This is a genomic window from Kocuria sp. LHG3120, from assembly GCF_049897445.1.
GTDB classification, from domain to species: Bacteria; Actinomycetota; Actinomycetes; order Actinomycetales; family Micrococcaceae; genus Kocuria; species Kocuria rosea.
This window is the reverse complement of sequence record NZ_JAFCWG010000006.1, coordinates 21,614-77,681: the sequence shown is the minus strand read 5'-3', so window position 1 is coordinate 77,681 and position 56,068 is coordinate 21,614. Positions and strand designations below refer to the sequence as shown.

Here is a 56,068-nt window from a genome sequence, read left to right as displayed (position 1 = left end):
AGGGGCGCGTCCTCCATGTGGAAGGTGTGCGGGGCCACGTAGGCGAAGCCGAGGTTCGGGGAGTTCACGCCCCGGATCACCCGCCACGCCGCCAGGCCCTGCTCCACGAAGTCGTCGGGGTGCGGGTCGATCGCGATGTGCACGCCCTCCGCCTCGACGAGCGGCACCAGCTCCTCCATGGAGCGGTAGAACGCGCGCTCGGACTCCTCGGACAGCTCGGGCCGGCCGGAGAACTCGGTGTTCATCTGTTGCACCCCGAGGTCCACCGTCATCCGGACGGCGCGCTTCCAGTACCGCACGGCGGCCTCACGGGCATCCGGGTCCGGGGAGGACCAGCGCAGCACGGGCAGCACGGAGGCGATCTGCACCCCGGCGGCGCGGCAGGCCGCCCGCAGGTCCGCGACGAGCCGGTCGTCGGCCTTGGGGTGGCCGAAGAAGGGCAGGAAGTCGGCGTGCGGCGTGAGCTGCAGGTGGTCGTAGCCCAGGTCCGCGGCGAGCTGCGGGAACTCGAGCAGGGAGTGGGTGGCGTGGAACGGGGTGGGGTCGAGGGCGATCTTCATGGGCGGATCTCCAGGTCTGTGGTGCGCGGACGGGTCAGCGGACGCGGGTGCGGGAGCCGCAGCCCAGCAGGTAGGAGCGCGTGCGGGTGGCGATGGGCAGCGGGACGTCGAAGGAGGAGACGGGGTACATGTCCTGCTCGACGATGCCGAAGACCGGCCGGTCCAGCTTCTCCACCTCCGCGATGACCTCCGCGAGGTCCGGCAGACCGGCGGGCGGCTCGACCATGACACCGGCGAGGTTGGCCGCGGCCCAGGTCAGGTTCTCCCGGCGCACGCGTTCGAGGACCACGGGGTCGATCTGCTTCAGGTGCAGGTAGCCGATCCGCTCGGGGTAGCGGCGGATGAGGTCCACGGAGGACGCTCCCCCGTACTCGGCATGGCCGGTGTCCAGGCAGAGGGTGACCAGCTCGGGGTCGGTGCGCTGCAGGAAGGTCTCGATGTCGGGCTGGCCGCACACGTGGGAGTCGGCGTGGGAGTGGAACTGCTGCTGCAGACCGAAGTCCTCGCGCAGCACCTTCCCCAGCCGGTCGTGGCCCTCGCACAGCGCGTTCCACTGCTCGGTGCTCAGGTGCTCGTTCTCGAGCGCCTGACCCGTCACGTCGTCCCGCCACATGGCCGGGATCACCACGATGTGCTCGCCGCCCATGGCGGCAGTCAGCTCGGAGACCTTCCGCGCGGGCTCCCACGCCTCCTGCCACTGGCCGGCGCCGCGGTGGAACGCCGTGAAGACGGTGCCCGCCGAGACCTTCAGGTTGCGCTGGGCGAGCTCGTCGGCGAGCCGGGCGGGGTCCGTGGGCAGGTAGCCGTAGGGACCCAGCTCGATCCAGGAGTAGCCCGCCTCGGCGACCTCGTCGAGGAAGCGCTCCCAGGGGGTCTGCTTCGGGTCGTCGGCGAACCACACGCCCCAGGAGTCGGGGGCGGTGCCGATGAGGACGGGGTTCTGCTGCTGTGCCGCCGCGCCGGCGGTCGTGGAGGTCGCGCTTTGCTGCGCCATGGTGCCCTGCTTTCTGGTGCTGGACCGGCGTCACGGTGCGGATCCCGTGCGCCCGGCCGATCAGTGGTCCGGATCACAACCAGAATACGACATCAGGTCAGTTTGTAAAGACATACCGTCTAACTGCGCGCCCGGCGATCCCCGAGACCCGATTCGTGGCCACCGGAGGGGGCAAGGGACGCCCATCAGGTCTATTCTTTGTCGTAATGTGTTGACATACTTTCGAGCATGGTGGAACAGTCATCCACCACGTGCCATCCACCGGAAGGACCCACCCGTGCCCCTCGTGCGCATCGACGTCACCGAAGACCGTCGAACCCCCGAACAGCTCCGCGAGCTCGCCGACACCGTCCAGGACGTCATGCTCGACACCTTCGCGGCCCCGCCCCGCGACCGCTACCAGATCATCACCGAGCACCGGCCCGGCCAGATCATCGCCGAGGACACCGGCCTCGGCTTCACCCGCACCGACGACCTCGTCATCGTCCAGGTGGTCCAGCAGGGCCGCAGCGAGGCCCAGAAGCAGGCCATGTACCGGGCCCTGGCCGACCGCCTCCGCGCCCGCACCGGGCTGGACCCGCAGGACCTCATCGTCTCCGTCACCGAGAACACCCGCGAGGACTGGTCCTTCGGCGAGGGCGTCGCGCAGTTCCTCGAAGGCCGGCTCTGACTCCTCGGCCGGCTCGGCGCACAGGGAAGGCCCCGTCCACGGTGTTCGCGGACGGGGCCTTCCCCGGGTGCTGGGTCGACGGGCCGGAGCCCGCCGGATCACTTCGTCTCGAAGATCTCCCGCATCAGCTGGGCGGTCTCGGACGGGGTCTTGCCGACCTTCACGCCCGCGGCCTCGAGGGCCTCCTTCTTGGCCTGCGCCGTGCCCGAGGAGCCGGAGACGATGGCGCCGGCGTGGCCCATGGTCTTGCCCTCGGGAGCGGTGAAGCCGGCGACGTAGCCGACGACCGGCTTGGAGACGTTCGCCTTGATGAAGTCCGCGGCGCGCTCCTCGGCGTCGCCGCCGATCTCGCCGATCATCACGATGGCCTCGGTCTCGGGGTCCGCCTCGAACGCCTCGAGGGCGTCGATGTGGGTGGTGCCGATGACCGGGTCGCCGCCGATTCCGATGGCGGTGGTGAAGCCGATGTCGCGCAGCTCGTACATCATCTGGTAGGTCAGGGTGCCGGACTTGGAGACCAGGCCGATCTTGCCCTTGCCGGTGATGTTCGCCGGGGTGATGCCGACGAGCGACTCGCCCGGGGTGATGATGCCGGGGCAGTTCGGGCCGATGATGCGGGTGGTCTGCTGGCCGTCCGCACCGGTCCTCGACTTCGCGTAGGCCCAGAACTCGGCGGAGTCCTGCACCGGGATGCCCTCGGTGATGACGACCACCAGCGGGACCGAGGCGTCGATGGCCTCGATCACGGCGTCCTTCGTGAAGGCCGGCGGCACGAAGACGATCGACACGTCCGCGCCGGTCTTCTCGACGGCCTCGGCGACGGTGCCGAAGACCGGCAGCTCGACGCTGTTGCCGTCCTTGTCCTGGTGGGCCACGGTGGTGCCGGCCTTGCGGGCGTTGACGCCGCCCATGACCTGCGTCCCCGCCGCGAGCATGCGGCCGGTGTGCTTGGTGCCCTCGCCGCCGGTGATGCCCTGAACGATGACCTTGGAGTCCTTGTTCAAAAAGATTGACATTGCTGTTCGTTCCTTAGAAGTGTTCGTCCGGTCGGCGGATCAGTTGGCGGCGTGGGCGAGCTCGGCGGCCTTGTCCGCGCCCTCGTCCATGGTCTCGGCGAGGGTGACGAGCGGGTGGTTGGCGCCGGCCAGGATGCGCCGGCCCTCCTCGACGTTGTTGCCGTCCAGGCGGACCACGAGCGGCTTGTCCTCCTCGTCCCCGAGGATCTCGAGGGCCTTCACGATGCCGTTGGCCACGGCGTCGCACGCGGTGATGCCGCCGAAGACGTTGACGAACACGGACTTCACCTGCGGGTCGTTGAGGATCACGTCCAGGCCGGCGGCCATGACCTCGGCCGAGGCCCCGCCGCCGATGTCCAGGAAGTTGGCCGGCTTGACGTTTCCGTGCTTCTCGCCGGCGTAGGCGACGACGTCCAGGGTGGACATCACCAGGCCCGCGCCGTTGCCGATGATGCCGACCTCGCCGTCGAGCTTGACGTAGTTGAGGTCGTGCTCCTTGGCCTTCTCCTCGAGGGGGTCGGCGCTGGACTTGTCGGCGAGGGAGGCGTGCTCCGGCTGGCGGAACTCCGCGTTCTCGTCGAGGGTGACCTTGCCGTCGAGGGCGATGACCTGCCCGTCGCCGGTCTTCACCAGCGGGTTGACCTCGACGAGCGTGGCGTCCTCCTTCTTGAAGACGTCCCACAGCTTCACGAGCACGGGGACCACCTTCGCGGCGGTCTCGTCGTCGAACTTCGCCTCGCGGACGATCTCCTGGGCCTTGGCCTCGGTGATGCCCTCGGTCGGGACGACCTCGACGCGGGCGAGGGCCTCGGGCCGCTCGACGGCGAGCTGCTCGATCTCCACGCCGCCCTCGACGGAGCACATGGCCAGGTAGGAGCGGTTGGCGCGGTCCAGCAGGATCGAGAAGTAGTACTCCTCGGCGATGTCCGCACCCTGGGCGATCATGACGCGGTGGACGGTGTGGCCCTTGATGTCCATGCCGAGGATCTGCTGGGCGTACTCGTAGGCCTCGTCGGCGGTCTTGGCGACCTTGACGCCGCCGGCCTTGCCGCGGCCTCCGACCTTGACCTGCGCCTTCACGACGGTGACCCCGCCGATCTTCTCGGCGGCGGCCCTTGCTTCTTCGGGGGTGGTCGCGACGATGCCCTGGAGCACGGGGACGCCGTGCTTCTCGAACAGGTCGCGTGCCTGGTATTCGAACAGGTCCACGGGTGAATGCCCTTCTTCGTCGAAGTCGTGGGCGGCGGCGACCCGGGCAGTGTGCGGGTCGTCCTCCGACCTGGTGGTGAACGGAGCACTCCGCATCCTCCCGGCCGGGGCCGACAGGACGCGTCCGGGCCGTTCCGCGGAGCCGTTCCGGGCGCGGGACGTACCGGTGCACTCCCTGTACGAGACTGTAGTGCATGCTGAAACTGCGGCCACAACCGGGGACGCGCGCGTGCGGCCCGGCGATTCTTGATTGACTGGCCCCATGAGCTCTGTCGACTCCCCCGAGAACCGGGCGTTCGCCCCCGCCGATGCCGGCTTCCTCGTCTCGATCGCGACCTTCGCGTTCGTGGCCCTCGGGCTGGAGGCCGTGGTCGACGGCACGGTGCTCACCTTCACGGGCGGAATCCCCGACGTCTACCCGCTGGGCTGGCAGGTCGTCACCTGGCTGACCCTCGGCGCGGCGTGGCTCGGGATCCAGCGGGGCCTCGTGGCGTGGCTGCGCCACCGGGCGGCGGACCCCGCGGTCCCTGCGCCCTCGGACCCCTCCCCCTCGTCCGCGGTCGACCACCGGCGGACCACCACGGCCCTGGTCGTCTTCGTGCTGGCCGTCCTGCTCGGGGTGATCCTGCCCGTCTTCCTCGTGGGCGAGTGGCGCGTGCAGCCGATCCAGCTCTACCTGGACCTCTACGCGGAGTACGGCGCGGGCGCGTGGCTCGGCATGGTGGGCTTCGCCGCCTACCACGTGGGGCGGGCCCTGCTCCTCGCGCTGGTCCTGACGTGCGTGCAGCGGGCCGTGGAGCTGCGCCGGCCGGCCCCCTGGACACGGGTCGCCCCGGTGGGCGGGCTCGTCCTCGGGCTCCTGCTCGCCCTGCCCGGGCTGGTCCTGGGCGGCTGGGCCTCCGTCGCCACGGCCGTGGTCTGCTGCACGCTGCTGGGCGTGGTGCACAACCTCACCGGCAGGTCGCTGCGCTGGACGGCCCCCGCGGCCGTGGCGGTGCTGCTGTTCGTCTGACGGCGCCGACCGGGCCCTCGGTGCCGCAGGGCTCTCCGGCCCCTGCTCGGCCCGGCCTCGGGGGCGGATGTTGCGGCGATCACAAAAACTTGCCCACCGGGGTTCCTCACCCCGGTCATATGTCCTAACATAATGACATCAGGACCACTGAGACGTGCGTCACCCCTCGTGTGGCCCGTCCGCCCCGTCACCACCGTGAAGAGCGCACCGGTTGCGCCCGAGCAAAGGAACTCCCGATGGCCACCTCCTCACCCCGGGAAGCAGCCGCCGCGCTGCCTCCCCTCACGTCCGGACCGCATCGCAAGCGCCTCGGTCTCATCTCCGTCGTCGCCTGCTTCGGCGGACTGCTCTTCGGCTACGACACCGGGGTGATCAACGGCGCGCTCCGCCCGATGTCGGCCGAGCTCGGCCTCACCCCCTTCACGGAGGGCGTGGTCACCAGCTCGCTCGTCTTCGCCGCCGCCGCCGGCGCGCTGTCCGGCGGTCGCCTCTCGGACGCCTGGGGGCGCCGGAAGACCATCCTCCTGCTGGCCGTCCTCTTCTTCGTCGGCACGATGATCGTCGTCTTCACCCCCAGCTACGAGATCCTCGTGGTGGGGCGCATCTGCCTGGGCCTGGCCGTGGGCGGGGCCTCGGGCGTGGTGCCCGTCTTCCTCGCGGAACTGGCCCCCTACGAGATCCGCGGCTCGATCGCGGGCCGCAACGAGGTGGCCATCGTCATCGGCCAGCTCTCGGCGTTCGTGATCAACGCGATCATCGGCAACGTCTTCAGCGATGTCACCGGCGTGTGGCGGATCATGTTCGCGATCTCCGCCCTGCCGGCGGTGGCGCTGTTCATCGGCATGCTCCGGATGCCGGAGTCCCCGCGCTGGCTCGTCGAGAAGGGCCGGCACGCCGAAGCCCTCGAGGTGCTCAAGACGGTGCGCTCCGAAGACCGGGCGATCGCCGAGCTCGGCGAGGTCGAGCACATCACCGAGGAGGAGCGCGCCGAGAACCAGATCGGCCTGGGCGCGATCCTGACCAACAAGCACCTGGTCCGCATCATGCTCGTCGGCATCGGCCTCGGCATCGCCCAGCAGCTCACCGGCATCAACTCGATCATGTACTACGGGCAGATCGTGCTGATCGAATCGGGCTTCAGCGCGAACGCGGCCCTGATCGCCAACATCGCCCCCGGGGTCATCGCCGTGGTCGGCGGCTTCATCGCGCTCTACATGATGGACCGGCTCGACCGGCGCAAGACCTTCATGATCGGCCTCACCCTCACCACCACCTGCCACCTGCTCATCGGGATCGCCGCGATGACGCTGGACGAGGGCAACCCGCTGCGGCCCTGGGTGATCCTGGCGCTGGTGGTGGCGTTCGTGGGCTCCATGCAGACGTTCCTCAACGTCGCCGTGTGGGTGTACCTCTCCGAGGTGTTCCCCCTGCACATGCGCGGCTTCGGGATCGGCGTGTCCATCTTCGCCCTGTGGGTCGCCAACGGCGTCCTCTCGCTCTACTTCCCCTCCCTGGTCGCCGCGGTCGGCATCACCGGCACGTTCTTCCTCTTCGCCGGGGTGGGTGTGCTGGCGCTGATCTTCGTGTACACGCAGGTCCCGGAGACCAGAGGGCGCACGCTCGAGGCCCTCGAGGAGGACGTCTCGACCGGTGCGATCTACACGGTGAAGGCGAAGTCCTCCTAGGAACAGCCCGAGAGGTCAGCGGCGGGGACACCCTGTCGTGCCGAGAGCCTCCGGCCGGACGCGGTCAGGAACCACGTCCGGCCGGAGGCTCTCCGCACGTTCCGCCCCCGCCCCGCTCCCGGACGGGACCGGGGCGACGCCTGCCGGCGCGGCCTGTCCCGGGGCGCACCGGGAACCGGGGCGGCTCAGCCGACCTTCGTCAGCGGCGCGTAGCGCAGCAGCAGCCGCTTCTCGTCGGCCCCGAACCGCACCTTCGCCACGGTCTTGTCGCCGGCGCCCTCGAGGGACACCACGGTGCCCTTCCCGAACGCCGTGTGGTCCACGGTGTCGCCGACCGAGAGGCTGGGGATCTCCTTATTGGGCTGGACCCGTCCCGCCGTGGTGGCCCGGGACGGCGCCATCCGCTCGAAGGCCGCGTTCGACGCCGCGGCGGCGCCCCAGTACGAGCCTCGCATCGGGTCCCGCTGCCCGGAGCCGCCGTGCAGCGCGGAGCCCCACGACGCCGGGGCCGAGGACCCCTCGCGCTTCCAGTCGAGGAGCTCCGCCGGGATCTCGTCGAGGAACGGGCTGGCCGGGTTGTACTGGGACTGCCCCCACATGGAGCGGAACTCGGAGCGGGTGAGGTAGAGGCGCTCGCGGGCCCGGGTGAGCCCCACGTAGGCGAGCCGCCGCTCCTCCTCCATCTCCTTCTCGTCGGTGAGGGAGCGCTGGTGCGGGAACAGCCCGTGCTCCATGCCGGTCAGGAAGACCACGGGGAACTCGAGGCCCTTGGCGGTGTGCAGGGTCATGAGCGTGACCACGCCCTGGGCGCGGGCCTCGGCGACCTCCGCCGCGATCTGCTCGGCGCTCGGACCGCCCTCGGTGCCGGCGGCGGGCCGGTTCGGGATCTGGTCGGCATCGGCCACGAGGGAGACGTGCTCGAGGAACTCGGGCAGCCCGGCGTCGGGGTGGTCCCGCTCGAACTCCCGGACCACGGCCACGAGCTCCGCGAGGTTCTCGACCCGGGACTCGTCCTGGGGGTCCTGCGACTGGCGCAGCGCGGCGAGGTATCCGGACTGCTCCAGGACGGCCTCGAGGACCGTGGCGGCCCCCGAGCCCTCGGCGACCGAGGCGAGGTCGTCCATGAGCTGGACGAAGGCCTTGACCGCGTTCAGGGAGCGGGTGGCCATGCCGGGCGCCTCGTCGGCGCGGCGCAGCGCGGCCATGAAGGAGACCCGCTCACGCTCGGCGAGGGCCGCGGCGGCGCCCTCCGCACGGTCGCCGATCCCGCGCTTGGGCTCGTTGACGATCCGGCGGACGTTGATGTCGTCGTCCGGGTTCACGATCGCGCGCAGGTAGGACAGGGCGTCCTTGATCTCCTTGCGCTCGTAGAAGCGGGTGCCGCCCACCACCTTGTAGGGCAGGCCCACACGCATGAGGATCTCCTCGAGGGAGCGGGACTGCGCGTTGGTGCGGTAGAACACGGCGACGTCGCCGGGGCGGTACCCGTCCTCGTCCTGGAGACGGTCGATCTCCTCGGCGATGAAGCGGGCCTCCTCGTGCTCGTTCTCGGCGGCGTAGCCGGTGATCTTCTCGCCGCTGCCGGAAGCCGTCCACAGCCGCTTGTCCCGGCGGCCCTTGTTCTTGGCGATCACCGCGTTGGCCGCGGTGAGGATGTTCTGGGTGGACCGGTAGTTCTGCTCCAGCAGGATGGTGCGGGCCTGGGGGTAGTCCTGCTCGAAGTCGACGATGTTGCGGATGTCGGCCCCGCGGAACGCGTAGATCGACTGGTCCGAGTCGCCCACGACGGTCAGCTCGGCGGGCGGCACGAGACTCGCCCCCGGTCCGGTCCCGGCGGCGTCCGCCCCCGTCCCGACGAGCTCCCGGACCAGCGCGTACTGGGCGTGGTTGGTGTCCTGGTACTCGTCGATGAGCACGTGCCGGTACCGCCGCCGGTAGTACTCGGCGACCTGCGGGAACGCCCGGAGCATGTGCACGGTCTGGGCGATGAGGTCGTCGAAGTCCATGGCGTTGGCCGCGCGCAGCCGCTCCGTGTAGCCGCGGTAGACCTGGGCCACGGCGCTCTCGAAGGGGTCGGTCTCGGAGACCCGGGACAGGTACGTCTCGTCGTCGACGAGCTCGTTCTTCAGCGCGGAGATCCGGTGCTGGATGCTCTTGGGCGCGAAGCGCTTGGGGTCGAGGTCGTGCTGCTTGGCCACGAGGGTGAGCAGCCGCAGGGAGTCGGCGGAGTCGTAGATGGAGAAGGTCGACTTCAGGCCCACGCTGGCGGCCTCCCGCCGCAGCACACGCACGCAGAAGGAGTGGAAGGTGGAGATCGACATCGACCTTGCCGAGTCCCCCACCAGCTCCACCACGCGCTCGCGCATCTCGGCGGCGGCCTTGTTCGTGAACGTGATCGCCAGGATCTCGCCCTGGTGGGCGCGCCCGGTGGCCAGAAGGTGCGCGATCCGGTGGGTCAGCACCCGGGTCTTGCCGGAGCCGGCGCCGGCGACGATCAGCAGCGGTGAGCCGGAGTGCTCCACGGCTGCCCGCTGTGGGTCGTTGAGCCCCTCCACCAGGGCGTCGGCGGAGACGGTGCCCCGCCGCGGGCGGGTGTCGGTGCCGGGGCGGGCCACGGAAGCGGAGGGCAGGAGCGGGTTGTCGAAGAGGTAGTCCATCGTGGACCCAGTCTACCGAGGCCCGGCGACAGCCGGGCCGGGCGGGGGACGGCCCTCAGACGAAGTGCAGTTCGAGCCGGTGCCGGCCGTTGTCGTCCTCGACCCACAGCTCCGAGTCGGCGACCGTGACCCGGACGGGCCGCTTCAGCTCGATCTCGTCGTCGAACTCGACGGAGCCCTCGGTCCCTCCGCCGTAGACGGTGTCGAGCTCCCGGCTGGCCGGGTCGAGGTGCCTGATGGCGTCGTTTCCGGTGTCGGCGATCACGATGGAGCCGTCGTAGAGGATCTGCAGGTCCTCGGGGTGGTCCAGCTGGGCCACGTCCGCGGACCCGTCCGCGAACCCCGCGCCCGCCCGGCCGACCACGGTGCAGACCTGCGGGGCGCCGTCGGGCTTGTCGGTGTCGATCTCGATGCAGCGCAGGGACGAGGAGTCCCGGTCGATGAGCCACAGCGTGCCGTTGCCGTCCTCGGTGATGGAGACGGTCGCGGCGAACTTGGCCTGCGCCGCCTTCCCGTCCCGCCGCCCGGACTCGCCGGTGCCCGCGAACTCGTACAGCACGTCGGTGTACGGGTCCCATCGGAAGAGCCGGTGCAGGGAGGGCACCGCCACGATCACGGCCGAGAGCTTGTGCGACCACACCATGTCGGCGATGGGGGCGCCGCCGAGGACGGAGCAGTCCACCGTGCGGCGCACCGTCTCGTGGTCCTTCTCGAACAGCGTCAGCACGTTGCCCTCGGTCAGCCGCATGAGCAGGCCGTCCGGGAGTCCGATGGACAGTTCCATGACCGGCACCTCCGTGTCGTCCTCGTCGAGCGCCCGGTCGTCGTCGGCCGGTCCGCCCCCCGTGCGGCCCGTCAGGGCCGGTGCGGGTGGCCCCAGCCTACCCCGCGGTCCCGGCGTTGGGCGGCGGGCGCGCGCCGGATAATGGGGGCATGGGACTGACACGCGCACAGAAGGCACGCAAGCACGGCGGCACCGCGGCACCCCCGGGACCGGCCCGGGGCACCCGCCTGCACGAGGCGGCTCCCGGTGAGCTCCGCCCCGAGCCCACGAGGTCGAGCTCGGGCCTCGTGGTGGGCGTGGCCATGTCCGTCTCGGCGCTCCTGTGGCTCTGGGTGCACGCCGGGGTCCTCCCCCGGTTCGGCGCCGCCGCGGCCGGCGGGCTGACCCTGCCCGAGTGGATGCCGGGCGGTTTCGACCAGGCGCACGCCCAGCGGCTCGCCGCGGCGCTGGGCGAGGAGGGGCTCGCCCAGTACGAGGCGGTGCACGGCTCCTCCGGGCTGCTGGCGCCGCTGTTCGTGGGGCTGGCGTGGCTGCTGTTCGTGGCGGTCAACACGCAGTCCCGCGCCCGGCGGTGGCTGCGCTCGGCGGTGGTGCTCGGCTTCGCGGCCGTGTCCCTGGCCGGCAACGCGGCCATCGACGCCGCTCTCGCGGACCCCGGGGACGGGGCCGCCGTGACCACGGCGTCCGTGCTGGTGATCGCCCGCTGGGTGCTGCTCGTGCTGCTGCTCGCCGTGACCGGGGCCGTGGCCGTGGAGGCCCTGCGGCGCCGGTCGAGGACCGCCGGCGCCCCGCGGCAGGACCCGCGCTCCGGGCCGCGGGGGTGAGCCCGGCTCGGGCCGCGCGGAGGCCGCCCGGCCCCGCCGGTTCCGTTCCGGACAGCAGGACGCCCCGGACCGTGCGGTCCGGGGCGTCCGTGCGTGCCCCCGATTGGATTCGAACCAACGACACCGGCTTTAGGAGAGCCGTGCTCTATCCCCTGAGCTACGAGGGCGACGCGAACAGTCTAGGGGGTCCCCCGGACCCCTGCTAACCGGCCCCGTTAGGATCGGTCGCATGCCCGTCTACATCGATCCGCCGCTCTGGCCCGCCCACGGGACGCACTTCTCGCACCTGGTCTCCGACACGTCCTACGAGGAGCTGCACGACTTCGCGGACCGGCTGGGCGTGGCCCGGCGTGCCTTCGACCGGGACCACTACGACGTGCCGGAGAGCCTGTACCGGCGGGCGGTGGCCGCGGGCGCGGTGCCGGTCGACGGGCGGCAGCTCACGCGCCTGCTCGTGCGCAGCGGGCTGCGCGTCCCGGCGCGGGCACGCCTGGACCGGATCGCCCGGGTCCTGCTGCGGCGGTGGGCCGCCCGCTTCCCGGGGCACCCGGCGCTGGGCGAGGAGCTCGTGGACCGGTGGAGCGAGCCGCACCGGCACTACCACGGTCCCGCTCACCTGCTGGCGGTGCTCGAGGCCGTCGACCTGCTGCGGCCCGGCGTCGACCTCGATCCCGACCGGTCCGCCGCCCTGGTCCTCGCCGCGTGGTTCCACGACGCCGTCTACCGGGGCCGCCCCGGGGCGGACGAGCGGGAGTCGGCGGAGCTGGCCCGCACCCGGCTGGGCGCCGCCGGCTTCGCCGAGCCGCTCGTGGCGGAGGTCGAGCGGCTCGTCCTGCTCACCCTCGGGCACCGGGTCCCGGACGAGGACGCCGCCGGACGGGTGCTCCTGGACGCCGACCTCTCCGTGCTCGGCGCGGACCCGGACGAGTACGCCGCCTACACGGCGGGCGTGCGGAAGGAGTACGCGCACGTGCCCGGCCCGGTGTTCGCCCGGGCCCGGCTGGAGGTGCTGGAGGACCTCCGGGGCCGGCAGCCGCTGTTCCGGACCGCCGCGGCCCAGCGCCGGTGGGGTCCGGCGGCGGCCCGCAACCTCGACGAGGAGATCGACCGGCTGCGCGTGGCCGCCGAGGAATCCCCGGACGCTCCCCCGGCGGACGCCGAGGTGCTGACCATCACCGCCGTGTGCCTGCGGGACGACGACGGGGCGCTGCTGACGGTGCGCAAGCGGGGCACGGAGCGCTTCATGCTGGTGGGCGGCAAGCTCGACCCGGGCGAGTCCCCGGCGGCCGCCGCTGTGCGGGAGTCGGCGGAGGAGGTGGGGCTGCGGCTGGACGCCGCCCAGCTGCGCCCGCTCGGGGTGTTCGTGGCGCCGGCCGCGAACGAGGCGGGCACGTGGGTGCGGTGCACGGTGTTCACAGCACCTCTCACGGGGCGGCCGGTGCCGCTCGCGGAGATCGAGGAGCTGCGCTGGCAGCCCGTCGACGAGGACTCCGCCGGAGCGCTGCCCGCGGACCTGGCCCCGCTGCTGCGGGAGCATGTCATTCCGGCGCTGCGCCGCGCTCCCGAGGGTCCTCGGTCACGGTCGCAGCGTGCCGCCTCCGGTGGAGCAGGATCCCGGTGATCAGGCCGAGCACGATCCCGATGCCGCCGAAGACCGAGAGCCACATCGCGGCGTGCCCCACGAACGCGGCGACGACGAAGCCGGCCACGATGCCGGGCACCGCGCCGCCGATCATGCCGTAGGCCATGTAGGCGTACTCGCGATCCAGGCTCGTGCGGGCGTTGCGGCTGAAGTCGGTGGACATGGGCCCAGTCTATCGGCCGCCGGCGGGGCGCCGTGGTGGCCGGCGCGGTGGGCGCCGGGACGACAGCGGGTGCGCGGTTCCCGTCTGGCCGACCAGGAACCGCGCACCCGAAGCGGTGCTCTCGCGTGCGGTCAGCGCACGCGGACGAAGACGGGGCCGGAGCCCACGTTGACGCCGGAGATCGCGGTGGTCCCGCCGTTCCAGCCGCCGTGGACGGCCTTGCCGCCACCGATGTAGACCGCGATGTGGGCCGCGCCCATGCCGCCGTCGGCGTAGTAGACGAGATCGCCGGGCTGGGCCTGGCCGGCGGAGACCTGCGTGCCGAGGCTCAGGTAGGAGGCCGGCCAGCCGTGGTGGTTGATGCCGGCGGCGCGCAGCGCGTTCGTGACGAGCGCGGTGCAGTCCTGGCCCACACCGAGCTGACCCATGGCGGCGGAGGAGATGGTCGCGCCCTTGCCGGAGGCCGAGCTCTGCGGGGCGACGGTGCGCTGGGCGGCCGGAGCGGCCTGCACGGCCGGCTTCGGGGCGGGCGCGGCGGCGGGCTTCGGCGCCGGAGCCGCCTGCACGGCCGGCTTCGGAGCGGCGACCGGAGCGGCCTTCGGGGCCGGGGCGGGCTTCGGGGCCGGAGCCGCCTGCACGGCCGGCTGCGGGGCGGCGACCGGAGCGGGCGCGGCGGAGGCCTTCGGCGCCGGAGCGGCCACGGCGGGAGCCGCGACGACCGGGGTCTCGACCTTCTCCTTCTCGACCTTCTCGGTTTTCTTCTCGGCCTTCTTCTCGGTCTTCCGGTCGGACTCGGCCTTCTGCACGTGGGCGACGGGCTCGAGGGACACGGTGGGCGCCGCGGCGGGGGTGGCCGCGGCCACGGCGGACAGCGGGGCGTCGGCGGAGGCGTCCTGGGCCGGAGCGGCCTGCACGGAGACGGTGGTGGCGAGGGCCAGCCCGGAGAAGGCGGCCACGGCGGCCACGGTGCGGGCCTTGCCGGAGAAGAGCGTGCCGATGCCGTTCGAGGAGGTCAGATCACGGGTCATGAGGAGTTCAGACGACTTTCTTTCGGAGCCGGGCCTGCCGGAGGGCGCGGGAGACAGCACGGATCACCCCGGGCAGTGCGCGGGGTGGACCGGTGTCCGGCAGGGGTGCGTTCCGGGATCGGGAACGACGGCCGGGCGTGCGGAGGAGGGGGGGCCGTCCGGTCGGACAGCAGGCACCGCCGGGAACCGGGAGAGCGGTTCTCGGCTTGCGGGGTGGGGGGTGATCGGGTGCCGCCCGCGACGAGCGGGGTCGTCGCGGGCGGCGGACCGGATCAGAAGGTGTAGTAGCCGTCCAGCTGCATGGCGTTGACGGAGTGGACCTGGGTGCCCTGGGTCGGGTTGAGGGCGGAGATCATCTTGCCGCCGCCGATGTAGATGCCCACGTGGGCGCCGCCGTTCTGCGAGACGAGGTCACCGGGCTGCGGGTTGGCGGTGGGGGTGCCCGCCGCGAACTGGGACCAGGTGGTCCGGGGCAGGTCGATGCCGTTCTGGGCGAAGACCCACTGGGTGAAGCCGGAGCAGTCCCAGGCGCCGTAGGCGGTGCCGCCGTAGACGTAGCCCGCACCCTGCGCGGACATCGCGGTGCCCACGACGCCGCCGGCGGCCGGGGCGATCTCAGTGGTGGCGGTGGACTGCGGGGTGACGCTCGAGGTGGCGGCGGTCTGCTGCGGGGCCGGAGCCGGAGCCGGGGCCTCGTAGGCGGGAGCGGCGGGCTGCGCGGCGACCGGGGCCTGGTAGGTGTACGAGGAGTACTCGGCCAGCGAGGCGGAGGCCGGGGCCGAGTAGGCCGCGCCGGTCTCGACGGGAGCCTGGGCGAAGGCCTGGGCCGGGGCGACGGAGCCGATCATCGCGGCGCCGGCAGCGGCGGCGATGGTGGTGTTGCGCACGACGTGCGAGGTGGTCTCGGCACGGTGGCGGGCAGCGTTCAGCGTGAAAAGCGACATGGTTGAGTTCCTCCCTTTGCCTACGAGGTGAGCTGTCGGATTCGGGTGGGAGACACCCGGCCGCAGAACGCACGCGCTCTGACGACTTAACCCCAAGGACCCGGATCACCGGGACCGAAAGTGGTTCCCCCGCTTCTGCCAAGCAGTTTCTGTGTAGAGGCCACGGGCACCGGCAGAATTCGGCGATGTGCTCCGAGGGCGCCGATCCGACCAGTGATCGGCACGCGTTGAACAGTACATGACAGATTACGGAAGTGTCACGTTTTGATCACGACAGATAACAGCCGGACAACGCCTCAAGTTTCAATGCTATGCCATTGAGACGCGTGGGACGATCAATTCGCACCTGTGACGAGCTGTGCAGTGCCTTCGAGCGCCCTGACAATCCGCCTGTCACCAGGGAAGCCGCGCCTCCGGGGTCCGGCCCGGGCCGGACTGGCCGAAAGTGGCTTGTGAACGTCCCCACACCCGGGACGAACCGTCCGCCGCCCCGCTCCGGGAGACGGCGGCGCCTCAGGGAGCGAGGACGCGGATGGCCGCGGCGGTGCGCAGGTCGATCTCCGCGGACCGCCCCGTGGCCGCCACCTCGATGCGCACGAGCTGACCATCCACCCGGGCCGTGACCTCCGCCCCGGTGAGCACTCCCACGTCGCTCAGCACGCCCAGGAGGTCCGCGTCCGCCTGGACCACCTCCGGCAGCAGCGCCACGGTGTGCGACCCGTCCGGGTCGTGGCGGGCGGCGTCGAGCAGGGAGGGGTGCGCCGCTGCGGGGCTCTCCTCGACCCCGAGGGCGGCCAGACCGGGGATCGGCGTGCCGTACGGCGAGTACCGGGGGCTGTGCAGCAGGTCCACGAGCCGCCGCTCGACCTGCTCGCTCATCACGTGCTCCCACCGGCACGCCTCGTCGTGCACCTGGGCGAGGTCCAGGCCGATGACGTCGGCGAGCAGCCGCTCCGCCAGCCGGTGCTTGCGCATCACCTGCACCGCACGCTCACGGCCGGCAGGGGTGAGCAGCAGCGACCGGTCCTGGCCCACCGTCAGCAGCCCGTCCCGCTCCATCCTGGACACCGTCTGCGAGACCGTGGGCCCGGAGTGGTCGAGGCGCTCGACGATCCGCGCCCGCATCGGCGTGATCCCCTCCTCCTCGAGCTCGAGGACGGTCCGCAGGTACATCTCCGTGGTGTCGATCAGGTCGCTCATGCCTCAGTCATCCTTCGTCCGGCCGTCCCGGCCCGGGGATCCCGCCCGGTCCGGTCTTCCCGCACGAGCTTAGTGCGCGCGCCCTCCGGCCGCCCGGAGGGAGGAGGCGCCCGCGGGGCCCGCCGTCCGCGGGTGGGGCAGAATGGGCCGAGTCGCGAACGGCGCGAGCGGCCTCCGCGGCGGCCGTGCCCGTCGCGCACCACCCGCCGCACGTCACCCACGAGGGAGCGCCCGTTGCCCGCACACGTCACCATCCCCCAGCACCTGTTGCCCGCCGACGGCCGCTTCGGCGCCGGCCCCTCCAAGATCCGCCCGGCACAGGTCGAGGCCGTGTCGCGCGCCGGGGCCGGCCTGCTCGGCACCTCCCACCGTCAGGCGCCGGTGCAGGAGCTCGTGGGCTCGGTGCGCGAGGGCCTCGCGCAGTTCCTCGGCCTGCCCGCCGGCCACGAGGTGCTCCTGGGCCTCGGCGGGGCCACCGCATTCTGGGACGCCGCCGCGTTCGGGCTGGTCGAGCGGAGGGCCCAGCACCTGGTGTTCGGGGAGTTCGGTGCGAAGTTCGCCCAGGCCACCGACGGCGCACCGTTCCTGGAGCCCTCCTCGATCGTGGAGTCCGCCCCCGGCACCCGCCCGGAGGCCCGGGCGGAGGAGGGCGTGGACGTCTACGCGTGGCCCCAGAACGAGACCTCCACCGGTGTCGCCGCGCCCGTGCACCGGCCCTCCGGGATCGCGGACGACGCGCTGGTGCTGGTGGACGCGACCTCGGCCGCCGGGGGGGTGGCCGCGGAGGTGGCCGCGGCGGACGTCTACTACTTCTCCCCGCAGAAGAACTTCGGCTCGGACGGCGGACTGTGGCTGGGCGCGTTCTCCCCCGCGGCGATCGAGCGGATCGAGCGGATCGGCGCCTCCGGGCTGTGGGTCCCCGACTTCCTGCGGCTGACCACGGCGCTGGAGAACTCCCGGAAGAACCAGACCTACAACACCCCGGCCCTGGCCACGCTGGTGATGCTCGACGAGCAGGTCCGGTGGCTCAACGACCAGGGCGGCATGGCCTGGGCCGCGGCCCGCACGAAGGCCTCCTCGGACCTCGTCTACGGGTGGGCCGAGGCCTCGTCCTTCGCGTCCCCGTTCGTGGCCCGCCCCGAGGACCGCTCCACCGTGATCACCACCGTGGACTTCGACGGCGCCGTGGACGCGGCCGCCGTCGCGGCGGTGCTGCGCGCCCACGGCGTGGTCGACGTCGAGCCCTACCGCAAGCTGGGGCGCAACCAGCTGCGGATCGCCACGTTCGTCTCCATCGAGCCCGAGGACGTCGCCCGGCTGCTGGCCTGCGTGGACCACGTCGTCGAGCAGCTCCGCGGAGGAGCCGGGCGCTAGCCGGAGTTCTCGGGCGCGGAGCGCTCCGCGCGCAGCCGCAGCCAGACGACGAAGCCCACCAGGGCCCCGCCGAGTCCCGCCGCCACGGCGACCCCCATGCCCCAGCGCGCCCCGAGGGCGTCGGTGATCCAGCCGACGACCGGCGCCCCGATCGGGGTGCCGCCCATGAAGATGGCCATGTAGAGGCTCATGACGCGCCCGCGCATCACCGGCGAGGTGGTGGACTGCACGTACGCGTTGGCGGTGGTCATGATGGTCAGGGAGGACAGCCCGCAGGGGACCAGCCACAGCGCGAACAGCGGCAGGGTGGGCGCCGTCGCCGCGCCCAGGCAGCTGAGGGCGAAGACGGCGCTGCCCCCGTAGACGTAGCGCAGCCGGGCGCTGCGGCGCCGGGCCGAGAGCAGGGCCCCGGCCACCGTGCCGACCGCGAGCACCGAGTTGAGCAGCCCGAAGGTCTCCGAGCCCCGGCCGAACTCGGGTCCGGCCATGGCGGCCAGGAAGACCGCGAAGTTCAGCCCGAAGGTGCCGATGAGGAAGATGGTGACCAGCACCGCCACGATGTCGGGGCGGCCGGCCACATAGGCCAGCCCCTCCCGGATCTGGCCCCGCCCCCGGCCGGAGCGCGGCATCCCGCGCAGCTCGTCGGCGCGGATCGCCAGGACGGCGGCGAGCATCGCGCCGAAGGTCAGCGTGTTGAGGAGGAACACCCAGCCCGAGCCGATGGAGGCCACGAGCACGCCGGCCACCGCGGGCCCGATCATCCGCGCGGCGTTGAACGAGGTCGCGTTCAGGGCCACGGCGTTGGAGAGGTAGGCGTCGTCGACCATCTCCGAGACGAAGGTCTGGCGCACGGGGGCGTCGAGGGTGGAGACGACGCCCAGGGCGAGGGCGAAGCCGTAGACGTGCCACAGGGTGGCCGCGTCGGCCAGGACCAGCGCCCCCAGACCGGCCGCCAGCACCGCCATGGCCGTCTGGGTCCACAGCAGCAGGCGCCGCCGGTCGAGCCGGTCCGCGAGCACGCCGGCCCAGGGCGCGAGGAAGAGCTGGGGCAGGAACTGCAGGGCCGTCACCACGCCCATGGCGGTGGCGTCGTGGTCCGAGAGCTCGTCGAAGACCAGCCACGACTGGGCCGTGCGCTGCATCCACGTGCCGATGTTGGACACGAGCGCGCCCAGGAACCACAGCCGGTAGTTGCGGAACCGGAAGGACCGGAACATCCCGCGCGCGGGCTCCGGGGCCTCGTCCGTCCTCGCGGTCCCCGGCGGGACGGTCAGAGCTCCTCGCCCTCCTGCGGCGGGACCGGCCTGTCCTCGGCCCGGTCACCGGACGCCGGCTCGCCGTCGGAGGCGCCGCCGGAGCCCTCGGGCCCGCCGGCCGCCGCGGTCTCCCCGGCCTCGTCCTCGGCCCGGTCCTGCTCCTCCTGGGCCTTCTCCTCGGCGCTGACGCGGGCGGACCACGGGACCCACTCGGGCGCCAGCAGGGCGTCCTCCCCCGGCAGCAGACCGACCTCGCAGACCGTCACCGCCTTGCTGCGCGGGGCGCGGGCCAGGCTCGCGAACCAGTTCCAGCCCCGGTACCCGGGCAGGGTGCACTCGAAGTGGTGGACGACCAGCCGGTCCTCCTCCACCGTCACCCGGTGACCGGCGCCGATCTGCGAGGGCTCCGCGATCTGCTCCACCCCGGCGCGAGCCGTGGCGACGTCGGCCACGAGCAGGGGGTCCTGCTTCGGGGCCCGGCGACGACGGGGCGCCGCTGCCACCGGTGCCGCCTGCTCGGGCGCCGGCGGCACGGCCTCGGCGGGCGCGTCCTGGACGGTCTCCTCGGTCACTGCTGGTCTCCCTCGGGTGGGTGCCGGCGGGGGCCGGCGGGTGGGTGCTCGGGATCGGTGGACGGCAACGGCGCGGCGGCCTCAGACGTCCAGGTTGTCGGCCACCGTGCGCAGGATGGCCGCGATCTTCTTCCCGTGCGCTGAGTCGGGGTAGCGGCCCCGGTGCAGCCCGTTGGACATCTCGTCCAGGAGCTTGATGAGGTCCTCCGTGATGACCGCCATCTCGTCGGCGGGCTTGCGGACGTTCTTCGCGACCGACGGGGTCCGGTCGAGGATCCGGACGGAGAGCGCCTGCGCGCCGCGCCGCCCCTGGGCCACCCCGAACTCCATCCGCGTGCCCGGCTTCACCGTGGTGGCACCGGAGGGCAGCGCCGAGGAGGGCAGGAACACTTCCTGGCCGTCGTCGGCCGCCAGGAAGCCGAAGCCCTTCTTCGCATCGAACCACTTGACCTTGCCGGTGGGCACGCTGTCTCCCTCGTCCTCGTGTTCGTGGAGGGGCGGCCCGTCGGTCCCTGCCGCCGAGCCACCCTGTGGAACCTCCCATTCTAGCCCTGCTCCGGGGGCGGGGACCGCCGGGGCGCGGTCAGCGGCACACCGTTGCGCTCGGTACCCTGGAGGCATGCCTGCCTCCGACGACCGCGCGCCCGCGCACCGCACCGCCCGACGCCCCGGGATCGACGTCCTCGGCGTCTCCGCGGTCGTGCTCGGCCTGGTGTGCGCCGTGTGCCTCGCCCTGCTGCTCGTGCTCACGGCCGTCGGGGCGGACCCCTGGGACGGGCTCACGGTGGTGCCGTGGTTCGCGTTCCCGGTGGCCTTCCTGCTGTTCTGCGCGGTCCTCGTGCGCTCCCTGCTGCGCCGCCGCCGGGCCTGATCCGTGCTCCCGGACGGGCTGCTCCGGGATCTCGCGTCCCGCTCCCCCGCCGAGCTGGGCGAGCTGCTCGCCGCCCGGCCCGACGCCGCGCGCCCGGGCACGGAGTTCCTCGAGGACCTCGCCGAGGCCCTGCTGTCCCGGGCGGGGCTGCGCCGGGCCCTCGACGCCCTCTCCCGGCCCGAGCTGGACGCCGTCGAGCGCGCCGTGCTGCTGGGCCCGCCGGAGGATCCCGCCGCGCGGCTGCTGGCCGGCCCGCCCTGGGACCGGCTGCACCGTCTGGGCCTGGTCCACCGGGACGACGACGCGCTCCGGCTCGTGCCCGGCCTGGCGGAGGCCCTCGGCCGCTATCCGGCGGGCCTGGGCCGTCCGCGGCCGGTGCTCGCCGCCCTCGCCGCCCGGCTGCGCGGCGGGGCCCCGGACGCGGCGGGGGCCGCGGCCCTGCCGCGCACCGCCGAGGACCTCGCGCAGTGGTCCGCCCCCGCGCGGGAGGTCCTCGAGCGGTTCCGCTCCCGTCCCGTGGGCGCTCTGCCGGACGCCCTGCGCCGTGTCGACCCGGCCGTCGACGCCGGTACCCGGCCCGTCGACTGGCTCCTGGCCCACGGCGTCCTCCTCCCCGTGGACTCCCGCCACGTGGAGCTCCCGAGGGAGGTCGGGCTGCTCCTGCGCGGGCCCGACCCGTGGGCCGCGACCTCCCCGGAGCCGCCGGTCGGGCCGGCCCTCCGGGTGCCCGACCGGCTGCGGGACAACGCCGCCGCGGCGGCGGTCGAGCAGCTGCTGCGCCGGACCGCGGCCCTGCGCGCCGAGCTGCGGGCCCGCCCGCTGACCACCCTGCGGGCGGGCGGGATCGGCGTGCGCGAGCTGCGCCGGCTGCGCTCCGCCCTCGGGATCGAGCACCCCGAGCTCGTCCGGCTCCTCGGTCTGGGCGAACTGGCCGGGCTCGTGCGGCTGGACCCGGACACCTCGGCCTGGCGCCCCGCGCCGGCGCCCTTCGAGGACGCCGAGCGCGCCGGCCAGTGGCGGCACATGGTCCGGTCGTGGCTGGCCTCCGACGTCGTCCCCTCCGCGGTGGGCCTGCCCCTCGCGGACGGCACGGTCGTCGGCGTCCTCACCCGCGGCACGCACGCCCCGGAGGCCCCGGTGGTGCGCCGGGCGCTGCTCGCCGCCCACGCCGAGCTCGCCGAGCGGGCGCCGGGGGGCCACGGCCCCGAGGACGTGCTGGCGCTCGCCCGCTGGCGGCGCCCGCGGCTGGCCCGCGCCCTGGACCGGTGGGGCCCGGGGATGCTGACGGAGGCCGCCGAGCTCGGCCTGGTGGGCGCCGACGCCCTCACCGAGCCCGGCCGGGCGCTCGCGGAGGACCGGCCCGAGGACGCCGTCCGCTCCGTGGCCGGGTGGCTGCCCGCGCCCTCGCGGACGGTGCTGCTGCAGAGCGACCTCACGGCGACGGCCACGGGCCACCTCGCCCCGGACGTGGCGCGCGCCCTCGACCGGCTCGCGGAGCCGGAGGGCCACGGGCCCGTCCCGCGGCACCGCTTCAGCGAGCGCTCCCTGCACCGGGCGCTCGACGCCGGCTGGACCCCGCCCTCGATCCTGGCCTGGCTCGAGGAGCACGGCAGGGGCCCGGTGCCCCAGGCCCTGGCCTACCTGGTCGAGGAGGCCGGCCGGGGGCACGGGCGGATCCGGATCACCCGGGCGGACTGGGTGCTCACCGGCGAGGAGGAGCTGCTGGAGGCGCTCGCCGGCTCCCCGGACCTCGCGGGGCGGCGGCTGCGGCGGCCCGCCCCCGGCGTGCTCGTGGTCGACGCCGGGGAGGAGGCCCCCGGCCGGCGCCGGGGACCCGCCGGCCGGGAGGGCGGGCTCCGGGAGCTCGCGGCGGCCGTCCGGGCCACCGGCACGGAGCCGGCCCTCGACGTCGCCCCCGCGGAGCCCGCGCCGCAGGTCCCCGCCGCGGACCCGACCCTGCTGCTCGAGGTGCCCGCCCCGCGCCTGCCCGTCCGCTCCGCGGAGGAGATCGAGGACCTGGTGGACCGGCTCACCGGCCGGGACCGCGCGCGGCGCCCGCCGGACGACCCGGCCGAGGACCTGACCGACGACCCGACCGACAGCGGAGGAGCCGCCACATGGGACCCCTGATCGTCCAGAGCGACCGGACCGTGCTGCTCGAGCTCGACCACGAGGACGCCGACGACGCCCGGCGGGAGCTCGCGGCCTTCGCGGAGCTCGAGCGCGCCCCGGAGCACGTGCACACCTACCGCATCACCCCGCTGGGCCTGTGGAACGCCCGGGCCGCCGGGCTGGACGCCGAGCAGGTGCTCGACGTCCTCCTCACCCGCTCCCGCTTCCCGGTCCCCCACGCCCTGCTCCTGGACATCGACGAGACGATGTCCCGCTACGGCCGCCTGGTGCTCGAGCAGGACGCGGTGCACGGGCTCGTGCTGCGCTGCCACGACGCCCCCGTCCTGGAGGAGATCGCCCGGCACCGGAAGATCGCCCCGCTGCTCGGTCCCCGCATCGACGGCTCCACCACGGTGGTGCACGCGAGCGCCCGCGGCCAACTCAAGCAGCTGCTGCTCACCGTGGGGTGGCCGGCGGAGGACCGGGCCGGCTACGTGGACGGCACGCCCCACCCCGTCGCCCTGACGGAGACGGACCCCGTGACGGGCGAGGCCTGGGCCCTGCGCCCCTACCAGCGCCACGCGGTGGAGAACTTCTGGGCGGGCGGCAGCGGCGTCGTCGTCCTGCCGTGCGGCGCCGGCAAGACACTGGTGGGCGCCGGGGTGATGGCCGCGAGCTCGACGACGACGCTCGTCCTGGTCACGAGCACGGTCTCGGCGCGGCAGTGGAAGGCCGAGCTGCTGCGCCGGACCACCCTGACGGAGGACGAGATCGGCGAGTACTCCGGGGCCGTCAAGGAGGTCCGCCCGGTGACGATCGCCACCTACCAGGTGCTGACGGCGCGCCGCGGCGGGATCCACCCGCACCTGGAGCTGCTCGACGGGCACGACTGGGGGCTGATCGTCTACGACGAGGTGCACCTGCTGCCCGCCCCCGTGTTCCGGATGACCGCCGAGCTGCAGGCGCGGCGCCGACTGGGCCTGACGGCCACCCTGGTGCGCGAGGACCACCGCGAGGGCGAGGTGTTCTCCCTCATCGGCCCGAAGCGCTACGACGCGCCGTGGCGGGAGATCGAGGCCCAGGGCCACATCGCCCCCGCCGACTGCGTCGAGGTCCGGGTGGAGCTGCCCCTCGCGGACCGGATGGCCTACGCCTCCGCGGAGGACGCCGACCGGCACCGCCTCGCCTCGTCCTCCGCGCACAAGCTCGACGTCGTGGCCCGGCTCGTGGCCCGCCACCGCGGGGAGCCGGTGCTCGTGATCGGGCAGTTCCTGGACCAGCTCGACGAGCTGGGCGCGCTGCTGGCCGCCCCGGTGCTCAACGGCAGCACCGGCACGGCCCGGCGGGAGAAGCTCTTCGCCGCGTTCCGGGCCGGGGAGCTGCCGGTGCTCGTGGTCTCCAAGGTCGCGAACTTCTCGGTGGACCTGCCGGAGGCCTCGGTCGCGGTGCAGGTCTCGGGGGCCTTCGGCTCCCGCCAGGAGGAGGCGCAACGCCTGGGCCGGCTGCTGCGGCCCAAGCACGACGGCCGCCCGGCGACCTTCTACACCGTGGTGGCCCGCGACACCGTGGACGCCGACTACGCGGCCCGGCGCCGCCGCTTCCTCGCGGAGCAGGGCTACGCCTACCGGATCGTCGACGCCGCCGCCGTCGAGGCCCCCGGCGAACTCCCCGAGGACCGGTGAGCGCCGTTCAGGCGGCATTCAGGGTGTTCCGAGAAAATGGGCGGCGTGAAGAACGACAACCCCGAAGCGAAACTGCTCGTCGTCGACGACGAGCCCAACATCCTCGAGCTGCTGGCCACGTCCCTGCGCTTCGCCGGCTTCGAGGTGGTCACCGCCGCCAACGGCCGTGACGCCCTGGCCAAGGCGGAGTCCGAGAACCCGGACCTCGCGGTGCTCGACGTCATGCTCCCGGACATGGACGGCTTCACCGTGACCCGCAAGCTGCGCGCGTCCGGGCAGCACTTCCCCATCCTCTTCCTCACGGCGAAGGACGAGACCGAGGACAAGGTCACCGGTCTGACCGTGGGCGGCGACGACTACGTCACCAAGCCCTTCAGCCTCGACGAGGTCGTCGCCCGCATCCGCGCGGTCCTGCGCCGCACGCAGCCCGCCGAGGAGGACGACTCCCGGCTGCGCGTGGACGACCTGGTCCTCGACGACGACGCGCACGAGGTGTTCCGGGGCGAGCGGGAGGTCGACCTGTCCCCCACCGAGTTCAAGCTGCTGCGCTACCTCATGCTCAACCCGAACCGGGTGCTGTCCAAGGCGCAGATCCTCGACCACGTGTGGGAGTACGACTTCAACGGGGACGCCTCGATCGTGGAGTCCTACATCTCCTACCTGCGCCGCAAGATCGACAACGACCCCGAGCTGCCCCCGCTGATCCACACCAAGCGCGGCGTCGGCTACCTCCTGCGCTCCCAGCACAAGAACCACTGACCCGGTCCCGGGATGCACACCCTGTCCTCCCGGTGGCGCTCGGCATCGCTGCGCTCGCAGCTCATGGTGCTCACGGGACTGCTCCTGGCGCTGTCCATCCTGGTGACGAGCTTCGTGGCGATCTCGGTGCTGCGCACCTCGCTCCTGAACGACATCGACCGCGGGCTGCGGGACTCCGTCCGGCCGGTCTCCACGGTGCTGGTCGCCGACATGGGCGGGGCGCAGGGCGTCCAGGTGCCGCACGCCGGGTTCCTGCTCGACGCCGACGGCGAGACCCTCGCCGAGGCGGTGCACACCCCCGAGGGCGTGCTCGAGCGGCGGCCGGACCTGTCGCAGGTCGACCTCGAGCACGTGCGGGAGAACCCCTTCGAGCCGACGACCGTGGGCTCCGTGGACGCCCCGGACCGCCGGTGGCGGGTGGTCGCGGCCGAGACGGAACGGCTGAACCTCGTGGTGGCGGTCGCCGAGCCGCTCGACGACATGAACGCGATGCTCAGCGCGGTGACCCTCCTGACGCTGAGCTTCGGAGTGGCGACCCTGTTCGCGGCCATGGCGGTCGGCTGGATCCTGGTCACCCGGGCGTTCGCGCCCCTGCACCGGGTGGAGCAGACCGCCGCCCGGATCGCCGAGGGCGACCTCTCCCAGCGCATGGAGGGCTACAACCGGCAGACCGAGATCGGCCAGCTCTCGGCGTCGCTCAACGCGATGCTCGGCCACATCGAGGACGCCTTCGACGCCCGCACCCGGTCCGAGACCAAGCTCCGGCGGTTCGTGGCCGACGCCTCCCACGAGCTGCGCACGCCCCTGGTGACCATCCGGGGCTACTCGGAGCTCTACCGGCACGGCGCCCTGCAGGAGCCCGAGGACGTGGCCGGGGCGATGTCCCGGATCGAGTCGGAGGCGAAGCGGATGACGCAGCTCGTGGAGGACCTGCTGATGCTCGCGCGCCTCGACGAGCGGCGGCCCGCGGAGAACGTCGACGTGGACCTGCTCCACCTCGCGTTCGACGCGGCCGGGGACGCCCGCGCCTCCGCCCCCGACCGGCGGATCGAGGTGGGCGGCCTGGGGGGCGGGGGCCCGGTCTCGGCATGGGTGCACGGCGACGAGTTCCGGCTGCGCCAGGTCGTGGCGAACCTCGTGACCAACGCCCTGCGCTACACCCCGGAGGGCACGCCGATCGAGATCGCGGTGGGCGTGGAGCGCTCGGTCGACGACTCCTTCAACGCCGTCCTGCAGGTGCGCGACCACGGCCCGGGCATCCAGGGCGAGGACGCGGAGCGCGTCTTCGAGCGCTTCTACCGGGCCGACTCCTCCCGCACGCGCGAGACCGGCGGGACGGGGCTGGGGCTGTCCATCGTGGCCGCGATCGTCCAGCAGCACGACGGCACGGTGCGGCTCACCGAGACCCCCGGCGGCGGGGCGACGATGACCGTGCGCGTGCCGGGCATCGAGCCCGCCGACGACGCCCCGGAGGTGTGAGCGGGCCCGTCAGGACTCGTAGGTGCCCTGGTGGAAGCGCAGCTGCCAGGGCCCCAGCTCGTTGCGGGAGTCCTCCCGGACCCACAGGGAGCTGCGCAGGCTCGTGCGGTCCCCCGCCGTGAGCCGGTAGACAAGGTGCACGGCCGCGGGGCCGAGCTCGGTGGCCTCCAGCACGTGCACGTCCACCGCGCCGAGCCCGGGTTCGCGGGGCAGCCGGTCGAGGACGTCCGCCCGGGAGCGCCACGACCCCGAGGCACCGACCTCGGCGAAGGCCTCGTGCAGCAGCTGGCCCAGCCGGCCCGGGTCCGCCCTGACCTCCGGGCGGAGCAGGTCCCGCTCGAGTTCCTGGACGGTCTCCCCCGCCGTGCGGCCGCGGGCGAGCTCCTCCTCGTGGGCGAGCAGCTCGCTCAGCAGATCGGGGTCGTGCCGGTCCTCGAACGCGCCGGGATCCGTGTCCTCCCCCGGCCCTGGGGCCTCCACCAGCGGCGCGGCGTCCACCGGCTCCGGGGCGTCCAGCAGCTCCCGGGCCGGGGTCCGGGTGCCCGCTCCGTCCGGGTGCCGGGCGGCGCCGTCGAACCCGGGTCCCTCGGGCGCGGGGCGACCGGTCTGGAACGCGGTGGCCACGGCCCGGGCACGGATGTCGGCGGCCTCGTTGAGCTCGTGGCCGGCGTGGCCCTTGACCCACTCGAAGCGCACGTCGCGGCCCGCCATCGCGGCGTCCAGGGCCTTCATGAGCTCCACGTTGAGGACGGGCTTGCCGTCCCTCTTCTTCCAGCCCTTCTTCTTCCAGCCGGGCATCCACTTCGTGATCGAGTTAATGACGTACTGGCTGTCGCACAGCACCCGCAGGGGCTCGTCGGGGCGGTGTGCCGTGGCCTCGAGCAGGTCCAGGACGGCCTTGAGCTCGCCCATGTTGTTGGTGCCGTGCGGCCATCCGCCGGCCCGCCAGGTGTTGTCGTCGATGTACCAGGCCCATCCCGCGGGACCGGGATTGCCCAGCGCGGAGCCGTCGGCGGCAGCAGTGATCGTCATGGCACTCATCTTTTCACGGCGCCCGGACGCCGTGCGCCACGGGCCGCGTGCACCACCGGCTCAGTCGCCGGGCTCCTGCTCGAGCTGCTGCTGGGCGACGTCGCGCACCCCGGCGACCCTCGACACCTGCACGGCCGCCGTGCGCAGGTCCGTCTTGCCCTCGAGCCGCAGGAGCAGCTCCACCTCGGTGCCCTCGGACCCCTCGACCGTCCGGCTCGAGACCACGGAGGCGCTCAGCTGCAGCTCGTCGACCACCGTCAGGACCTCCCGCAGCACGCCGTGCCCGTCCTCGTAGCGCAGCCGGAGTCCCTGCGGGGCCACCATCCCGGGCAGGCGGCGGGAGAGCGGGGTCAGCAGGATCGCGGAGACGAAGTGCAGGCCCGTGGCGACGACGGCGAGCGGCACGAGCCCGGCCCCGCAGGCCATCCCGATGGCCGCGGAGAGCCAGATGCTCGCAGCCGTCGTCAGGCCGTGCACCACGTCCCGGTTCGTGAAGATCACGCCCGCGCCCAGGAAGCCGATGCCCGTGATGATCTGGGCCGCCACGCGGGAGGGGTCGGGACCGGCGTCGATGCCGGGCAGGACACCGAAGCCGTAGGCGGACACGAGGGTGAACACCGCCGACCCGGTGCCGACCAGGGCGTGCGTGCGCAGTCCGGCGCTCTTGCGCCGCAGCCGCCGTTCGAGGCCCACCAGCGAGGTGAGCCCGAAGGCGATCAGCACGAGCGAGACCTGGACGGGGACCGCGTCCCACACGACGACGTCCACGGCACCTCCTCCGGCAGCTGGTGCTCACGATTGAACACCACTTCCGGCCCTGCGGCACCAGGTGCGGGACGACGACGGGCCGGGCACCTCCGCGAGGTGCCCGGCCCGTGCCGGATGCGTGCTGGGCACGCTCGACGGGTCAGCCGTCGATCACATCATGCCGCCCATGCCGCCCATGCCGTCGTCGGCACCGGCGCCGGCGCCCGCGGGCTCCGGCTTGTCGGCGACGACGGCCTCGGTGGTGAGGAACAGCCCGGCGATGGACGCCGCGTTCTGCAGCGCGGACCGGGTCACCTTGACCGGGTCGTTGATGCCGGCGGCCATCAGGTCCTCGTACTCGCCGGTGGCGGCGTTGAGGCCGTGGCCCTGGGCCAGACCGCGGACCTTGTCCACGACCACGCCGGCCTCGAGGCCGGAGTTGATCGCGATCTGCTTCAGCGGGGCGTCGATGGCGACCTTCACGATGTTCGCGCCGGTGGCCTCGTCGCCCGTGAGCTGCAGCTTGTCGAACGCCTTCTGGCCGGCCTGGATCAGGGCCACGCCGCCGCCGGCGACGATGCCCTCCTCCACGGCGGCCTTGGCGTTGCGCACGGCGTCCTCGATGCGGTGCTTGCGCTCCTTGAGCTCGACCTCGGTGGCGGCACCGGCCTTGAGGACGGCCACGCCGCCGGCCAGCTTGGCCAGGCGCTCCTGCAGCTTCTCGCGGTCGTAGTCCGAGTCCGAGTTGTTGATCTCGGCGCGGATCTGGGCCACGCGGCCCTCGATCTCCTCGGCGGTGCCGGCGCCGTCGACGATGGTGGTCTCGTCCTTCGTCACGACGACCTTGCGGGCCTGGCCCAGCAGGTCCACGGTGGCGGTCTCGAGGGAGAGCCCGACCTCCTCGGTGATGACCTGGCCACCGGTGAGGATGGCGATGTCGGCCAGCTGCGCCTTGCGGCGGTCGCCGAAGCCGGGGGCCTTGACGGCCACGGACTTGATGGAGCCGCGCATCTTGTTGAGCACCAGCAGCGCCAGGGCCTCGCCCTCGACGTCCTCGGCGATGATCAGCAGCGGCTTGCCGGCCTGCATGACCTTCTCGAGCACGGGGACCAGGTCCTTGACCGCGGAGATCTTGGAGTTGACCACGAGGATGTAGGGATCCTCGAGGACGGCCTCCTGGCGGTCGGCGTCGGTGACGAAGTAGCCCGAGAGGTAGCCCTTGTCGAAGCGCATGCCCTCGGTCAGCTCGAGGTCCAGCCCGAAGGTGTTGGACTCCTCGACCGTGATCACGCCCTCCTTGCCGACCTTCTCCATCGCCTGGGCGATGAGGCGGCCGATCTCGGGGTCGCCGGCGGAGATCGACGCCGTGGCGGCGATCTGCTCCTCGGTCTCGACCTCCTTGGCGGAGGCCAGCAGCTCCTCGGTGACCGCGGCGACGGCCTTCTCGATGCCGCGCTTGAGGCTCAGCGGGTCGGCGCCGGCGGCCACGTTGCGCAGGCCCTCCTTGACGAGCGCCTGGGCGAGCACGGTGGCGGTGGTGGTGCCGTCGCCGGCGATGTCGTCGGTCTTCTTGGCGACCTCCTTGACGAGCTCGGCGCCGATCTTCTCGAACGGCTCGTCGAGCTCGATCTCCTTGGCGATGGACACGCCGTCGTTCGTGATCGTGGGGGCGCCCCAGGCCTTCTCGAGGACCACGTTGCGGCCGCGCGGGCCGAGGGTGACCTTGACGGCGTCGGCCAGGGTGTTCAGGCCCCGCTCGAGTCCGCGGCGTGCCTCTTCGTCGAAAGCAATCATCTTTGCCATGTGACTTCGTCCCTCCTGGACGGTAGACAAACGGTCGACCTCCACGGTGCCCGCGACGGACGGCGCGCACGACGGCGGACTCTTCCCGACGCCGTGCGGCACCTCACCGTGGTGGTTGAGGTGTCACTCCTGTGCCGGTGGCTGCCCGGGTCGGGCCGGGGACCGAGCCATTAGCAGTCCACACGACTGAGTGCTAATCGCAATCTTGGCACTCGTCCCCGGAGAGTGCAAACCCCTGAGCCGATTCCGCTCAGCCCTGCCACTCCTCGCGCAGGACGCCGTAGACCATCCGGTCGTAGTACTCGCCGCCGACCCTGCGGGCCCGGCGGATCCTGGCCTCTTCGGTGAAGCCCAGCTTCACCGCCACGCGGCACATCCCCGCGTTGCCGCTCCACGTCTCCAGGTCGAGGCGGTGGGAGTCGGAGTGGGCGAAGAGGTAGTCGATCCACAGGCGCATCGCCTCGGTGCCGTAGCCGCCGCTCCAGTGCTCCGGGGAGTACACGGTGATGCCCAGGGAGCGCAGCGGCAGCAGGTGCGTGCCGTCACCGGGGTCCTCGGTGGGCTTCTCCGACCAGTACCAGGACACCTGCCCGATGAACCGGTCGTCGGCGGCGTCGGCGATCACCATCGTCTCGCGCGGGTCCGGCCAGTCCCCGGCCGTCACGTGCTCCCGGAGGGTGCCGAGCCAGCGCTGGGCGCCCTCGGCGGTGAAGTTCGGGTAGAACGGGCCGTCCGTGCGCTGCCACTCGTGCTCGCCGCCGCCGGCGGGCGGCGTGATCCACGCCTCGTAGTCGACGAGGTCCTCCTCGGTCCAGTCGCGGACGCGGACTCGGCTTCCTTCGATCTGCACGGTGGTTCCTTCCGGTGGCGTCGGGGGTGGACGACGTCGTGGCGAACGGCGTCGGAACGGTCGGGGTCCGGGGCCGACGGGGACGCCTCGAGGACCGGGCCGGCTCAGGACCCCGTGGACGTGGCGCCCGGCGCCGGGGCGGCCTCGCCCGGGGCGTTGAGGAACGAGAACACCCCGACGCCGAGGGTCAGCACCCCGGCCAGGACGATGGCGGTGAGCTCCCGGGCGCCCACGCGGACGGTCGGCCGGACACCGCGGTGGGCGCCCTGGCGGGGCCCGTCCTCGGGGACGTCGTCGAACTCGTCGTGCGGGTACTGGGTCATCCGTGGTCTCCTCGCTGCCGGCGCAGCCTGGCCACGAGCATCGGGTCGTGCTCGAGGGCGGCGCGGGTGTCGATCAGGACGTTGAGCCGCTGGTAGTAGTGGGTGGGCGAGAGGTTCAGGCGGCGGCGGATCTCCATCTCCTTCGCCCCCTGGTACTTCCACTGCAGGTTCTCGAGCGACAGGATCTCGCGGTCCACGGCGTCCAGACCGGCCCCCTCCCCGGGCTCTTCCCGGCCGGGGGCGGCCTCCCCGTCGGGCACCGGCTCCGCGCCGGGAACGGCGGCGTCGTCGGCCCGGGCGTCCGCGGGCACCGCGTCGTCGGGCACTGCGTCCGCGGGCACCGCGTCCTCGCCGGTCACCGCGACTCGGCCCGCGGCCGCAGGGAGAGGGTGGTCAGCTGCGCGTCCTCGCCCGCGTCCACGACGGCGCGCACCGCCGCGGCCACGGACTCCGGCCGCAGGTAGCGCTCCGGGACGTACTCGTTGCCCAGGCCGGCCTGGATGTCCCGCTGCATCTGCGTGTCGACCGGGCCGGGGTGCACCGAGCTGACCACGATGCCGTCGGCCTCGACCTCCTGGCGGAGCGAGTCGGCGAGCGCGCGCAGGGCGAACTTCGAGGCCGCGTAGACGGCGTCCCCGGCGCGGGCGTTGAGCCCCGAGCCGGAGTTGAGGAACACGACCTTCCCCCGGGCCGCTCGCAGGGCCGGCAGCAGGAGCCGGGTCAGCTCCGCGGGGACCACCACGTTGAGCTCGAGCTGGGCCCGCCAGTCCGCCACGGAGGCGGCCTCCACCGTGGTGCGCCCGGCCACGGCCGCCGAGTGCACCAGGACGTCGACCCGGTCCAGGCCGGCCACCACGGACGGCAGGGCCTCGACGTCGGTCAGGTCGGCGGCGCGGACGGTGACGTGCGGGAGGCCGGAGAGCTCGGCCAGCCGGCCGGCGTCCCGGCCCAGGGCCAGGACGTCGTGGTCGCGGGCGAGGTCCACCACGCACGCGCGGCCGATGCCTCCGGTGGCCCCGGTGACGACGGCGAGGGGTCGGGTCTCGGTGGAGGAAGCGCTCATGCGCCCACTCTAGCCAGTCCGCCGCCGGTCCCGCCCGCCCCGGACGGAACGGGCCGGGGCGGTGGCGGCCCCGGTATCCTGGCCCGCAGCCGACCACGCGGAGGAGCTTCATGGCAGCCGACCCCCACGCCACGGGAGATCCCGGGGCGGACCCGGACAGCGCGGAGAAGCCCTCGTCGCCGGCGCAGATCACGAGACCCTCGTGGAGCTACATCCTGCGCCGGACCGTCCACGAGTTCCGCCGCGACGAGTGCACGGACTCGGCGGCGGTGATGACGTTCTTCGCCGTGCTGTCCATCTTCCCGGGGCTGCTCACGGTGGTGTCGACGCTCGGCGTCGTCGGTCAGGCCGAGGCGACCACCAGGACCCTGCTGCGCCTGCTCGACGAGTTCGGGGTCCCGGAGGGGGCCGTGGCCGTGCTCGAGGGGCCGATCGGCGAGCTCACCGGCTTCCCGTCCGCGGGCCTGGCACTGGTCACCGGTCTGGTCGGCGCCCTGTGGACGGCCTCGGGCTACGTGCGGGCCTTCGGACGGTCCATGAACCGGATCTACGAGGTCGAGGAGGGCCGCCCCGTCTGGAAGCTCTACCCCCTGATGATCGCGGTGACGCTGTCCCTGGTGGTCCTGGTGGTGGGCATGATGCTGCTCCTGCTGCTCTCCGGACCGGTCGCCGAGCGGCTCGGCGGGCTGATCGGCCTCGGCGAGGCGGCGCTCCGGCTCTGGCAGGCCGCCCGGATCCCGGCCCTGCTGCTGCTGCTCGTCTTCGTGAGCGCCCTGCTCTACTACGCCACCCCGAACATCCGGCAGCCGAGGTTCCGGTGGCTCAGCATCGGCTCGGTGGTCGCCATCCTGGTCATGAGCGCTGCGACCACCGGGTTCAGCTTCTACGTGTCCAACGTCAACGACTTCAACGCCACCTACGGTGCCATCGGCGGCGTGATCGTCCTGCTGCTGTGGATCTGGATCATGAACATCGTGCTGCTCGCGGGCGCCGAGCTCAACGCCGAGATCGAGCGCGGACGCCAGCTCCAGGCCGGGATCGAGGCCGAGGAGAACCTGCGGCTGCCGCCGCGGGACCTCCGGGGCGTGCGGCGGATGCAGGCGAAGGAGGACGAGCTCGTCGAGGAGGGCCGTGCCCTCCGGCACCGGCACACCGGTCCGGGCAGCGGTGCGGACCACCCGTCGGACACCGGGACCGCGGGCGACGCCGCACCGGCCTAGAGTGGTGCCCGGCACATCCGGGTCCGCACCTGCCGGAGCACCGGTGCCCGGACCGGCACCTGCCGTCCGTCCCGGCGGCCGACACCCGCACGACACCCGCACCGAGGAGCACCGTGAGCGAGACCCAGCCCCTGGACAGGATCATGGCCCCCGACTGGGCGGAGGCCCTCGCCCCCGTGGAACCGCAGATCCGGCAGATGGGCCGGTTCCTGCGCGAGGAGCACGCCGACGGGCACCGCACGCTCCCGGAGGGCCCGGCGGTCCTGCGGGCGTTCCAGGACCCGCTGGAGCAGGTCAGGGTGCTGGTCGTCGGGCAGGACCCCTACCCCACTCCCGGCCACGCCATGGGCCTGTCCTTCTCCGTGCAGCCCCACGTGCGTCCAGTGCCCCGCTCCCTGCAGAACATCTACAAGGAGCTGCGGGACGACCTCGGCGTCGACCCGCCGGAGCACGGGGACCTCTCCGCGTGGTCCCGGCAGGGCGTGATGCTCCTGAACAGGGTCATCACCGTGCGCGACGGGGCCCCGGCCTCCCACCGGGGCAAGGGTTGGGAAGCGGTCACGGAGCGCGCCATCAAGGCCCTCGCCGGCCGCGGGACCCCGCTGGTGGCCATCCTGTGGGGCCGGGACGCGCGGAGCACTGCCGCGTGGCTGGACGGCTTCCCCACGGTCGAGTCCGCGCACCCGTCCCCGCTGTCCGCGTCCCGGGGCTTCTTCGGGTCCCGGCCGTTCTCCCGCACGAACCACCTCCTCGAGCAGCAGGGCGCGGAGCCCGTCGACTGGCGGATGTGACACCAGGAGGCCTCCGTTAGGGTGGGCGGCATGACGACGACCCCCGGGGCCCGGCCCGCCAGACCCCGCAAGCCGCAGCTGAACCTGACGGTGCGCTCCCGCGAGCTGCTGTCCCCGTCGATGGTCCGGGTGGTCCTGGGCATCGACGAGCCCGAGCGCTACGCGGACATCGTCCCGCCCGAGAAGTACGTGAAGCTCGTCTTCCTCCGGCCCGGCACGGGCGAAGCCGGCACCGCGCTTTCCGGGACTTCGAATCCCGGCACGGACGCTCCTGACTCCGAGACCACAAACTCGTCGCGGCCGGGGGCGGAGCCCGGACGGAACCCCGACTACTGGGAGCTCAAGGAGACCCTGCCGGGCGACCGGCAGCCCGTCACCCGCCACCTCACCATCCGCCGGTACGTGCCGGAGCGGCACGAGCTGTGGATGGACTTCGTGCTGCACGGCGACGACGGCTTCGCCGGCCCGTGGGCGGCCCGCGCCGAGCCCGGGGACCGCATCATCGCCCTCGGCCCCGGGGGCAGGTGGACGCCGGCCCCGGACGCCGCGTGGACCCTGATAGCCGCCGACGACGCCGCGATCCCCGCCGCCCTCGCCGTCCTGGAGACCCTCCCGGCCTCCGCGCAGGGAGAGGCGCTGCTGGAGGTGGACACGCCCTCCGACGTCCAGCCGGTGTCCGCCCCGGCCGGGATGGCGGTGCGCTGGGTGTTCCGGGCGGACAGCGGTCCCGGAGAGGACGCTGCCCTGGTGCGGGCCGTGCGCGAGGCCGGGTGGCCCACCGACCCGGAAGGGGTCCAGGTCTTCGCCCACGGCGAGCGGGAGGTCATGAAGGCCCTGCGCGAGGAGCTGTTCACGCGCCGTCGGCTGGAGCGGGACCAGGTCTCGCTGTCCGGCTACTGGGCGAGGGGCCGCACCGAGGACGTCTTCCAGGCGGAGAAGAAGCTGCCGGTCGGCCAGATCCTCTGAGCCGGACCCGCGAGCGGTGATCCTTCGCACTGCGCGGCGCTGAGCTGCTCGTCCCGAGATCGGGCACCGGTTCTCGGACGCGCCCGGAAGCCGGGCCGTCCCTCCGCGTCTCACGGCCGCTCCTCCCCGCCCCAGGGCATGGTCACGGTCCGGGCCACGGGCTCCGTCTCCGTCTCCGTCTCCGTCCTTATGGTGTCGGACCCGGTGGGGATCATGAGACATGACTACTACCGCCGGCCGGCCGCGGAGCCTGGAGGAGGTCCTCCGGGAGGACACGGCCGTTGCCGACCGTGAGTACGCCGGTGCTGTGACGGAGCTGGTCGAGGACGCCCGGGCGGAGGCCCGGGCTGCGGGCCGGCAGCTGCGGGTGATCCACCGGATGTGGCAGCTGCAGGAGCAGGCGCACGATCGGCGACGGGCGGCCCGGGCACGCTGGTCGAACGAGCGAGCCCGCAGTCGTGGGCAGCACATCCCGGAACCGGAGAGGCGCACGGTGCTGGACGTGGCCGACGAGATCGGCCCGGCACTGCGGCTGCCGGCGGGCACGGCGGTGCGCCGGGTGGAGAACGCGGTCCTGCTCGCCGAGAGCCTGCCCCGGGTCCTGCAGGCTCTCGAGTCCGGGGCGATCGCCCTGCGCCAGACCGAGGTGATCGTGGACCTGTGGCGGGACCTGGTGGGTGCGACCGGTCGGCCGCCCGAGCCGTGGCCACTCGGCGAGGCCGTGTCCCGTGTCGTGGACGAGCTGCTGGAGAAGGCGCCGACGGCCACCGCGTCGCAGCTCCGGGCGCTGGCCCGGAGGCGGCGGGCCTGGCTGCTGGCCGGGTTCCCGGAGGACCGTCACCGGCTGGCCCGCCGGGGGCGCAGGGTGTGGATAGAACCCGAGGAGGACGGCATGGCGCGGCTGTGCGCCCTCCTGGACGCGGCCACCGCCCACGCCGTCCATGCCCGTCTCGCGTCCATCGCCGCCCGTGTGGATCCGCACAGCCCGTCGACGGACCTGGCAGAGTCTGCGTGTGGCGGCCGGGGCGTCGCTGAGGGCAGGGGTCCGAACGACGACCGGAGCTGCTGGGAGGACGGGCCGCGCACGGCAGGGCAGCTGCGCGCGGACGTGCTCGCCGCACTGCTGCTGGACGGGGAGCCCGCCTGCATGCCGGAGCACCTGCGCGGGATCCGCGGGCAGGTCACGGTCACCGTTCCCGTGCTCTCGCTGCTGGAGCACAGCGCACAGACTCCCGGCCGCGGATCCTCCGGCCGGTCGCCCGACGGAGACGGGCTCCCCGGCCGATCACCCGACGGAGACGGGCTCCCCGGCCGATCACCCGACGGAGACGCGGTACCCGGTGAATCGTCCAACGGAGACGGGCTCCCCGGCCGATCATGCAGCGCCGGCGGAACAACCGGCGGCGGGCCTGCAGGGAGCCCGGACTGCGCGGAGCTGGCCGGCTACGGGCCGATCCCGGTGAGCGTGGCCGAGCGGATCGCCGCCGGCGCCGGGTCCTGGTCGAGGGTTCTGACACATCCGGTCACCGGCACCGTCCTGGACCACGACCGCACCACGTACGCCGTACCGGCAGATCTCAAGCGCCGGCTGCGAGCGAGGGACGGCACCTGCCGGTTCCCCGGATGCCGGCGACGTGCCGAGCGCTGCGACCTCGACCACACCGTGGCCTGGGTCGAGGGCGGGCCGACCGCCGCGGACAACCTCGCCCATCTGTGCCGCCACCACCACGTCCTCAAGCACCGGGACGGCCCGCTCGGGCGCTGGCGGGTCCGGCACCGCCGCCGGGAGTCCCCGGAGGGCGTCCTGGAATGGACCTCACCGGCCGGACGCGTCCACGTGACCTACCCCCAGCAGCACCACCAGCCCGTGCTCTCGCCGCTGCGGATCGCCGACGACCTGCCCGTCGACGTCCGGCCCCCGGCAGAGCAGGCACCGGACGAGCCGTCACCGGCTGCGGTCCTGTGGACATCCCGCAGGACCGTGCCCTCCGGCGCCCGGCCTCACGAGGTCCGCCCCGACGGGGTCCGGCAGGACGACGACCCGCCCCCGTTCTGAGCCGCACCGAGGATTCAGCCCGGTGCTGCCCCGAGCCGACAGCCCACCGCGGTGCTGGCCCGGCTCGCTGCCCACCGCGGTGCTGCCCCAGACCCACAGCCCACCACGGCGCCGTCCGCGGTCCATGTGTCAGCGGCGCCGGTTGCGCCGGGAACTGGTGCCGTTGAGGTGCCCCACGAAGGGGCGCATGAGGTACTTGCCGAGCACCACCCCGGAGGCCAGGGCCACGATCGAGGCCATCGCGTTGACGAGCCCCACGATCCCGGGGCCGTAGGTGTCCGTCTCCACGGTGATGGTGTACATGCCGCGGAAGATGGACAGCCCGGGCAGCAGGAAGGTCATCGCGGGGATCGCCAGGACCAGCTGGGGAATCCGGTGCCGGGCCGCGAGCACGGTCGCCACGCACCCGCTGGTGATCGCCGCGAGCGCCGTGTCCAGGCGGGAGCCCAGGCCGGCGGCCATGCCGGTGTGGTAGACCACGAGACCGCCGAGGGCGGCGGCCACGGTCGAGAGCACGTGACGGGGCTTGGCCTGCATCGTGACCGCGATGAGCCCGGTGGCGATCAGCATGAACACGGAGTTGGTCAGCGGGCCCACCGGGTCGAAGGCGCTCTGCGAGACGTCGACCCGGGGCATGCCGGCGTAGCCGGCCACGGAGATGCCACCGGCGATGCCGGCCACGATGCCGAGGAACGCCATGGACGTGGAGAGCAGCCGCCCGGCCGCCGTGACGGGGAACCCGTTGATCGCGTCCTGCATGGTGGAGACCATGCGGGTGGTGGGCAGGAGCAGGATGATCCCGCCCGCGATGACCCGTGCCGGGGACAGGTCGACACCGGCCCAGGACATCAGCAGGGCCATCGTGGTGAGGATCCCCGACTGGGCGGCCATGGCGAAGAACTCGGGGATCCGCCAGACGCCCAGCCGGTGCGCCACGACCTGGTTGATGACCGAGGACAGACCGGCCACGAGCGCCCCCAGCACTCCCCCGCCGATGCCGACGGTGATGGTCATCGCCGCGGCGGCCGTGGCGGCCCGCACCATCCACCGCGGATAGGGCTTGGGCTTGGCGTTGATCGCCTCGAGGCGCCGCTCCGCCTCCCCGCGGGGCATCTCTCCGCCCGTGATGTCCGCGACCAGCTGGTGCGTCTCGGCCAGCCCCGCGTAGTTGTCCGTCCAGGAGCGCACGACCCGCATGACCGTGTGGCTGTTGGTGTCCGGGTCGTTGAAGACGTCCTCGCGGGTGCGGGTGTCCCCGCCGTCCGGCTGGTCGTCGGCGATGTAGTTGATCGTCACGGCCTGGTTGGTGATGTCCACCTCGACGTTCTCGACCCCGTAGGTGGCGCACACGGCGATGATGGCGTTCTCGACGTCGAGGGCGTCGGCCCCGTAGTGGAACATGGTCTCCGCGAGCCGTAGCGCGAAGTTCAGGGTGCGCCGGGCCTGCCGGCTGGTGGACTCCCCGAACCGGCGCAGATTGGCGAAGGGCGAGGCGTTGAGCCGTTCCACCACGCGCATGGGGGCGGTCGGGGCGGCCTCCCCCTGCAGGATGGAGCGCAGCCGGGCGCGCCCGCCGGGCCGGGTCCCCTGCGCCCGGGTGGACGGGTAGGCGCCCCGCTGCATCCGGTCGGAGCTCTTGCCGGGAGCCGGGAGCGGTCCGATCGTCGTCGTCTCCGGGCGGGAGACGGGGACCGTGTCGGTGCCGGTGCGGCGCCGCCGGCGCGCCGACGCCGGCAGGGGCACGGTCTCGGCGGCGGAGAGCAGCTCGCGGCGCTTCTCCGGCTCGGGGGTGTCCCCGTGCCGGCGGATCAGGCTCGTGCTGAGCACGGGCAGCGCCTGCGGGGCGTCGGGCACGATGTCGAGCACGGTGGTCCCGGCGCGGCGCCGGGCGTGCTGGGCCTGGTCCTCGGTGGGGCGCACCGCGGGCAGGCCCGCGCCGTGCCGGGCGACCGGGCGGGCGGCGCCCGTGAGCGTCGTGTCCCCGCCGGGACCGAAGGGCTCGACGACGTGGAGGTCGGGCTCCTCGGCACCGTCCGACGAGGGGTAGGCGGCGAACGGGCGCAGGGGGGCGCGCTGGTCGGTCACCACGCGGCGTTCCTCCTTCCGGGGCGCGGGGGCGGGGGCCCGGCGGGCGGTCGGGGTCGGGGTCGGATCAGTAGAAGGGCTGGCCCGTGCGGCGGACCCACAGCTGGCGCTGGACCTTCTCGGCCACGTTGGTCCACACCGCGTACTTGGCGGGGCTCAGGACCTGGTCGTGGACGCCCACGAAGTCGACCACGGTCTTGGTGAAGCTCGTCTTGAACAGCCCCAGACCGTAGTAGGGGTGCTCCTTGTTCTTGAGCTGGTCGCTCGGCGGGGTGCCGCAGAAGTCGTACTCGACGATCCCGTGCTCCCGCATGAGGTCCGTGATCGCGGTCCACTGCAGCAGGTGGGAGTCACCGTACTGGCGGCGCCGGGGCTTCGAGCCGCCGTCCTTGTAGGTGCCCTTGGTGCCGTAGGCGATGACGTAGGCGCCCACCGAGGGCTCGCCGTCCTCGTAGGTGAAGTACAGCCGCCCCTGGCCGGCCTGCTCGAACGCCGTCCAGAACTTCGCGTAGTACTCGTAGGAGCGCAGGTTCACGTTCGCGTCCCCCTGCCCCACGGTGTCCATGAGCGCGTACATCCGGCGCATGTTCTGCTCGGTCAGCTCGACGCGTTCGACGGTGCAGCCCTCGCGCAGGGCCCGCCGGACGGCGTTGCGCCCGCGGGAGTGCAGCGACTTCAGCACGGTCTCCTCGTCCCGGTCGGTGTCGAGGACCGCCGTGGAGTCGTTGGGCTGGATGTTGAAGGACTTCTTCAGCCCGGCCCGCGTGAGCACGCCGCGGGCGTAGTCGGAGTCCAGGACGTCCGGCTCGATCTTGATCGCGAAGACGTTCAGCCGCTGCTCGGCCACGAGCCGGGCGCTGGCCGCGGCGATCCCGGGGATGTCGTCGACGGAGGCGACGTCCGGGCCCTTGATCATGTACCAGAGCTTGCCGAGGGCGGGCACCGGCTTCTCGAGGACGAGGTTGTAGGACGCCTGTCCGCCGTCGGCGGGCTCGTGCACGAGGTGCAGGGGCCGCCAGCCGTGGTCCGCCTTGACGTCCGCGAAGGACGCCGACTGCAGCAGGTTGCCGCCGTGCGGGTTCGCCGTGACGTGGGTGTCCCAGGCCTCGATCTCCTGGGCGGTGGCGAAGCGTGCGGTGAACTCTCGCAAGGCTCTCTCAATCGTCGGGGTCGTCGGGGCCGGCCGGCCGGGGTGGCCGGCGGGCCGGTGCGCCGGCGGGGGCCGGCCCCGGTCAGTCTAACCGCGCGGGCCTGAGGGGCCTCTGAGCCGTGCCGGTCGGGCGCCGCGCCCCCGTTCCCGTCCCCGCGGCAGGCCCGGGACGGGGCCGGGGCGGCACCGGGTGCCGCGCTGTGTATTCTGTTCAGGCGGTTCGCACCGGCAGGTCCGCGGCGCGCACCGGCAGGTCCGCTCCGATCCCCGGCGCGGTCCGGACCAGGGAGGTGGCGGGAGCCGTGGGTGGACCGGGCGGGCGCTGGAGCATCGCCCGCGCCGCGGTCCTCGTGACCGGACTGACCGCCGTCTCCACCGTGCTGGGCTTCGCCCGGGACGTCGTCGTCGGCGCCGTCTTCGGCGCGGGCGCCGAGCTCGACGCGTGGCTGGTGGCCCAGGGCGTGCTGAACGTCGTCCTCGGCCTGATCGCCTGGGCGATGGCGCGCTCCGTGACCCCCGTGACCTCGCGGGAGACCGCCCGGGAGCGCGCCGACGGCACGGGGTGCCGCGGCCACCGCGGCTTCGAGGTCTCCCTCACCGTCACCGTGGTCGTCCTCGGCCTGGCCGCCGTGGTGACGGGGCTGCTCGCGGAACCGGTGACGGCCCTGCTCGCCCCCGGGTTCGACGACGCCCAGACCGCCACGGCCGCCTCGCTCACCCGGATCGTCCTCGTCGCGACGGTGCTCGTGGCCGGCACGGACCTGCTGGCCTCGCTCGTCCAGGCCCACGGCCGCTTCGCGTGGTCCTCCCTGCAGGGCGTCCCGTTCAACCTCGTCATGATCGCCGCGGCAGGTCTGTTCGGGCCCCGCTACGGCGTCTCGGCGCTCGCCGTGGGCTACGTGGTGGGCTCGGCGGCGCGGCTGCTGATGCAGGTGCCCCCCGTGCGGGCGCTCGGCGCCCGGCTCCGGCCCCGGTGGGACCTGCGGGACCCGGGCTTCCGGGAGATCGCCCGGCTCGTGCCGCCCATGCTGGTGGGCAACGCCGTGGTCAACATCAACACCCTCGTCGACCGGGCGGTGGGCTCCACCCTCGAGGACGGCACGATCACGGCGCTGACCTACGGCTGGCGCCTGGTCGACCTGCCGGAGACCGTCGTCATCGCGGCCCTGCTCGTCCCCCTGTACCCGGCCCTGGGCGCCTCCGCGGACGACCGGCCCGAGCTGCGCCGGCTCGTCGACCGAGGGCTGTCCGTGGTCGTCACCGTGCTCGCCCCGGTGTGCGCGGTGTTCGTGGTCGCGGCCGGACCCCTCGTCGCCACGGCCTTCGGGCACGGCGCGTTCGACGACGGGGACGTCGCGGCGACGGCCACCGCGGTCGCCTGGTACGCGCCGGCGCTGCTCGCGCTCGGCTTCCGCCAGGTGGTGGTCCGCGCGTCCTACGCCATCGGCGACTCCCGCGGGCCGGTGGTCGTGGCGGTGCTGGCGATGGTCGTCAACGTGGTCGGCGACGTCCTGCTGGCCCCGGTGCTGGGCCTCGCCGGCATCGCCGCGGCCACGACCGCGTCCCTGGTCGTGGCGGCGCTGCTCAACGCGTGGCTGCTGCACCGGCGGCACGCCGGGCTGGACGCCAGGGCGACGACGGCCCTGGTGGCGCGGGCGCTCGTGCTGGCGGCCGTCGCCGGCGCCGCAGGGCTGGGGGCGCGGGAGGCGCTGACGGAGCTGCCCTCGTTCGTGCTCGCGGCGCTCTGCGCCGCCGTGGTGGGCGGGACGTACCTGCTCGGGCTCGTCGTGCTGCGGGCTCCCGAGCGCCTGCTCGTGGGCGAGACGCTGCGGACGCTGCGCCGGCGCTGACGCGGCGCCGCCCTACCCGGAGCGGGCGCCGTTCCTGAGCCGCCAGGTGGCCAGGTGCCACGTGGGCCCGGGATCGCGCAGGTCCCACACACTGTGCTGGGCGCCGCGGCCCCAGCGGAGGGTGTCGGCGACGTCCGCGGCCAGACCGCCGCGGCGCTCCACGGAGGCCCGTCGCAGGTCCCCGGCGAGCCAGGCGTAGCGGACCCCGGGGCGGGCGTCCGGCAGCTCCGGCACGGGCGCGCCGAGCACCAGCCGGCCCCACGCGTCGGCCAGCCCGGGGCGGGCGGCCTCGGCCAGGGCCATCGAGCCGAAGAAGCGGCCGTTGAGGTCGATGAGCTGCGGGACGCCGTCGTCCCCGGTGAGGAACTGCAGCTCCACGAGGCCCCACCAGCCCAGGTCGCGCAGCAGCACCTCGGCGCGCGCCGCGAGCTCCTCGTCGACGGGCACCGTCTCCGCACGGGCCGAGACGCCGTTGGGCGTGGGCCACAGCCGGGAGGTGGTCTGCTGCACCCGGCCGCGCAGGCGACCGTCGTGGTGGACCCCGATGAGGGCCCCGAGGGTGCCGCGCACGGGCACCTGCAGCACCGGTTCGGCACCGGCCTCGCGGATCCGCCGCACCTGTCCGGCGGCGGCGGGGGCGTCCGGGAAGAGCTTGGCCTCGATGCGGTGGGGCCGGGTCTGCCCTGGCGCCCAGTGCGCCCGGCACTTGACGACGACCGGGCCGTCCCAGGCGGCGAGCGCCTCGTCCGTGGCCACCAGCGTCCGGGGGGCGGCGAGGCCCGCCCGGGCCGCCCGGTCCGCGAGCCCGACCTTGTCGAGGGCCTCCGCGACCACGTCCGGGCCCGGGTGCGCCACCGACGCCGGGAGGTGCTGACGGTAGGCCGAGACCGCGGCCATCCAGTCGTCGCCGGCGCCGAAGACGACGTCGTAGGACCCCTCCGCGACCGCCCGGCGGACGCCGTCGATGAAGCGGGCGCCGTCCCCGCGCGGGCGGGGCACCTCGTGGCGGGTCGCGGCCGCCCGCGTGGCGCCGAGCATGCCCGGTCCGTCGGGGGTGCCGACGCCCACGTGCCAGCCCGCCCGTTCGAGGGCGCGCGCCGCCGCGAGGGCCCCCCGGTCCCGGCCCGTGCCCACGACGAGGGCCCGCCGCGGGGCCTGCGCGGCGCGCTCCGGCTCCCGGCGGCGGTGGTCGAGCGGTGGTCGAGCGGCGGTCATCGGTCCTCCATCGGAGTGTGCGGGCGTCCCCTCCACCGTAGTCGGGGCACGTGAGAGGTCGGTGCGGCGGGTCAGCACGCGCGACGGCGCCCGCTCACCGTGCGGTGGGCGGGCGCCGTGGCTGGACGGTGCGGCGGGGTCCTACTCGGCGTCGTGGTCCGTCTCGAGGATCTGCACGAGCGCGTCGAGCGCGTCGTCGGCGCCCGCGCCCTCCGCGCGGAGGACGACCTTGTCCCCCTGGCCGGCGCCGAGGGACATGAGGGACAGCACGCTCGAGGCGTCCATCGCCTCGTCCTCGGGCTCGCCCTCGGCGGCGATCGTGATGTCGAGGTCGTACTCCCCGGCGGCCTCGGCGAAGATCGCGGCCGGACGGGCGTGCAGGCCGACGGACGAGGCGATGGTGGCGGTGCGTTCTGCCATGGTGGTGCTCCTTCGGGTTGCGGGGCCCTGGGTGACGGGCCCCGGTGGTTGGGGTGGTGCGGAAACGGTGCGGTCGGTGGGTCAGAGGCCGAGCTCGGCGAGCACGCTGAGCTCGGTCCGCACGGCGGCGGCGGCCTCCTCCGCGCTGGGCTGCTCGATCGCGACCTCGGCGAGGGCCTGGGCGGTGGCGAGGTCGACGCTGCGCAGCACGGCGGCGACCGCGGCCAGTCCGCGGGGGCTCATGGACAGGGTGTGCACCCCGAGGCCCACGAGCACCACGGCGAGCGCGGGGTCGGCCGCGGCCTCGCCGCAGACGCCCACGTTGCGCGGGCCGGCGCCCTCGGACTCGGCCCGGCGGGCGCCCTCCACGGTGTACCGGATCATGCGCAGCACGGCGGGCTGCCACGGGTTGTTGAGCTCCGCGAGGGAGCCCATCATCCGGTCGGCGGCCATCGTGTACTGGGTCAGGTCGTTGGTGCCCAGGGACACGAACTTGACGTGGCGCAGGATCTGGTCGGCGGTGACGGCCGCGGACGGCGTCTCGACCATGACCCCGGGCACCCGCAGGCCTGCGGCCGTCGCCATCACGGCGAAGTCCCGGGCCTCGGAGGGCGTGGCGATCATCGGCGCCATGACCCACACGTCCGCGTCCGTGGCCTTCTCCGCCAGCGCGATCGCCTCGAGCTGCCGGGCGAGCACGCCCGGCACGGAGCGGTCCGTGCGGTAGCCCCGGACCCCGAGCGCGGGGTTCGGCTCGGCGGTGTCGGTGAGGAAGGGCAGCGGCTTGTCCGCCCCGGCGTCGAGCGTGCGGACCACGACCTTCTTGCCGGCGAAGGACTCGAGGATCGCGGTGTACTGCTCCACCTGCTCCTCGACCGAGGGCTCCTTGTCCCGGCCCAGGAAGCAGAACTCGGTGCGCAGCAGTCCCACGCCCTGGGCCCCGGCCGCGGCCGCCGTGCGGGCGTCCTCGGGGGTGCCCACGTTGGCCAGCAGCGGGATCTCGGTGCCGTCCGAGAGCACGCCGCGGCCGTCGAAGGCCTCGCGCGCCGCGGCGCTGCGCACCCAGGCCTCCACGAGCTCCTGCTCGTCCGCGCCGGGCTCGGTGCGGATCTCACCGGTGGCGCCGTCCACGAACACGCGGGTGCCGTCGGCGAGCGCCTCGACGCCCCGGGCCGCCACGACCGCGGGGAGCCCGAGGTTGCGGGCCAGGATGGCCGTGTGGGACTGCGGGCCGCCGCCGGAGGTGACGAGGGCCAGGACCATCTCGGGGTCCAGGGTCGCCGTGTCGGCGGGCGCGAGGTCCTCGGCGGTCAGCACGAACGGGACGTCCCGCTGCGGCACGCCCGGCATGGGCAGCCCCTGGAGCTGGGACACGAGCCGCGCCCGGACGTCCTCGATGTCCGCGGCGCGCTCGGCCATGTACCCGCCCAGGGCGCGCATCTGGTCCGCGTAGTCGCTCGCGGCCTCCCACAGGGCGCGCTCGGGGGCGAGCCCCTTGCCGTTGACGAGCTTCGCGGCGTTCTTCAGCAGTGCCTTGTCCCCCGCCATGAGCGCGGTGGACTTGAGCACGTCCGCGGCGTCCTTCTCGGTCGCCACCTCGGCGCGGCGCTTGAGCTCGGCCTTGACCGCGGCGGCGGCCGTGTGCAGCCGGGCCACCGCCGCCTCGGGCTCCTCGTCCCGCAGCATCAGCCCCGCGGCCGGCTCGGAGACCGGCTCCGGCATGCTCAAGAGCTCGCCGATGACGCGGCCCGCGCACACCCCCACGCCTGTCAGTGTCTGCATCGTGTTCCTCTTCCTCGAGAAGGCTCGGATCGGTGCGCACGGGCCCCGGGCGGGGCCCGTGCGCACCGCTCAGGCGGTGGTCGGCACAGCGGCGGCGTCCTCGCGCGAGCGGGTGGCGTCGGCCACCCGGCCGTGCGCACCGCCCACGTGCTTGAGGGCGACGACGATGCCTGCTGTGACCACGGTACCGACAACCACCGCGAGCAGGAACATCAGCGGGTTGCCGATCACCGGCAGGATCCACACCCCGCCGTGCGGCGCGGCGGAGGTGACGCCCGTGGCCATGCTGATCGCGCCGGTCACGGCGCCGCCGACCATGGACGCGGGGAGCACGCGCAGCGGGTCGGCCGCGGCGAACGGGATGGCGCCCTCGGAGATGAAGGAGGCTCCCAGCAGCCACGCGGCCTTGCCGTTCTCCCGCTCGGCCACCGTGAAGTAGCGCTTGGCCACCGTCGAGGCGAGGGCCATGGCCAGCGGGGGCACCATGCCGGCGGCGATGACCGCGGCCATGATCTCCTGCGGGGCGGTGTTGGCGACGGTCGCGGCCCCGAGGCCTGCGGCGGCGAACGTGTAGGCGACCTTGTTGATCGGCCCGCCCAGGTCCGAGCCCATCATCAGGCCGAGGATCGCGCCGAGCGCCAGCGCACTGGCACCGGTCATGCCGTTGAGGACCTCGGTCAGCCACGCCATGAAGGTGGCGATCGGCCCGCCCAGGACCAGCAGCAGCAGACCCGCGGCGAAGATCGTGGCGAGCAGCGGGATGATCACCACGGGCATCAGCGAACCCAGCCAGCGGGGCAGCCGGGGCTGCGCCAGCCAGTAGGCGGCGAGACCGGCCAGCAGACCGCCGACGATGCCGCCAAGGAACCCGGCGCCCATGAAATTCGCGACCAGGCCGGCCGCGAAGCCCGGGGCGATGCCGGGACGGTCGCTCAGGCCGTAGGCGATGTAGCCGGCCAGTGCGGGCACCAGCAGGCTCATGGCCAGGTTGCCCATCTTGAACAGAACCGCGCCGATGTACTGGGCGAGGGTGAACTCGCCGAGGTTCCAGATGGTGGAGCCGGTCAGCACGTCGTCGGCGATGTTGGCGATGTCCGCCCCGGCCACCATGAAGCCGAAGGCCATGAGCAGCCCGCCCGCGGCCACGAACGGGATCATGTAGCTGACACCGGTCATCACGGCCTTGCGGATGCGGGTCCCCCAGCCCTCGTTCGCGCCGCCGGTGGCGCCCTGGTCGGCGTCCCCGCCGGCCCCGCCCTGCACGCGCGGGGCGTTCGGGTTCCCGGCGTTGGCGAGGGCCTCCTCGATCATGACCTTCGGCTCGTCGATGCCGCGCTTGACCGGCGAGGCGACGAAGGGCTTGCCGGCGAACCGGGCGCGGTCCCGGACGTCGACGTCGGTCGCGAAGATCACCGCGTCCGCCGCGGCGATCGTGGCGGGGTCCAGCTTGGTGAAGCCGGCGGAGCCCTGGGTCTCGACCTGGAGGTCGACCCCCATGTCCTCGGCGGCGTAGGTCAGCCCGTCCGCCGCCATGTAGGTGTGGGCGATGCCGGTGGGGCAGGCCGTGACGGCCACGATCTTCTTGCCGGCGTGCGGGCCGGCGTCGCCCGCGGCCGGGGCGGCGGACGCCGGCGCGGCGCCCCCGTCCGCGGCCCGGGCGTCGACCGAGGCGGGCACCGCGGCGGCGGACGTGGCGCCGGCGGTCGCCGGGCCGGTCGCGGAGGCGCCCTCGGCGGTCCCGCCGAGCCCCAGCGCGTCGTCGACGATCCGGACGACCTCCTGCTCGGACCGCGCGGCGCGCAGGGCGGCCACGAAGTCCTTCTTCATCAGCGAGCGGGCGAGCTTGGCCAGCAGCTTCAGGTGCGTCTGGTCGGCGCCCTCGGGCGCCGCGATGAAGAAGACGATGTCGGCGGGGCCGTCCTTGGCGCCCCAGGGGACGCCCTGCGCGAGCCGGGCCATGACCAGGGTCGGCTCGGTCACGGCGGCGGAGCGGCAGTGCGGGATCGCGATGCCGCCGGGGATGCCGGTGGCGGTCTTGTTCTCGCGGGCGATGGCGTCCGCCAGCAGCCCGTCGAGCTGCTCGGCGCGGCCGGTGCGCTGCACCAGGGCGGCGAGCCGGCCGATGACGGATTCCTTGTCTGCTCCCAGGTCCTGGTCGAGCGAGACCAGGTCGGGAGTGATGAGCTCGGACACGATGTCCTCCTTGAGCGGCCGGGCCGGTGGCCCGGGTGGTTCGGATGAGGTGGGGTGGAGTGGTTCGGTTCAGCCGGAGACGGCGCGCGCGGGGAGCTCCCGCACGGTGACCGCCTCGGGGGTGGTCTCGGAGAGGGTGGGGACCCGGGTGCCCGGCAGGGCGGCCGCCGCGGACCCGGAGGCCACGGCCTGCCGCAGGCACTCCGGCGCCGCGTCCCCGCGCTCCTGGGCGATGAGGTAGCCCGAGAGCGAGCTGTCGCCGGCGCCCACGGTGGAGCGCACGGCCACGGGGGCGTGGACGGCGTGCCAGGAGCCCTCCGGGACGGTGAGCACGGCCCCGCCGGCCCCAAGGGTCGTGAGGACCGCGCCCAGGCCGCGGTCCACGAGCGCGGCGGCGGTGGCGGCCGCGAGGTCGGGGTCCGCCTCGAGCCGTTCGCCGTCGACCGTCCCGACGAGCTCGGCGAGCTCCTCGCCGTTGGGCTTGATGAGGTCGGGCAGGGCGTCGTCGCCGGACACGGCGCCCTGCAGCGCCGCCCCGGAGGTGTCCACGGCGAACAGGGGCGAGCGCTCCCCCAGGGCCGTGCGGACCCGGCGGACGATCCGGGCGTAGACGTCCTCCGGGGCGCCGGGCGGCAGCGAGCCGGCCAGGACCACCCAGGAGGCGTCCGCGCCGCGGTGCACCAGGAGCTCGACGACGGCGTCGACGTGCTCGGTGCCCAGCGGCGCACCCGGGGCGTTGATCTTGGTGGTGGTGCCGTCCGGCTCGGTGATCGTGATGTTCGAGCGGATCGGGGCGCCCACGGGGACCGCCTCGTAGGGGACCTCGGCCGCGGTGAGCTCCGCCAGCAGCGGATCGCCGGGGTCGCCCGGCAGCACGGCCAGGGTCGGGACGCCGCTTGCGCGCAGCGCCCGGGAGATGTTCACGCCCTTGCCGCCGGCGTCCTGCCGGGCGCCGTCGGCGCGCTGGACGGCGCCGCGGCGCAGCGGCGCCGGGAGCTCGACCGTGCGGTCGAGGGACGGGTTGAGGGTGACGGTGAGGATCACGCGATCACCACCTCGACGTCGGCCTCCTCGAGGGCGGCGGCCAGCTCGGGGCCGGGGGCCCGGTCGGTGATGAGGGTGTCGATCTCGTCGAGCGACGCGAAGCGCATGAGGGTCTCCTGATCGTGCTTGGCCGAGTCGCAGAGGACCACGACCCGGCGGGAGGTCTGGATGATGGCGGTCTTGACGACCGCCTCGATGGGGTCCGGGGTGCTCAGCCCGAACGCGGCGTGGATCCCGTTGCAGCCCACGAACGCGAGGTCCGGGCGCAGGCGGGTGTAGTGCTCCGCGGCCCGTCCGCCGGCGGCGGCCCAGGTGAGCTTGCGGACGCGCCCGCCGACGAGCTCGAGCCCGATGCCCGAGGCGTCGGCGAGCTTGGCGGCGATGTGCAGGGCGTGGGTGATGATGAGCTGCTCCTGCCCGTCCGGCAGGGTGGAGTCGGTGCGGACGATGAGGTCGGCCAGGGCCTCGACGGTGCTGCCGGCGTCGAGCACGACGGCCCCCGCCCCGCTGGTGCGCAGGAGGTCGAACGCCGCCTGCGCGATCCGCCGCTTCTCCGGGGTGTTCAGGTGCTTGCGGGAGGAGATGGCCTTCTCGTCGGACGTCGACTGGTCCGCGGAGACGGCGCCCCCGTGCACCCTGCGGAGCCTGCCCGCGGCCTCGAGGGCCGCGAGGTCGCGCCGGACCGTCTCCATGGTGACGTCGAAGCGACGTGCCAGGTCCGCGCCGTTGACCCGGCGAGTCGTGAGCACCAGCTCGGCGATCTCGGCCTGGCGTTCTTCTGCGAACATGGCGTGCACCTCACGGACGAGAACGATGGACTGTCTTTGCGTTCCCTTGAGTTTATGTGAGTTCGTGTGGTTTTACCAGGGGTTGTGGTGATCCACTTCACGAAAGGCCACAATCGGCGGCGAGGCCCCGGCCGACCGGGCGGGGCACGGTGTCCGCGCCGCGGCGTAGCCTGGATCACGGACCGCCCGGTCCGCCCCGCCCGTCCCGCCACCAGGAGCGGACGCCCATGCTTCTCCGTCTCGTCCGGCAGCACACCGGCCGCTACCTGCCGTGGGTCCTGGCCGTCGTCGCGCTCCAGCTGGTCGCCACGATCGCCGCGCTGCTGCTGCCGAGCCTCAACGCCCGGATCATCGACGAGGGCGTCGTCCGGGGCGACACCGGCCTGATCCTGCGCGTCGGGGAGGTGATGCTCGGCGTCGCGCTCCTGCAGGTGGCGGCCGCCGTCGCCGCGGTGTACTGCGCGGCCCGGGCGGCGATGGGCACCGGCCGGGACCTCCGCCGCGCCGTGCACCGGCAGGTCGGCTCCTTCGGCTCCCGCGAGGTCAACGGCTTCGGCGCCCCCACCCTCATCACGCGGGGCACCAACGACGTCCAGCAGATCCAGATGCTCGTGCTCATGGGGCTCAACTTCATGGTGGCGGCGCCCATCATGTGCGCCGGCGGGATCGTGATGGCCCTCCGGGAGGACGCCGGGCTCTCCTGGCTCGTGTGGGTGTCGGTGCCCGTGCTCGGGATCGCGGTGGGCGTGCTGGTGGCCCTGCTCATGCCCCTCTTCCGGCTCATGCAGGGGCGGATCGACCGGATCAACGCGGTGCTGCGCGAGCAGATCGTCGGCATCCGGGTGGTGCGGGCCTTCGTGCGGGAGGACCACGAGCGCCGCCGCTTCGCGGCCGCCAACCGGGAGCTCACCGACGTGTCGGTGCGCATCGGCTCCCTGTTCGTGCTGATGTTCCCGGTCATCACCATGATCCTGCACCTTGCCACCGCCGCCGTGCTGTGGTTCGGCGGCCAGCGGGTGGGGGCCGGGCAGATCCAGGTCGGCTCGCTCACCGCGTTCCTGCAGTACCTCCTGCAGATCCTGACGGCCGTGATGATGGGGACCTTCATGGTGATGATGGTCCCGCGCGCCATGGTGTGCGCCGAGCGCATCACCGAGGTCCTGCGCACGGAGCCCTCCCTGCGGGAGCCCGCCGAGCCCGCGGTCCCCGCCTCCCGGACCGGCGCGGTGGAGCTGCGCGACGTGACGTTCCGGTACCCCGGGGCGGAGCTGCCCGTGCTGGAGGGCGTGGGCTTCCGGGCCGGGCCGGGCCGGACGACCGCCGTCGTCGGCGCCACCGGGTCGGGCAAGTCCACCCTCCTGCACCTCGTCCCCCGGCTGCTGGACCCCACCGGGGGCACGGTGGAGCTCGACGGCGTCCCGCTGCCCCGGCTGTCCCACGAGCAGATCGCCGCCCGGGTGGCCCTCGTGCCGCAGCGGCCGTACCTGTTCTCCGGCACCGTGGCCTCCAACCTCCGGCTCGGGGACGCCGGGGCGACGGACGAGGAGCTCTGGGCCGCGCTGCGCACCGCGCAGGCGGAGGACTTCGTCCGCCGGATGCCCGGGGGGCTCGAGGCCCCGATCGCCCAGGGCGGCGTCAACGTCTCCGGCGGGCAGCGGCAGCGGCTGTGCATCGCACGGGCGCTGGTGGCCCGCCCGGTGGTGTACCTCTTCGACGACTCGTTCTCCGCCCTGGACGTGGCCACCGACGCCCGGCTGCGCGCCGCCCTCGTGCCGGCGACCCGGGACGCGACCGTCCTGGTCGTGGCCCAGCGCGTGTCCACCGTCCAGGACGCGGACCAGATCCTCGTCCTGGACGCCGGGCGGATCACGGCGCGCGGGACCCACGACGAGCTGCTGGCCTCCTCCGGCACCTACCGGGAGATCGTCGAGTCGCAGACCCGCGCGGAGGAGGTGGCCTGATGGCCGCGCCCGCCCCGCCGCGCAGGCCCCAGCACTTCTGGGCCTCCGCCGGACGGCTGCTGGGCCTGCTCGCCCCGCAGCGGCGGGCGCTGGCGCTCGTCCTCCTGGCCGGGACCGTGTCCGTGGCGCTCAACGTCTGGGCCCCGCTCGTCCTGGGCCGAGCGATGGACGTGATCTTCACGGGGGTGCTCGGCCGGGACATGCCCGCGGGCGCGACGCGGGAGGAGGTGGCCCAGGACCTGCGGGACCGGGGCGAGCAGAACCTCGCGGACCTGGTCTCCGCCGCGGACGTCGTCCCCGGGGCGGGGATCGACTTCTCCGCGCTCGCCCGGCTGATCGCGGCGGTGCTGGTCATGTACCTGGTGGCCTCGCTGCTGATGTGGGCGCAGGGCTGGCTGCTCAACCGCCTGGTCATGCAGGTGGTCCACGACCTGCGCAGCGCGGTCGAGGACAAGCTGAACCGGCTGCCGCTGGGGTGGTTCGACACCCGTGAGCGCGGGGACGTGCTCTCGCGGGTGACCAACGACGTCGACAACGTCCAGACGGCGCTGCAGCACTCCTTCGCCCAGCTGGTCCAGTCCCTGCTCACGGTGGTGGGCATCGTGATCATGATGTTCGTGGTGTCGTGGCAGCTGGCGCTCGTGGCCCTGGTCGCCCTCCCCCTGTCCGCGGGGGCCGCCGGGTTCATCGGGGTGCGCGCCCAGCGCCTGTTCACGGAGCAGTGGCGCGCCACCGGCGCCCTCAACGGGCACATCGAGGACTCGTTCTCCGGCCACGAGTTGATCAGGGTCTTCGGCCGCGAGCAGGAGATGGCCGAGCGCTTCGACGAGCGCAACGAGGAGCTGTACCGGGCGGCCTTCGGGGCACAGTTCGTCTCCGGCACGATCATGCCCGTCATGCAGTTCATCTCCTACCTCTCCTACGTGGGCATCGCCGTGCTCGGCGGGCTGCGCGTGGCCTCCGGGCAGCTGAGCCTCGGGGCGGCGACCGCGTTCATCCAGTACTCGCGGGAGTTCACCCAGCCCCTGTCCCAGATGGCGGGCATGGCCAACACCCTGCAGTCCGGGGTGGCCTCCGCGGAGCGCGCCTTCGAGCTGCTCGACGCCCCGGAGCAGCAGGCCGACGCTACCCGCGCCCGCCTGCCCGCACGGTCCCCCGGCCGGGTGCGCTTCGAGCACGTCTCCTTCTCCTACGTCCCGGGGACCCCGCTCCTCCAGGACCTGACCTTCGAGGCGCTCCCCGGCCGGACGGTGGCCGTCGTGGGGCCCACCGGCGCCGGCAAGACGACGCTCGTGAACCTGGTGCTGCGCTTCTACGAGCTCGACGCCGGGCGGATCATGCTGGACGGCGTGGACATCACCGACCTCTCGCGCGCCGAGCTGCGCTCCCGGGTCGGGATGGTCCTGCAGGACGCCTGGCTGTTCGGCGGGACCATCCGGGAGAACATCCGCTACGGACGGCTGGACGCCACGGACGAGGAGGTGCTCGAGGCCGCCCGGGCGACCCTCGTGGACCGCTTCGTGCGCGCGCTGCCGGAGGGCTACGACACCGTGATCGACCCGGAGGGCAGCAACGTGTCCGTGGGCGAGCGGCAGCTCATCACCATCGCCCGGGCCTTCCTGTCCGACCCCTCCCTGCTGATCCTGGACGAGGCGACGTCCTCGGTGGACACCCGCACCGAGGTGCTCGTGCAGCAGGCCATGGCCGCGCTGCGCAGCGACCGGACCTCGTTCGTCATCGCGCACCGTCTCTCCACCGTCCGCGACGCGGATATCATCCTGGTGATGGAGGACGGCCGGATCGTGGAGCGGGGCGCCCACGACGACCTGCTCGCCGCCCGGGGCGCGTACGCCGCGCTGCACGCGAGCCAGTTCGCGGCTCCGGCGGTCCCCGACGACGCCCCCACCGACCAGCAGCCCCTCGACGTGCAGGAGAGCACCACCCATGACACCCCGTGAGCTCTACGGCCGCTTCGCCCTCGCGGAGGCGGTGACCTGGACGCTGCTGATCCTCGGCATGGTCCTGAAGTACACGGGGGTCTCGGAGGCCTTCGTGCCCGTCTTCGGCATGCTGCACGGGGTCGTGTTCCTGGGCTACTGCGTGGTGACCTGCTTCGTCTGGGTGGACCAGCGGTGGTCGGCGGGCTTCGGGGCCCTGGGCCTGGCCAGCGCGGTCGTCCCCTGGGCCACGATCCCCTTCGAGCGCCGCGCCGAGCGCACGGGCCGGCTCGCCGGCGGATGGCGCCTGGCCCCCGGCGGCGACCGTCCCGCCACCGTGCCGGAGCGGCTGGAGGCCTGGTCCCTCCGCAGCCCGTGGCTGGCCGTGGCGGCGGGCGCGGTCGTGGTGGCGGGCCTCACCTCGGTGCTCCTGTACCTGGGACCGCCCGTTCCCCGCGGCTGAGCCCGGCCCGGCCGCGCCGGTTCCTGGCGGGCCCGCACCCGGTATAGCGTGGACGCCAGGACGGCCCCGCCGACCCACGGCGGCGCCACGAGGAGGATCCACGTGACCAATTTCGCCAACGTCGAGCGCCGGCACCTCGCCGCGCTCCTGCGCCGACTGGGCCCCGACGCCCCGACCCTGTGCGAGGGCTGGAGGACCCGCGACCTCGCCGTGCACCTCGTCGTGCGCTCCGGGCGGCCGGACGTCCTCGCCGGTCAGGTGCTCCCGCGGGTGCCCGTGCTGGGCGAGCGCGCCCGCCGCGCCGAACAGGCCGTCGCCGGCCAGCCCTGGGAGGAACTCGTGCGGAAGGTGGAGCACCCGCCGCTGTACTCGCCCGCACGGCTCGGACCGGTGGACAAGCGGATCAACACCGTGGAGTACTTCGTCCACCACGAGGACGTCCGCCGGGCCCAGCCCGACTGGCACGAGCGCCCGCTGCTGCACGACGAGGAGCAGGCCCTGTGGCGGTCCCTGAGCCTGCTGGCCAAGGTGGTGCTCAAGGACGAGGAGGACACCGTGGTGCTCATCGCCCCGTCCTACGGCGCGGTGCGCGGCGGCCGCGGGAGGACGGGGACCGTGCGCGTGCTGCGCGCCGTGCCGAGCGAGCTGGTGCTGTGGGCCCTGGGCCGCCGGGAGCAGGCCCGGGTGGAGCAGTCCGTCGAGTAGCCCGTGATCCGCACCGACGACGGAGGGGGACCGCGCGCCGCGCGGTCCCCCTCCTGACGTCCCCGGTCCGTCAGCGGAACAGGTCCGCCCGGACGCCCATGATGATCCGGTCACCGGGGCGCGCGGTGCGCATGTACCGGGCGACCTCGTGCTCGTGCAGGGCGATGCACCCGGCCGTGGGCTTCTTGTTCGCGTGCAGGAAGATCGCGAAGCCGTTGCCCTGGACGATGGACGAGTCGGGCGGGCGGTTGTAGTTGATCACCACGCCGAGCCGGTAGTCGCCGGACAGCGAGAAGTACCACATGTTCTCGTCCGGCCAGGTGTAGCCGGTGGACTCGAAGTACTTGTTGTAGAGCGTGCCCAGGCGGCCGCCCCACCGGGAGTTGGGGTTGAGCTGCCGGTAGGGCAGCGCGGTGCCCGGGTTGTAGACCCCGAAGGACTCCGTGACCGAGTACGAGCCCTGCGGGGAGAACAGGTACTGCGTGTGCCCCGAGGGCACCCCCGGCCGCTTGAACCCGCTGGCCCCCACGTAGGCGGACGTCCGCCACTCCTCGACATAGCTTCCGCCGATCCGCACGCAGTTGACGAACGTGGCCTGCGAGCGCCCGTAGCCCTCGGCGATGGTCAGGGACACGCGCGCCGCGTTGCGGGTCGGCTGCACGGAGCGCCCCGTGTTGAGGTGGTGGCACTCGCCGCGGAACAGGTGCGTCCGGGCGCCGGTGGCGCGGCTCCAGGTGACGAGTCCCCGCTGGAACTTCTGGTGCACGGTGCCGGTGCCGACCTCGTCCGTGACGGGGTAGCCGAGCGACCCCCGCTCGCGCTCGGCCGCGGTCCAGGTCTTGCCGATCGCACCCCAGGTGTTCACCGTCCGCGCCCCCGTCGAGGAGGTCCAGTAGATCGTGCGGTGGCCCGAGAACGACTGCCGGCACCCACGACCGGCCAGCCCGCAGATCTCGTCCGTGGTCGGATAACCGTGGGTCCCGGACTCACTCCCGCCGAGGGCCCACTTCTTGCCGATCGCACCCCAGGTGTTCACCGTCCGCGCCCCCGTCGAGGAGGTCCAGTAGATCGTGCGGTGGCCCGAGAACGACTGCCGGCACCCACGACCGGCCAGCCCGCAGATCTCGTTCC

Annotated in this window: 49 protein-coding genes, 1 tRNA gene and 1 riboswitch (2 of these 51 cut by a window edge); of the genes, 20 read left to right on the top strand and 30 right to left on the bottom strand. The window is 73.5% G+C overall.

The annotated features are described in order from the left end of the window. Positions 1–560 carry the 5' portion of a sugar phosphate isomerase/epimerase family protein gene (locus ACP7CD_RS12810; protein WP_426120339.1) on the bottom strand. The gene continues 367 nt to the left of window position 1, outside the view, so only the first 560 of its 927 coding nucleotides appear in the window; the start codon lies at positions 558–560; its stop codon lies off the left edge, out of view. A gap of 34 nt (positions 561–594) precedes the next feature. Next, positions 595–1,554: a sugar phosphate isomerase/epimerase family protein gene (locus ACP7CD_RS12805; RefSeq protein WP_426120338.1), complete on the bottom strand. Its 960-nt coding sequence runs from the start codon at positions 1,552–1,554 to the stop codon at positions 595–597. Between the two features lie 277 nt (positions 1,555–1,831). Here ACP7CD_RS12805 and ACP7CD_RS12800 point away from each other — a divergent pair, with 277 nt between their 5' ends. After that, positions 1,832–2,224 (top strand): tautomerase family protein, encoded by a 393-nt coding sequence (locus ACP7CD_RS12800; RefSeq protein ID WP_109222522.1) that lies wholly within the window; start codon positions 1,832–1,834, stop codon positions 2,222–2,224. 98 nt (positions 2,225–2,322) lie between these two features. Here ACP7CD_RS12800 and sucD read toward each other — a convergent pair whose 3' ends face one another. Next, entirely contained in the window at positions 2,323–3,240 is a 918-nt protein-coding gene (gene sucD / locus ACP7CD_RS12795; protein ID WP_126349893.1) for a succinate--CoA ligase subunit alpha, read from the bottom strand. 39 nt (positions 3,241–3,279) lie between these two features. After that, a complete protein-coding gene (gene sucC, locus ACP7CD_RS12790; RefSeq protein ID WP_017832728.1) occupies positions 3,280–4,449 on the bottom strand; it encodes an ADP-forming succinate--CoA ligase subunit beta in 1,170 nt (389 codons plus the stop codon). A gap of 262 nt (positions 4,450–4,711) precedes the next feature. On the opposite strand from sucC, the gene ACP7CD_RS12785 reads away from it, so the two are divergent. Together ACP7CD_RS12785 and ACP7CD_RS12780 are read left to right on the top strand one after the other, a co-directional pair. After that, entirely contained in the window at positions 4,712–5,461 is a 750-nt protein-coding gene (locus ACP7CD_RS12785; protein WP_426120337.1) for a hypothetical protein, read from the top strand. 236 nt (positions 5,462–5,697) lie between these two features. Continuing rightward, the gene (locus ACP7CD_RS12780) at positions 5,698–7,146 is read left to right on the top strand and encodes a sugar porter family MFS transporter (protein WP_426120336.1); all 1,449 of its coding nucleotides are present in this window, start codon (positions 5,698–5,700) and stop codon (positions 7,144–7,146) included. A 185-nt stretch (positions 7,147–7,331) separates the two neighbouring features. On the opposite strand, the gene pcrA is transcribed toward ACP7CD_RS12780, so the two are convergent. Together pcrA and ACP7CD_RS12770 are read right to left on the bottom strand one after the other, a co-directional pair. Further along, entirely contained in the window at positions 7,332–9,803 is a 2,472-nt protein-coding gene (gene pcrA / locus ACP7CD_RS12775) for a DNA helicase PcrA (RefSeq protein ID WP_426120334.1), read from the bottom strand. A 55-nt stretch (positions 9,804–9,858) separates the two neighbouring features. Further along, the gene (locus ACP7CD_RS12770) at positions 9,859–10,587 is read right to left on the bottom strand and encodes an integrase (RefSeq protein WP_368796567.1); all 729 of its coding nucleotides are present in this window, start codon (positions 10,585–10,587) and stop codon (positions 9,859–9,861) included. A gap of 149 nt (positions 10,588–10,736) precedes the next feature. On the opposite strand from ACP7CD_RS12770, the gene ACP7CD_RS12765 reads away from it, so the two are divergent. After that, positions 10,737–11,411, top strand: coding sequence for a hypothetical protein (locus tag ACP7CD_RS12765; RefSeq protein ID WP_426120333.1), 675 nt, complete (start codon positions 10,737–10,739; stop codon positions 11,409–11,411). 94 nt (positions 11,412–11,505) lie between these two features. Here ACP7CD_RS12765 and ACP7CD_RS12760 read toward each other — a convergent pair. Beyond that, positions 11,506–11,578, bottom strand: a tRNA-Arg gene (locus ACP7CD_RS12760). A gap of 62 nt (positions 11,579–11,640) precedes the next feature. Here ACP7CD_RS12760 and ACP7CD_RS12755 point away from each other — a divergent pair. Beyond that, a complete protein-coding gene (locus ACP7CD_RS12755) occupies positions 11,641–13,032 on the top strand; it encodes a DUF4031 domain-containing protein (RefSeq protein ID WP_426120332.1) in 1,392 nt (463 codons plus the stop codon). Here the strand turns inward: ACP7CD_RS12755 and ACP7CD_RS12750 are convergent. The 4 genes from ACP7CD_RS12750 to ACP7CD_RS12735 form a co-directional block, all read right to left on the bottom strand. Beyond that, the gene (locus ACP7CD_RS12750) at positions 12,950–13,216 is read right to left on the bottom strand and encodes a hypothetical protein (protein WP_368796572.1); all 267 of its coding nucleotides are present in this window, start codon (positions 13,214–13,216) and stop codon (positions 12,950–12,952) included. The genes ACP7CD_RS12755 and ACP7CD_RS12750 overlap by 83 nt on opposite strands. Positions 13,217–13,347: 131 nt before the next feature. Further along, on the bottom strand, positions 13,348–14,244 hold the full coding sequence (locus ACP7CD_RS12745; RefSeq protein ID WP_426120331.1) for an NlpC/P60 family protein: 897 nt from the start codon (positions 14,242–14,244) through the stop codon (positions 13,348–13,350). A 272-nt stretch (positions 14,245–14,516) separates the two neighbouring features. Further along, entirely contained in the window at positions 14,517–15,188 is a 672-nt protein-coding gene (locus ACP7CD_RS12740; RefSeq protein WP_426120330.1) for a C40 family peptidase, read from the bottom strand. A 5-nt stretch (positions 15,189–15,193) separates the two neighbouring features. Beyond that, a riboswitch (cyclic di-AMP (ydaO/yuaA leader) is annotated at positions 15,194–15,343 on the bottom strand. A 358-nt stretch (positions 15,344–15,701) separates the two neighbouring features. Beyond that, positions 15,702–16,388 (bottom strand): metal-dependent transcriptional regulator, encoded by a 687-nt coding sequence (locus ACP7CD_RS12735; protein WP_109268834.1) that lies wholly within the window; start codon positions 16,386–16,388, stop codon positions 15,702–15,704. A 234-nt stretch (positions 16,389–16,622) separates the two neighbouring features. Between ACP7CD_RS12735 and serC the strand changes: the two genes are divergently transcribed. Then, complete coding sequence (serC, locus tag ACP7CD_RS12730; protein WP_426120329.1) at positions 16,623–17,762, top strand: phosphoserine transaminase; 1,140 nt, start codon at positions 16,623–16,625, stop codon at positions 17,760–17,762. Here serC and ACP7CD_RS12725 read toward each other — a convergent pair. The 3 genes from ACP7CD_RS12725 to ACP7CD_RS12715 form a co-directional block, all read right to left on the bottom strand. Continuing rightward, entirely contained in the window at positions 17,759–18,979 is a 1,221-nt protein-coding gene (locus ACP7CD_RS12725) for an MFS transporter (protein ID WP_035926901.1), read from the bottom strand. The two genes, serC and ACP7CD_RS12725, sit on opposite strands and share 4 nt — an antisense overlap. A gap of 53 nt (positions 18,980–19,032) precedes the next feature. Beyond that, complete coding sequence (locus tag ACP7CD_RS12720) at positions 19,033–19,590, bottom strand: DUF3027 domain-containing protein (protein ID WP_426120328.1); 558 nt, start codon at positions 19,588–19,590, stop codon at positions 19,033–19,035. A gap of 81 nt (positions 19,591–19,671) precedes the next feature. Then, positions 19,672–20,055 carry a cold-shock protein gene (locus ACP7CD_RS12715; protein WP_017832742.1) on the bottom strand — a complete coding sequence of 128 codons (384 nt, stop codon included), beginning with the start codon at positions 20,053–20,055 and terminating at the stop codon, positions 19,672–19,674. Positions 20,056–20,209: 154 nt separating this feature from the next. On the opposite strand from ACP7CD_RS12715, the gene ACP7CD_RS12710 reads away from it, so the two are divergent. The 5 genes from ACP7CD_RS12710 to ACP7CD_RS12690 are packed head-to-tail and all read left to right on the top strand — an operon-like array spanning position 20,210 to position 26,493. Next, entirely contained in the window at positions 20,210–20,461 is a 252-nt protein-coding gene (locus ACP7CD_RS12710; RefSeq protein WP_035926896.1) for a hypothetical protein, read from the top strand. 3 nt (positions 20,462–20,464) lie between these two features. Further along, positions 20,465–22,591 (top strand): helicase-associated domain-containing protein, encoded by a 2,127-nt coding sequence (locus tag ACP7CD_RS12705; protein WP_109268836.1) that lies wholly within the window; start codon positions 20,465–20,467, stop codon positions 22,589–22,591. Further along, positions 22,579–24,255 (top strand): DNA repair helicase XPB, encoded by a 1,677-nt coding sequence (locus ACP7CD_RS12700; protein WP_426120327.1) that lies wholly within the window; start codon positions 22,579–22,581, stop codon positions 24,253–24,255. The genes ACP7CD_RS12705 and ACP7CD_RS12700 overlap by 13 nt, the downstream gene beginning before the upstream one ends. A gap of 36 nt (positions 24,256–24,291) precedes the next feature. Further along, the gene (locus ACP7CD_RS12695) at positions 24,292–25,014 is read left to right on the top strand and encodes a response regulator transcription factor (protein ID WP_426120326.1); all 723 of its coding nucleotides are present in this window, start codon (positions 24,292–24,294) and stop codon (positions 25,012–25,014) included. A gap of 12 nt (positions 25,015–25,026) precedes the next feature. Next, complete coding sequence (locus ACP7CD_RS12690; RefSeq protein WP_017832746.1) at positions 25,027–26,493, top strand: sensor histidine kinase; 1,467 nt, start codon at positions 25,027–25,029, stop codon at positions 26,491–26,493. Positions 26,494–26,502: 9 nt separating this feature from the next. Here the strand turns inward: ACP7CD_RS12690 and ACP7CD_RS12685 are convergent, their stop codons facing one another. The 7 genes from ACP7CD_RS12685 to ACP7CD_RS12655 all read right to left on the bottom strand — a co-directional run bounded on the left by ACP7CD_RS12685 (position 26,503) and on the right by ACP7CD_RS12655 (position 32,311). Further along, positions 26,503–27,525, bottom strand: coding sequence for an RNase H family protein (locus ACP7CD_RS12685; RefSeq protein ID WP_109222512.1), 1,023 nt, complete (start codon positions 27,523–27,525; stop codon positions 26,503–26,505). Between the two features lie 60 nt (positions 27,526–27,585). Beyond that, positions 27,586–28,293, bottom strand: a complete 708-nt coding sequence (locus ACP7CD_RS12680; RefSeq protein ID WP_260987150.1) for an MgtC/SapB family protein — start codon at positions 28,291–28,293, stop codon at positions 27,586–27,588. A gap of 150 nt (positions 28,294–28,443) precedes the next feature. Further along, complete coding sequence (gene groL, locus ACP7CD_RS12675) at positions 28,444–30,075, bottom strand: chaperonin GroEL (RefSeq protein WP_035926880.1); 1,632 nt, start codon at positions 30,073–30,075, stop codon at positions 28,444–28,446. A 250-nt stretch (positions 30,076–30,325) separates the two neighbouring features. Next, positions 30,326–30,925 (bottom strand): GNAT family N-acetyltransferase, encoded by a 600-nt coding sequence (locus ACP7CD_RS12670; protein WP_426120325.1) that lies wholly within the window; start codon positions 30,923–30,925, stop codon positions 30,326–30,328. Positions 30,926–31,029: 104 nt separating this feature from the next. Beyond that, positions 31,030–31,248 carry a hypothetical protein gene (locus tag ACP7CD_RS12665; RefSeq protein WP_017832751.1) on the bottom strand — a complete coding sequence of 73 codons (219 nt, stop codon included), beginning with the start codon at positions 31,246–31,248 and terminating at the stop codon, positions 31,030–31,032. Next, positions 31,245–31,589, bottom strand: a complete 345-nt coding sequence (locus tag ACP7CD_RS12660; protein WP_309221578.1) for a DUF3263 domain-containing protein — start codon at positions 31,587–31,589, stop codon at positions 31,245–31,247. The genes ACP7CD_RS12665 and ACP7CD_RS12660 overlap by 4 nt, the downstream gene beginning before the upstream one ends. Before the next feature lie 14 nt (positions 31,590–31,603). Next, positions 31,604–32,311, bottom strand: coding sequence for an SDR family oxidoreductase (locus ACP7CD_RS12655; RefSeq protein WP_426120324.1), 708 nt, complete (start codon positions 32,309–32,311; stop codon positions 31,604–31,606). A 110-nt stretch (positions 32,312–32,421) separates the two neighbouring features. Here ACP7CD_RS12655 and ACP7CD_RS12650 point away from each other — a divergent pair, with 110 nt between their 5' ends. From ACP7CD_RS12650 to ACP7CD_RS12635, 4 genes are all read left to right on the top strand, one after another. Then, positions 32,422–33,531, top strand: coding sequence for a YihY/virulence factor BrkB family protein (locus tag ACP7CD_RS12650; protein ID WP_426120323.1), 1,110 nt, complete (start codon positions 32,422–32,424; stop codon positions 33,529–33,531). Positions 33,532–33,644: 113 nt separating this feature from the next. After that, positions 33,645–34,322 carry a uracil-DNA glycosylase gene (locus ACP7CD_RS12645; RefSeq protein ID WP_426120322.1) on the top strand — a complete coding sequence of 226 codons (678 nt, stop codon included), beginning with the start codon at positions 33,645–33,647 and terminating at the stop codon, positions 34,320–34,322. A gap of 30 nt (positions 34,323–34,352) precedes the next feature. Next, positions 34,353–35,288: a siderophore-interacting protein gene (locus ACP7CD_RS12640; RefSeq protein WP_426120321.1), complete on the top strand. Its 936-nt coding sequence runs from the start codon at positions 34,353–34,355 to the stop codon at positions 35,286–35,288. Positions 35,289–35,508: 220 nt separating this feature from the next. Beyond that, positions 35,509–37,344: a DUF222 domain-containing protein gene (locus ACP7CD_RS12635; protein WP_426120320.1), complete on the top strand. Its 1,836-nt coding sequence runs from the start codon at positions 35,509–35,511 to the stop codon at positions 37,342–37,344. Between the two features lie 129 nt (positions 37,345–37,473). On the opposite strand, the gene ACP7CD_RS12630 is transcribed toward ACP7CD_RS12635, so the two are convergent. Together ACP7CD_RS12630 and ACP7CD_RS12625 are read right to left on the bottom strand one after the other, a co-directional pair. Further along, positions 37,474–39,432: a threonine/serine ThrE exporter family protein gene (locus ACP7CD_RS12630; protein ID WP_426120319.1), complete on the bottom strand. Its 1,959-nt coding sequence runs from the start codon at positions 39,430–39,432 to the stop codon at positions 37,474–37,476. Positions 39,433–39,496: 64 nt separating this feature from the next. Continuing rightward, on the bottom strand, positions 39,497–40,579 hold the full coding sequence (locus ACP7CD_RS12625) for a lipid II:glycine glycyltransferase FemX (RefSeq protein ID WP_426120318.1): 1,083 nt from the start codon (positions 40,577–40,579) through the stop codon (positions 39,497–39,499). A gap of 302 nt (positions 40,580–40,881) precedes the next feature. Here ACP7CD_RS12625 and murJ point away from each other — a divergent pair, with 302 nt between their 5' ends. After that, positions 40,882–42,429: a murein biosynthesis integral membrane protein MurJ gene (gene murJ / locus ACP7CD_RS12620; protein ID WP_426120317.1), complete on the top strand. Its 1,548-nt coding sequence runs from the start codon at positions 40,882–40,884 to the stop codon at positions 42,427–42,429. 12 nt (positions 42,430–42,441) lie between these two features. Here murJ and ACP7CD_RS12615 read toward each other — a convergent pair whose 3' ends face one another. The 6 genes from ACP7CD_RS12615 to ACP7CD_RS12590 all read right to left on the bottom strand — a co-directional run bounded on the left by ACP7CD_RS12615 (position 42,442) and on the right by ACP7CD_RS12590 (position 49,871). After that, positions 42,442–43,644, bottom strand: coding sequence for an ATP-grasp domain-containing protein (locus tag ACP7CD_RS12615; protein ID WP_426120316.1), 1,203 nt, complete (start codon positions 43,642–43,644; stop codon positions 42,442–42,444). Positions 43,645–43,785: 141 nt separating this feature from the next. After that, on the bottom strand, positions 43,786–44,064 hold the full coding sequence (locus tag ACP7CD_RS12610) for an HPr family phosphocarrier protein (protein WP_017832764.1): 279 nt from the start codon (positions 44,062–44,064) through the stop codon (positions 43,786–43,788). An 81-nt stretch (positions 44,065–44,145) separates the two neighbouring features. After that, the gene (gene ptsP, locus ACP7CD_RS12605) at positions 44,146–45,846 is read right to left on the bottom strand and encodes a phosphoenolpyruvate--protein phosphotransferase (protein ID WP_426120315.1); all 1,701 of its coding nucleotides are present in this window, start codon (positions 45,844–45,846) and stop codon (positions 44,146–44,148) included. Positions 45,847–45,915: 69 nt separating this feature from the next. After that, entirely contained in the window at positions 45,916–48,039 is a 2,124-nt protein-coding gene (locus tag ACP7CD_RS12600) for a PTS fructose transporter subunit IIABC (protein ID WP_095650825.1), read from the bottom strand. A 69-nt stretch (positions 48,040–48,108) separates the two neighbouring features. Continuing rightward, the gene (locus tag ACP7CD_RS12595; protein ID WP_426120314.1) at positions 48,109–49,083 is read right to left on the bottom strand and encodes a 1-phosphofructokinase family hexose kinase; all 975 of its coding nucleotides are present in this window, start codon (positions 49,081–49,083) and stop codon (positions 48,109–48,111) included. After that, on the bottom strand, positions 49,080–49,871 hold the full coding sequence (locus tag ACP7CD_RS12590; protein WP_017832768.1) for a DeoR/GlpR family DNA-binding transcription regulator: 792 nt from the start codon (positions 49,869–49,871) through the stop codon (positions 49,080–49,082). The genes ACP7CD_RS12595 and ACP7CD_RS12590 overlap by 4 nt, the downstream gene beginning before the upstream one ends. Before the next feature lie 227 nt (positions 49,872–50,098). On the opposite strand from ACP7CD_RS12590, the gene ACP7CD_RS12585 reads away from it, so the two are divergent. From ACP7CD_RS12585 to ACP7CD_RS12570, 4 genes are all read left to right on the top strand, one after another. Beyond that, positions 50,099–51,832 (top strand): ABC transporter ATP-binding protein, encoded by a 1,734-nt coding sequence (locus ACP7CD_RS12585; RefSeq protein WP_426120313.1) that lies wholly within the window; start codon positions 50,099–50,101, stop codon positions 51,830–51,832. Continuing rightward, positions 51,832–53,790, top strand: a complete 1,959-nt coding sequence (locus ACP7CD_RS12580) for an ABC transporter ATP-binding protein (protein WP_426120311.1) — start codon at positions 51,832–51,834, stop codon at positions 53,788–53,790. The genes ACP7CD_RS12585 and ACP7CD_RS12580 overlap by 1 nt, the downstream gene beginning before the upstream one ends. Then, complete coding sequence (locus ACP7CD_RS12575) at positions 53,777–54,232, top strand: DUF3817 domain-containing protein (RefSeq protein ID WP_017832771.1); 456 nt, start codon at positions 53,777–53,779, stop codon at positions 54,230–54,232. The genes ACP7CD_RS12580 and ACP7CD_RS12575 overlap by 14 nt, the downstream gene beginning before the upstream one ends. Before the next feature lie 102 nt (positions 54,233–54,334). Next, the gene (locus ACP7CD_RS12570; RefSeq protein ID WP_017832772.1) at positions 54,335–54,937 is read left to right on the top strand and encodes a TIGR03085 family metal-binding protein; all 603 of its coding nucleotides are present in this window, start codon (positions 54,335–54,337) and stop codon (positions 54,935–54,937) included. 70 nt (positions 54,938–55,007) lie between these two features. Here the strand turns inward: ACP7CD_RS12570 and ACP7CD_RS12565 are convergent, their stop codons facing one another. Next, positions 55,008–56,068, bottom strand: partial view of a L,D-transpeptidase family protein gene (locus ACP7CD_RS12565; protein WP_426120441.1) — the 3' portion only. 454 nt of this gene lie beyond the right edge of the window; 1,061 of the gene's 1,515 nt are visible here — the last part of the coding sequence; its start codon lies off the right edge, out of view; its stop codon occupies positions 55,008–55,010.

Excerpts from the sequence above, each read along its gene's own strand:
- ACP7CD_RS12805 (WP_426120338.1), bottom strand. The coding sequence starts at position 1,554 with ATGGCGCAGCAAAGCGCGACCTCCACGACCGCCGGCGCGGCGGCACAG.
- sucD (WP_126349893.1), bottom strand. The coding sequence starts at position 3,240 with ATGTCAATCTTTTTGAACAAGGACTCCAAGGTCATCGTTCAGGGCATC.
- ACP7CD_RS12785 (WP_426120337.1), top strand. The coding sequence starts at position 4,712 with ATGAGCTCTGTCGACTCCCCCGAGAACCGGGCGTTCGCCCCCGCCGAT.
- ACP7CD_RS12780 (WP_426120336.1), top strand. The coding sequence starts at position 5,698 with ATGGCCACCTCCTCACCCCGGGAAGCAGCCGCCGCGCTGCCTCCCCTC.
- pcrA (WP_426120334.1), bottom strand. The coding sequence starts at position 9,803 with ATGGACTACCTCTTCGACAACCCGCTCCTGCCCTCCGCTTCCGTGGCC.
- ACP7CD_RS12770 (WP_368796567.1), bottom strand. The coding sequence starts at position 10,587 with ATGGAACTGTCCATCGGACTCCCGGACGGCCTGCTCATGCGGCTGACC.
- ACP7CD_RS12765 (WP_426120333.1), top strand. The coding sequence starts at position 10,737 with ATGGGACTGACACGCGCACAGAAGGCACGCAAGCACGGCGGCACCGCG.
- ACP7CD_RS12755 (WP_426120332.1), top strand. The coding sequence starts at position 11,641 with ATGCCCGTCTACATCGATCCGCCGCTCTGGCCCGCCCACGGGACGCAC.
- ACP7CD_RS12750 (WP_368796572.1), bottom strand. The coding sequence starts at position 13,216 with ATGTCCACCGACTTCAGCCGCAACGCCCGCACGAGCCTGGATCGCGAG.
- ACP7CD_RS12745 (WP_426120331.1), bottom strand. The coding sequence starts at position 14,244 with ATGACCCGTGATCTGACCTCCTCGAACGGCATCGGCACGCTCTTCTCC.
- ACP7CD_RS12740 (WP_426120330.1), bottom strand. The coding sequence starts at position 15,188 with ATGTCGCTTTTCACGCTGAACGCTGCCCGCCACCGTGCCGAGACCACC.
- ACP7CD_RS12735 (WP_109268834.1), bottom strand. The coding sequence starts at position 16,388 with ATGAGCGACCTGATCGACACCACGGAGATGTACCTGCGGACCGTCCTC.
- ACP7CD_RS12725 (WP_035926901.1), bottom strand. The coding sequence starts at position 18,979 with ATGTTCCGGTCCTTCCGGTTCCGCAACTACCGGCTGTGGTTCCTGGGC.
- ACP7CD_RS12710 (WP_035926896.1), top strand. The coding sequence starts at position 20,210 with ATGCCTGCCTCCGACGACCGCGCGCCCGCGCACCGCACCGCCCGACGC.
- ACP7CD_RS12700 (WP_426120327.1), top strand. The coding sequence starts at position 22,579 with ATGGGACCCCTGATCGTCCAGAGCGACCGGACCGTGCTGCTCGAGCTC.
- ACP7CD_RS12695 (WP_426120326.1), top strand. The coding sequence starts at position 24,292 with ATGGGCGGCGTGAAGAACGACAACCCCGAAGCGAAACTGCTCGTCGTC.
- ACP7CD_RS12690 (WP_017832746.1), top strand. The coding sequence starts at position 25,027 with ATGCACACCCTGTCCTCCCGGTGGCGCTCGGCATCGCTGCGCTCGCAG.
- ACP7CD_RS12685 (WP_109222512.1), bottom strand. The coding sequence starts at position 27,525 with ATGACGATCACTGCTGCCGCCGACGGCTCCGCGCTGGGCAATCCCGGT.
- groL (WP_035926880.1), bottom strand. The coding sequence starts at position 30,075 with ATGGCAAAGATGATTGCTTTCGACGAAGAGGCACGCCGCGGACTCGAG.
- ACP7CD_RS12665 (WP_017832751.1), bottom strand. The coding sequence starts at position 31,248 with ATGACCCAGTACCCGCACGACGAGTTCGACGACGTCCCCGAGGACGGG.
- ACP7CD_RS12655 (WP_426120324.1), bottom strand. The coding sequence starts at position 32,311 with ATGAGCGCTTCCTCCACCGAGACCCGACCCCTCGCCGTCGTCACCGGG.
- ACP7CD_RS12650 (WP_426120323.1), top strand. The coding sequence starts at position 32,422 with ATGGCAGCCGACCCCCACGCCACGGGAGATCCCGGGGCGGACCCGGAC.
- ACP7CD_RS12640 (WP_426120321.1), top strand. The coding sequence starts at position 34,353 with ATGACGACGACCCCCGGGGCCCGGCCCGCCAGACCCCGCAAGCCGCAG.
- ACP7CD_RS12635 (WP_426120320.1), top strand. The coding sequence starts at position 35,509 with ATGACTACTACCGCCGGCCGGCCGCGGAGCCTGGAGGAGGTCCTCCGG.
- ACP7CD_RS12615 (WP_426120316.1), bottom strand. The coding sequence starts at position 43,644 with ATGACCGCCGCTCGACCACCGCTCGACCACCGCCGCCGGGAGCCGGAG.
- ACP7CD_RS12610 (WP_017832764.1), bottom strand. The coding sequence starts at position 44,064 with ATGGCAGAACGCACCGCCACCATCGCCTCGTCCGTCGGCCTGCACGCC.
- ptsP (WP_426120315.1), bottom strand. The coding sequence starts at position 45,846 with ATGCAGACACTGACAGGCGTGGGGGTGTGCGCGGGCCGCGTCATCGGC.
- ACP7CD_RS12590 (WP_017832768.1), bottom strand. The coding sequence starts at position 49,871 with ATGTTCGCAGAAGAACGCCAGGCCGAGATCGCCGAGCTGGTGCTCACG.
- ACP7CD_RS12585 (WP_426120313.1), top strand. The coding sequence starts at position 50,099 with ATGCTTCTCCGTCTCGTCCGGCAGCACACCGGCCGCTACCTGCCGTGG.
- ACP7CD_RS12580 (WP_426120311.1), top strand. The coding sequence starts at position 51,832 with ATGGCCGCGCCCGCCCCGCCGCGCAGGCCCCAGCACTTCTGGGCCTCC.
- ACP7CD_RS12575 (WP_017832771.1), top strand. The coding sequence starts at position 53,777 with ATGACACCCCGTGAGCTCTACGGCCGCTTCGCCCTCGCGGAGGCGGTG.